Source organism: Streptomyces sp. NPDC088747, assembly GCF_044751025.1.
Taxonomy (GTDB): domain Bacteria; phylum Actinomycetota; class Actinomycetes; order Streptomycetales; family Streptomycetaceae; genus Streptomyces.
Genome location: NZ_JBIVKZ010000003.1, coordinates 192903 through 249421, shown reverse-complemented (window position 1 = coordinate 249421; position 56519 = coordinate 192903). Strand labels below are relative to the sequence as shown.

Below are 56519 nucleotides of genomic sequence, written 5' to 3'. Positions count from 1 at the left end.
GCGTCATGCGGAGCGAGGCGCCGATCGTCGGGGGCAGGCCGCCGGGGAGTCGGTCCACGGTGCCGAAGTCCAGGACACCCAGTCGCCAGCCACCCTTCTCGTCCGGCAGGAGACGGAAGTTTCCCGGGTGCGGGTCGGCGTGCAGGAGTCCGGTGCGGGCCGGGCCCGAGAAGAGGAAACGGGCCAGCAGCTGGCCGGCACGGTCCCGCTGTTCCTCAGTGCCGTCGGCGATCACCTCCGACATGGGTATGCCATCGATCCACTCGGTCACCAGAACCTGCTCGCACTGGTGGACCACCGCCGGTACGCGGACGTCAGGGTCGTCCGCGAACTCCTCCGCGTGCGTCTGCTGGGCCTGCGCCTCCAGGCCGTAGTCCAGTTCCTCGGAGACCCGGTCGCGCAGTTCGGCGATGAGCGGCTTGATGTCCATCCCCGGGATCAGGGGGCCCAGCAGCCTGGCGAACCTGCTGAGCTGGGTCAGGTCGGCCAGCAGGGCATCGCCCGCTCCGGGGTACTGCACCTTCACCGCGACCTCTCGGCCGTCGTGCCACACCGCGTGGTGGACCTGGCCGATGGAGGCCGCCGCCGACGGCTTGTCCTCGAATTCCAGGAACAGCTCGGGCCACTCGTCGCCGAGCCGCTCCTCCAGCACCGCGTGCACGGTGCGGGTCGGCATCGGGGGCGCCGCCTCCTGGAGCTTCGTGAGCGCCGCGCGATACGGTCCCGCGACCTCCTCTGGCAGCGCCGACTCGAAGACGGACAGGGCCTGCCCGAACTTCATCGCGCCGCCCTTGAGCTCGCCGAGCACCTTGAACAGCTGCTCGGCGGTGCGCTGCTGCAACTCGCGGCCGACGATCTCCGCGGACTTCCCGCCGATCCGTTTGCCGAGCCCCCAGGTGGCCCGCCCGGCGAAGCCGATCGGCAGTGCGGCGAGTTTGGCCGTACGGGTGACTGCCTTCCGCGGAAGATCAGACATGCGCCCTCCAATTACCGGACAGCCGAGCCGCGTACGGCTGTTGCCCTGCCATTGTCTCGTGCGGCTCCCCTTCTTCGGAGGGGCGCTCCCCTTTCTTACTTTTCTCCGCGGCGGCGCACGCACACGCGGGATGCGGCCAGACCGGTTTCGCGTGCCAGTGGAATCCCGGTGCCGAGGTCTCCCAGCGGGCCCCGGAGGTGGCGGGCAGTGCCCCGTCGAGGAAGGCCAGCGCGTGACTCGCGGCCATTGCGGCGACACCGGCCGCCAGCGCGAGATCGCAGGCCGGGACGTGGCGCGACCGGGTGGATCGCCACTGCGCCACCAGTCGGGGCCAGGTCGGATCCCGGTCGGCGCGGCTCCGGTCCAGACAGCCGGCGCAGCCCGTGTCACCGGGCAGGACCAGCGGGCCGACGACTCCCGTGGCCTCCACGACGCCCGCGTACAGATGTGGTGTGCCCGAGGTGATCAGCGGCTCGGCGGCCACCGGGTCGGGTGCGTGGACGGCGAGGCCGTCCCGCGGGGCGAGGATCACCAGCGACAGTCCCAGCTCCTCGCCGCCCGAGGACGTCCGCGGTGGACGCTGCGGTGCCGCTCGGCGCACCGCCCGGCGCGCTGCTTCCTCCCGGCGTTCGCCGATGGACTCGGCGGGCAGTCCGCCCGGTGCGACGTCCCAGGGTTCGACGCAGCCGCTGTCGCGGACGTCGACCACGCCGACACCCGCGCCGGCGAGCAGCGAGGCCAGGACCGCTCCCACTCGGCCGGCGCCCCGCACCTGTACACGCAGTGAGCGGCGGGCCGCCAGGCGTTTCATGCCTTCGCCCGGTTCGGGAGCGACGAGGGAGAGGGACGCGAGGTCGGGGCGCAGCCGGTCGAGGACCCCCTTCTTCTTGCGCAGGGTTTCCGCCGCCGGACCGCCTCCCGTGGCGTCGTCCAGCAGGCCGGACCGGGCGAGCCGGTCCAGAAGGGCGTCCACATGGCCTTCGGGCAACCCCATCGCGCGTGCCTCTTCGCGGAGGAGCGGCAGCCCGCGTGTCCCGTTGAGGAGATCGAGGAAGCTGCCCGTCGCCGTGTCCACCGGGCCCAGGACTATCGCGTGCGCGGGTGCCATGCCGAACTGGACGGTGTTGAGATCCCGCCAGCCACGCCGCAGTGCCGGCTTCACGATCGGATGCATGACCTACCCCCGTACTCCGTGGAACGTCCCCGAGCGTCGGCGGGTGTGGGTCCCGTTTCGCCGACCGGATGCCAGCATGCCCGTCGCGGCCCGAGGGCGCCGAAAGTTATCCACAGGCGGTGGTGTTCGTCGTACAAATCAAGCACACGGGGTGCGGATCGGCATCGAACCGTCCCAGGGACGGGACTTCCCCCATGTGCAGCGGGTAACGTCGGGGCGTGCCCGCCGACCCACTGCACCGCGCCGGAAACCCACAGCGCAGTACGACGAGCCCGCCGCCGAGCGGCTCGGGGGCGAGCGCGATCGAGGTCCGCAGGAGCGCGCGCAGGCGCAGGACGGTCTCCGCGTACCGCGAGGGCGATCGCACCGTCGTGCTCATCCCCGCCCGGATGTCCGAGGCGGAGGAACAGCGCTGGGTGACCGTCATGCTCGACAAGCTGGCCGCCCAGGAGAAGAAACGGGTGCCCGGCGACGCCGAGCTGACCGAGCGGGCCGCGCGTCTGTCGGAACAGTACTTCGACGGGCGGGCCCGGCCCACCACGGTTCGCTGGGTCACCAACCAGAACACGCGCTGGGGCTCGTGCACACCGGCCGAGGGCAGCATCCGCCTGTCGCACCGGTTGCAGGGCATGCCCGAGTACGTCGTCGACTACGTCCTCGTCCATGAACTCGCCCACCTGCTCGTGCCGGGGCACGGCCCCCGCTTCTGGCGGCTCCTGGAGGCGTATCCGCGCACGGAGCGGGCCCGCGGCTATCTCGAAGGGGTGGTGGCCGCCGACCGGCTGCCCCACTCGCCGTCCACCCGCGAGGAGTAGCGCCGGTCCCCGCCCGCGCCGAGGGGTGTTTGTGTACCGGGTCTGTACCGGCTTCCTTCACTGTCGGCGTTTGCCGTTAGCCTGACGCGACGCACTCGCATCGGGATGGGGGACGGTCGTTACGCATGGCCAGGGAATTCCAACGCGGCCACAAGGCCAAGATCAGTGACCTCACCGCGGGCACCGATCTGTACGTAGGTGTGCAGATCGCCGGCCCCGGGCTGACCTTCGACATCAGTTGCTTCGGTCTGGACGCCGACGAACGGCTCTCGGACGACCAGTACTTCGTCTTCTTCAACCAGCCGAAGTCCCCTGAGGAGTCCATCCAGCTCCTCGGCACCCAGGCGGGGGACACCGAGTCCTTCCGCGTCACGCTCGACCGGATCCCGCCGAAGATCCACAAACTCTCCTTCACGGCGACCCTCGACGGCGCCGGGCAGATGTCACAGATCGCCCCCGGATACCTCCGTATCGTCGCGGGCGGCGAGGAGGTGGCCCGGTACTCGTTCAACGGCACGGAGTTCACCACGGAGCGTGCCGTGATGCTGGGCGACTTCTACCTGAAGGACGTCTGGCGGTTCGCCGCCGTGGGACAGGGCTTCGACGGCGGGCTCGACGCGCTGCTGAAGAACTTCGGCGGCGAGGTCGCCGAAGAGGAGCCCGCCGCGCAGCCGCAGGCCGCCACGCCCTCCTTCGCGCCGCCGGCCCAGGCAAGCGCGCCCCCCTCGTTCGGCGTGCCGAACGCGCCCGCGCCGCAGCCCGCACAGGGCTTCGCGCCGCCCCAGGGAGGCACTCCGCCGCCCGCCCCGGCACCCGCGCCGTCGGTGCACGCCGCGCCGACGATAGTCGCTCCGCTGCACACCCCGCCGGGCGGAAACGTACCCCCGCCCGGCCCCGCGCCGTACGCCCAGCCTCCCGGGCAGCCCGGTCCGCCGCCGGGCTACGGCCAGCAGCCCCCCGGCCAGTCCGCTCCGCCGCCACCCGGCTACGGGCAGCAGTCTCCGCCGGCGCCTCCGGGCTACGGCGGGCAGACTCCGCCCCCTCCTCCCGGCTACGGCCAGGTCCCGGGCCAGATTCCCGGGCAGCCGGGCGCCCCCTCCCCGTACGGCGTTCCCCAGGGAGCTCCGCAGGGCGCTGCCGGTGTGTCGGCGGCTCTGCAGGCCTTCAAAGAGAAGCCCACCGGCCAGCGCTGGACCCCGCAGAACAAGAAGCTGATCCGCGTCGATCTCGGTGCGGCCGGTGACCAGGCCGTCCTGGCACGGCAGGGCAGCATGGTGCTCTACCAGGGCAAGGTCGACTTCAGCTACAAGGGCGCGGGCTTCGCCGGGCGGATCGTGGGCAACGCGACCGGCCAGGAGATGCAGCTCATGCGCTGCTCGGGCCGAGGTCAGGTGTTCCTCGCCGACAGCGGCTCCCACGTCCACCCCATCGAACTCCAGGGCGACGGAATCTGTGTGTCCGCCGAGAGCGTCCTCGCCTTCGACGAGACCCTTCAGTACGAGGTCCGCAGGATCGAGGGGCACGGCATCCCCGGGGGCGCGCTTTTCACGATGCTGTTCCAGGGGACCGGCACGATCGTCGTGAAGACCCACGGCGCACCCGTCGTGCTGCCCGTCACGCCCACGACGTTCGCCGACTGCAACGCGGTCGTCGCCTGGTCCGCGGCCTCCCAGGTGATCGTCTCCAGCCAGGTACGGATGCGCCGGAACGCCTACCCCGGTGACAGCGGAGAGAGCGTGAACCTCCAGTTCCGCGGCGCGCCCGGCAATTTCATCGTCGTCCAGCCGTACGAGGTCTGAGGGAGCCCGTCATGAACCAGCCACTCTCGGGCTTCGCCCCGGCACCCGTCACCGCCCGCATGGAGAACCACGGCAACCACATGCTGAAGGTCGCCATGCAGACCGGAAACGACCTCCTCGCGCGCGTGGGGTCGATGGTCGCCTACGAAGGGTTCGTCCAGTACGAGCCCAACCCGCCCGCCGTACGCCAGATCGCCCGAGACTGGGCCACCGGCGAGGGCGCGCCTTTGATGAAGGCGTCGGGCGACGGCCTGCTCTACCTCGCCGACTACGGGGCGAACGTCGTCGTCATCAACCTCAACGGAGACGCGATCTCCGTCAACGCGACGAACCTGCTCGCCTTCGACGCCCACCTGACGTGGGGCGTCGAGCGCGTCAAGGGGCTCGCCAAGTTCGCCGGACAGGGCCTGTGGAACACCAAGATCTCCGGGCAGGGCTGGGTCGCGCTGACCTCCCGGGGCAAGCCGATCGTCGTCGACTGCGGCGGCGGTGAGGACGAGACCTACGTCGACCCGGACGCGCTCGTCGCCTGGTCCCCGAACCTCAAGGTGAAGGGCAAGCGCAGTTTCAAGGCCCAGTCGCTGATCGGCCGCGGCAGCGGCGAGGCGTTCCAGATGGCGTTCTCCGGGCAGGGCATCGTCGTCGTCCAGCCCAGCGAGGACAGCACCGACCGTCTCCGAGTCCGGGGCTGAGGGGGAGCAGGACACCATGCAGAGCCCGCTTTTCGGCTACAACGAACAGCAGACCCAGGAGCGCTACAGCCTGCAGAACTCGCAGATGCTGCGCGTCGCCCTGGCGGGACACGACGACATCCTCGCGCGCAAGGGCACCATGGTCGCGTACCAGGGGCTCGTCGAGTTCGACGCCGAGTACCAGAACAGCGGCCGGCAGCGGTCGCGCGCCCACACCGGCGAAGGCCTCGACCTGATGCGCTGCCACGGGCAGGGGACGGTCTATCTGGCCAACCTCGCCCAGCACGTGCACGTGGTCGACGTGGACCAGGACGGTCTCACCGTCGACAGCAGTTACGTGCTGGCGATGGACTCCTCGCTGCACCACGAGGTCATCGCCGTGGACAGCCAGTACGGCATCTCCGGATCAGGCAAGTACCAGCTCAACATCACCGGGCACGGCAAGGTCGCGCTGATGACCTCCGGAATGCCGCTGCTGATGCAGGTCACGCCGGACAAGTACGTCAACTGCGACGCCGACGCGATCGTGGCGTGGTCGACGAGCCTGCGCGTACAGATGCAGGCCCAGACCCACTCCTCGGGAGTGTGGCGGCGCCGTGGCAGCACGGGTGAGGGCTGGGAGCTCAGCTTCCTGGGGCAGGGCTACGCACTCGTCCAGCCCAGCGAACTGCTGCCGCCGCAGAACGCCGTGATCGGCCAGGGGGTCCGTGCCCAGTACGGCATGGGACAGCAGGGCGCCCACGGCCAGAACCAGGGCAACGCCTGGAGCTGAGCCGTCGGGGAGCGCACCCGACAGCAGGCACGTGTAAGGGGCGACCGCAGTGGTGGTCGCCCCTTACCGCTGCCCGGATCAGAGCCGTGCGCGGGTCGCGTCCAGGAGTCGTACGACCGACTCGTCGGCCACGCCCGCGACCTCGTCGTAGGGGAACCAGCGCAGGTCCAGCGACTCGTCGCTGATCTCCTGCACGGCGCCCGGCAAGGCCTTCACCGCGTACTGGACGTCGAAGTGCCGGTGGCACGGCGGCGGGATCGGGTGGCTGTCGAGCCGCACCGGACCACCGGGGAGCAGTTGGAGAGCCGTGATGCCCGACTCCTCCGTGGCCTCGCGCAGGGCCGCGGCCTCCAGCGTGGCGTCCTCCGGTTCGCAGTGACCGCCCGTCTGGAGCCACATGCGCAGCTTCTTGTGGAGGGTCAGCAGGACACGGCCGTGCTCGGGGTCGATCACCAGGGCGCTCGCCGTGATGTGCCCGGCCGTACAGGCTTTCCACACACCGTCCGGATGCGCGGCCAGATGGTCCACGTAAGCCTGGCGCAGCTCGTCCTGGCCCTCGTGGCTCTTGACCACGAGGACCGCGTCGTCGTACAGGCTCACTCGGTGTCGTCGTCCTTGCCGTCGTCCTTCTTCAGATTCGGCTTCTCGCCGGACCCCGAGCCCGAATCTGTACCCGAATCCGAGCCCGAGCCCGAATCGGAACCGGGACCCGAACCGTCAGCCGCCTCGCCGAGCATCTTGTCGAGCTCGGAGAAGTCCAGCTGCTCCCGGTGCACGAATCCGTCCGGGTCGTCCAGGTCGGAGGCGGTGGGGAGCATGTCCGGGTGGGCCCACAGGGCGTCCCGGCCGTCGACACCGCGCGCGTCGGTGAGCGAGGCCCACAGGCGTGAGGCGTCCCGCAGCCGGCGCGGGCGCAGCTCCAGGCCGATCAGCGTGGCGAACGTCTGCTCGGCGGGACCGCCCGAGGCGCGACGGCGGCGCAGCGTCTCGCGCAGCGCGTCGGCGGAGGTCAGACGCGGCTTGGCGGCCGTGTGCACGACCGCGTCCACCCAGCCCTCGACGAGCGCGAGAGCCGTCTCCAGACGGGCCAGCGCCGCCTTCTGCTCCGGGGTGTCCTCCGGCTGGAACATGCCCTGCTGGAGTGCCTGCTGGAGCTCTTCCGGGTTCTGTGGGTCGAACTGCCCGACCACGTCCTCCAGCTTGGCCGTGTCGACCTTGATCCCGCGCGCGTACCCCTCGACCGCGCCGAACAGGTGCGAGCGCAGCCACGGCACGTGGGCGAAGAGCCGCTGGTGGGCGGCCTCGCGCAGGGCGAGATAGAGCCGTACCTCCTCCTGGGGGATGCCCAGGTCCTTGCCGAACGACTCGATGTTCAGCGGCAGCAGCGCGGCCTTGCCCGCCGGGCCGAGCGGCAGTCCGACGTCACTCGAACCGAACACCTCGCCCGCGAGCACGCCCACGGCCTGCCCGATCTGCGTACCGAACATGGCGCCGCCCATGGAGCGCATCATGCCGATGAGCGGGCCCGCCATGGCCTGCATCTCCTCCGGCAGGACATCGCCCATGGCCGCGCCGACCCGCTCGGCGACCGGGTCGACGAGCTGTTTCCAGGCAGGCTGTGTCGCCTCGACCCACTCCGCGCGGCTCCAGGCCACGGCGGTGTTCGCGCCGGACGGCAGGGAGGTCGCGTCGTCCAGCCACAGGTCGGCCAGGCGCACGGCCTCCAGGACGGCCGTGCGCTCGGCGGGGCCGACGCTCGTGTCCTTCACGCCGTCCGAGGTGCCCTGGGAGACCGTCTGGCGGGCGATCTGCTTGGCCATGTCCCAGTTCACCGGACCGCCCTCGTACGAGAGCATCTGACCCAGCTGCTGGAACGCGGCGCCCAGGTCATTGGGGTTCATGGAACCGAACATGGCTGCGAGCGGATTGTCGGCGCCGGGGCCGCCGGCGCCGGGGAAACCCCCGAAACCGAACGGATTGGCCGGTCCCTGGCCACCGCCGCTCTCCTGGTCCTTCTTCTTGCCCTCGTCGCCGTTCTCCGGCTCCTCCGGCGGAAGGCCGAATCCGAATGGGGTGTCACTCACGGGATTCCTCGGCTGCTAAGGCCGCCGGTTCTCTCCGACGGCGGCTTGCCCGACAACACCACCCAGCGTAGACACCCAAGCCCGATCGGGCCTCGGTGCTTCGCCGACTCGCGGCCTGCGGCAGGATGGATGCCACCTGGTACGCACGCGTCACGCGCGTCCGTTACTGAAGACAACCGCTGGAGACGCCCGGTGAGTTCCCCAGATCCGCAGGTTCGCGCAGCGCGAAACCACTCAACCAGCCCACCCGCGCGCGGGCCCGTCGTCGCGGTCACCGGCGCCGCGTCCGGTGTGGGTGCGCTGCTCACCGAGCGGCTGGCCGCCAGTGACGGGATCAAGCAGGTCATCGCCATCGACGAGCGGCGCGGCGAGTGCGCGGCCGCCCAGTGGCACATCCTGGACGTCCGCGACCCCGTGATCGCCGAGAAACTGCGCGGTGCGGATGTCGTCGTGCACCTCGCGCTCGACCTCGATCTGGAGTCGGACGCGGCGGCACGGACGGCTTACAACGTCCGGGGGACACAGACCGTGCTTACGGCCGCCGCCGCGGCAGGGGTGCACCGGGTGGTGCTGTGCACCTCCGCGATGGTCTACGGGGCGCTGCCCGACAACGAGCTGCCCCTCTCCGAGGACGCCGAACTGCGCGCGACGGCCGAGGCCACCGGCGTCGGCGACCTCCTGGAGGTCGAGCGGCTCGCCCGGCGGGCGCCGCGCGCGCATCCGGGGCTCAACGTCACCGTCGTACGGCCCGCTGTGCTGGTCGGCGGCACCGATACGGCTCTGACCAGGTACTTCGAGTCGCCGCGGCTGCTCGTGGTGGCGGGGTCGCGACCCGCGTGGCAGTTCTGTCACGTCGAGGACCTGTGCAGTGCCCTGGAGTACGCCGTCGTGGAGAAGGTGGAGGGGGAGCTGGCCGTCGGATGCGACGGGTGGTTGGAGCAGGAGGAGGTCGAGGAGCTCAGCGGGATCCGGCGGATGGAGCTGCCCTCCGCGGTCGCTCTGGGCGCGGCAGCCCGGCTGCACCGGATCGGGCTCACGCCTTCGCCCGCCGGGGATCTGGCATACACGATGTACCCCTGGGTGGTGAGCGGGAGCCGGCTGCACGACGCCGGGTGGCGGCCTCAGTGGAGCAACGAGGAGGTTCTCGCGGAGTTGCTGGAGGAGGTTGCCGGGCGGCACACGGTTGCCGGGCGGCGGCTCGGGCGCAAGGACGCGACCGCGGCGGGGGCTGCGGGGGCGACGGTTGCTCTGTTGGGGGCGGCTGCGGTGGTGCGGCGGGCGCGGAAGGCTCGGCGGCGGATCTGAGTGGCGGCGGGTGGGGCGCCGTGGCGCTTGTGACCCGGGTCCCGTTCGGCGGGCCTGGCGCCTGTCTTCGCGGGTTCGGCGCCCGGCGTGCGCGGCGTGCCCGGGGCTTGCCTTCGCCGCTTCGGCGCCCGGCGTACGTGTCGGCGTAGAAGCTGGGTTCGCCCCCTCCGCCCCTGCCCTTCCCGTCCCCCGGGGCTCCGCCCCCAGACCCCCGGTCGCCCGAAGGGCTCGTCCTCAAGCGCCGGACGGGCTGGGTGGGGCTCGGCCTCGGGCGCCCGAAGGGCTTGTCCTCACGCGCCGCTCGGGCTGGGTGGGGCTCGGCCTCGGGCGCCCGAAGCGCTTGTCCTCAAGCGCCGGACGGGCTGGGGGGTTCGCCCTCGGTCGTCGGGCGGGCTGGGAGGTCGGAGTTCCCCGTGTCTGTGGGGTGCGGCACGATGGGGGTATGGCTGCTATCTATGACCATCCTGGTGAGCTGGGCGCGCAGGATCCCATTCGGTTGCTGGCGATTCGTGAGGAAGCGCTGTCGCTCGACGAGGTGTTCCGGGCGGTGGGGGACGACGCGGCCGGTGGGACCGCCCTGTTCGTAGGGACGGTGCGCAATCACGACGGCGGGGCCGACGTCGATGAGCTGGGGTATTCGTGTCACCCCAGTGCGGAGGCCGAGATGCGGCGGGTCGCCGAGAAGGTGATCGCCGAGTATCCGGTGCGCGCGCTGGCCGCCGTCCACCGGATCGGGGACCTGAGCGTCGGGGACCTCGCCGTCGTCGTCGCCGTGTCGTGCCCCCACCGGGGTGAGGCCTTCGAGGCGTGCCGCAAGCTCATCGACGACCTCAAGCACGAGGTGCCGATCTGGAAGCACCAGAAGTTCTCGGACGGCACGGAGGAGTGGGTCGGGGCCTGCTGAGGGACCGTGGGCGCCCTCCGGTTGCGTAACCGACCCCCGGGCGTGAGCGTTGACACTGCTGATGGTTAATCTGCTGATCAGTCAGTTGCGGTCGCTCATGGGGTTGGGAGGTCGGCATGGCGGCGCTTGCCTGGTTGCTGATTCCGTTTTTGGCTGCGGTCGGCGCCGGACTGTGGGGTAGTTGGGCCAGCCGGAACCGCAAGACCACGGGAGACGGCATCGAACTCGACGGTTACGCCCGCTTCCGCGCGGCCATGGAAAGGCCCGAGGCCGTGGACCGGTACGAGGTCGTGGAGCGGCCCGTCGGCGCCAAGAGGTCCGTGGCGCTGGAGAAGTCCTCCTCCGACGCCGCCTGACGCTCCGGCGCTCTCGGCCCGCGAGGTCCGTGGGGGCGGCGGGGCCCGTGGCCAGGCCCCCGTACGGACGGCCCCGACGGCGCTTTGACAGCACCGTCCCGTACTGTCGTGCCATGCCACGCCGCACCGCGACGATGCTCGCCTCCACCCTGATTCTGATCGCGCTCCTGTGCGCGGGAGTGTTCATCAAAGTGCCGTACTCGGAGATGTCCCCGGGGCCGACCGTGAACACGCTGGGCGACCACGACGGCGAGCCGGTGCTGCAGATCAACGGGCGCAAGACCTACCCGGCGACCGGGAATCTCAACATGACGACCGTCCGCGTCACCAGCGCCGACTACAACATGAACCTCGTCGAAGCGGTCTACGGCTGGCTCGCGCACGACAACAAGGTGGTCCCGCACGACACGCTCTACCCCGACGGCAAGACGGAGGAGCAGTCGACGCAGGAGAACGCCGAGGAGTTCAGCCAGTCCCAGGAGAGCGCCAAGGTCGCGGCCCTCAAGGAGCTGGACATCCCGGTGAAGTCCTGGGTGATCGTCTCCACGGTCGTCAAGGACTCCCCGGCCGAGGGCAGGCTGCACGCCGGTGATGTGATCAAGGCCGTCGACGGTACGACCGTGAAGGCGCCCGACGACGTCGCGGAGCTGGTCACCAAGCACAAGCCGGGCGAGAAGGTCGTCTTCACCGTCGTGCCCGCCAAGGCTCAGGCCGCCGCCGAGAAGGAGAACAAGACGGCGACCGAGACCGAGGACATCACGATCACCACCAAGAAGTCCGACGACGACGGTGAGTCGCGCGCCATCGTCGGGATCTCCGCCGGGACCGACCACACCTTCCCGTTCACCATCGACATCAAGCTCGCCGATGTCGGCGGACCGAGCGCGGGGCTGATGTTCGCCCTCGGCATCGTGGACAAGCTCACCTCGGGCAACCTCACCGGCGGCGAGTTCATCGCGGGCACCGGCACCATCGACGACGCAGGCAAGGTCGGCCCGATCGGCGGCATCGAGATGAAGACGGTCGGCGCGCGGGACAAGGGCGCCCAGTACTTCCTGACGCCCGCCGACAACTGCGCGGACGCCGCCAAGGACACCCCCGAGGGGCTCACGCTCGTCAAGGTGAAGACCATCGACGACGCGATGAGCGCCCTCAAGGACATCAGTGCCGGAAAGACGGCCGACCTGCCGAAGTGCACCACCGAGTAACAGTGGACGCGTCCGGCGTACGGCTTCGCGAAGCTACTCCGCGAACGTCGCCGACAGGGCCTCCGCCAGTCCCGGGACCAGGCCCGCGCCCGTGAGCACCTCCGCCGGAGCGTCCTTCTCGCGCAGGCGCAGCGCGGAGTCGCGGGTGCCGTCACGCAGCACACCGACCGTCATGCGCACCTCCTGACGGTCCGGGTGCTCGGCGACCCACTGCGTGAGCTTCTTCTCACTGAGACCCTCCGGGACGGAGGCCTCGGCGGACGGCGGCAGCATCAGCCGCTCCACGGTGAGCGCGCAGCCGACGACGGCGTCCGGCCAGGCGATGGTGCCGAGAAACTCGTCCAGGGGCTTGCCCGCGGGGATCTCGTCCTGCTCGATGGGGGTGAGACCGGTGGTCGCCGGCTCGTCCTGGAGGCCGAGTTGGGCCGCGAGGCCGGGTTCCTGGGCCCGTAGCCGTGCGGTGTCTACGAGGGCGAAGAGGCGAGCGGGCTGGTCCCAGCCGAGGCCGGAGGCGTACTCGTCGATCTCGAGTACGGCCCGGGTGAGCGGGCTCGCTGCCATGGGAGTGTTGGACATGGTCACAATCCTGCCTCGTTAGTCCCCGGAAACGGGAACCGAGTAAAGCGTGAGTAAGTTGCATAGATGAGGCTCCACGATCACGGAGCCTGACGAATGGTCCACGATCACGGGGACCTGACGGACCAACAGCGAACTTCGAGGTGCGCACCTTGGCTTTCCAGATGCCGGACCGCGGCGGAGGCCCGTCGGGGCCACGGATCAGAGTGGGCCGCCCGTCCCGGCGTGTCCGGACCCTGCTCATGACACTGGGCGTGCTGGCCGCACTGGCCATGGCCTTCGTCATGTTCGCGGGGTTCTGGACGGACTGGCTCTGGTACCGATCGGTTCACTACTCGTCGGTGTTCACGACCACGCTGTGGACCAAGATCGGGCTCTTCTTCGTCTTCGGGCTGCTCATGGCGGCCTCTGTCGGCGTGAACATCTGGCTGGCGCACCGGCTGCGCCCGCCGCTGAGCGCCATGTCGATGGAGCAGCAGAGCCTCGACCGGTACCGCATGGGGATCGCGCCGTACAAGAGATGGCTGCTCCTCGGCGTCACCTCCCTGGTGGGACTGATCGCCGGCGCGTCCGCCTCGGGTCAGTGGCGCACGTGGCTGATGTGGGTCAACGGGGTTCCCTTCAACCAGGAGGACCCCCAATTCGGCCTCGACATCTCCTTCTACACCTTCGACCTGCCCTGGTACCGCTTCCTGCTCGGCTTCGGCTTCGCCGCCACCGTGCTGTCGCTGATCGCCGCCGCGCTCACGCACTACCTCTACGGCGGGCTGCGCATCACCAGCCCCGGGGCGCGTGCCACGGCGGCAGCCACCGGGCATCTGTCGGTCCTGCTGGGCCTCTTCGTCGCGCTGAAGGCGGTCGCCTACTGGCTCGACCGGTACGGACTCGCGGTGAAGTCCAGTGACTTCAAGGCGACCGACAGCTGGACCGGCCTGAGGTACGTCGACGCCCACGCGTATCTGCCGGCCAAGACGATCCTGTTCTGCATCGCCGTGATCTGCGCGCTGCTGTTCTTCGCCACCCTGTGGCGGCGTACCTGGCAGCTGCCCGTCATCGGCTTCGGCCTGATGGTGCTCTCCGCGATCCTCATCGGCGGCCTGTACCCGGCGATCGTCCAGAAGTTCCAGGTCCAGCCGAACGAACAGGCCAAGGAAGCGCCGTACGTCGCGAAGAACCTCAAGGCGACCCGGGAGGCCTACGGGATCGAGGGCACCGACGTCACGGAGTACGCGGGCACGAGCGAGACCAAGGACACCACCAAGCTGCGTGAGGACGCCGACACCACGGCGAGTATCCGGCTGCTGGACCCGAACATCGTCTCCCCGGCGTTCCAGCAGTTGCAGCAGATGAAGAACTACTACGCGTTCCCGACCAACCTGGACGTCGACCGCTACAGCGCGGACGGCACGGACCAGGACACGGTCATCGGGCTGCGTGAGCTGAACCTCGCGGGCATCCCGAAGAACAACTGGATCAACGACCACTTCCGCTACACCCACGGATACGGCGTGGTCGCCGCCAAGGGCACCACGGCGACCTCCGGCGGCCAGCCGGTCTTCACCGAGTCCGACCTGCCGTCCAAGGGCGACCTCGGTACGTACGAGCAGCGGGTCTACTACGGCGAGAAGACCACGCAGTACTCGATCGTCGGCGGTCCCCAGAAGGAGATCGACTACTCCGACGACAACGGCGAGAAGACCACGAGCTACCGGGGCAAGAGCGGGATCAACCTCTCGAACCCGATAAACCGTGCCGCGTACGCCGTGGCGTTCAGCGAGCCGCAGATCCTCTACTCCGGCGCGATCGGCGAGGGTTCGCGGATCCTCTACAACCGCACGCCCAAGGACCGGGTCGAGGCGGTGGCGCCCTGGCTGACCATCGACGGTGACGCCTATCCGGCGGTCGTCGACGGGAAGATCCAGTGGATCGTCGACGCGTACACGACCACCAACGGCTATCCGTACGCCTCCCGCACCACGCTGGGCGACACGACGGCCGACTCGCTGACGGCGACCAACAACCAGCGGGCGGTGGTGGCCCAGCAGAACCAGGTCAACTACATCCGCAACTCGGTGAAGGCGACCGTCGACGCGTACACCGGTGAGGTCAAGCTCTACCAGTGGGACACCGAGGATCCGGTCCTGAAGACCTGGATGAAGGCGTTCCCGAACACGGTGGAGCCCCGGAGCGACATCTCGTCCTCGCTGATGGCCCATCTGCGGTATCCGCAGGACCTGTTCAAGGTTCAGCGCGAGCTGCTGACCCGCTACCACGTGAAGGACGCGGACACCTTCCTCAGCGGCAGTGAGGTGTGGCAGGTCCCGGACGACCCGACCAACAAGTCGGGCGACGCGGTCCCGCCGTACTACCTGAGCATGGAGATGCCGGGGCAGACGTCACAGGCGTTCTCACTGACCACGACGTTCACACCGAACGGCCGGGACAACCTGAGCGCTTTCATGTCGGTCAACGCGGAGGCGGGCACACCCGGCTACGGCAAGATCAGAATTCTGAAACTGCCGACGAGTGAACCCGTCGACGGGCCCAAACAGGTCCAGAGCCAGTTCAACTCCCAGCCGACGATCGCCGAGTCCATCAGACTCCTGCAGGGCGGCGACTCGGAAGTCGAGTACGGCAACCTGCTGACGGTGCCACTCGACGGGGGACTGCTCTACGTGGAGCCCGTCTACGTACGCGGTGGTGGACTCAAGTACCCGCTGCTGCGCAAGGTGTTGGTGAGCTACGGAGGCAGAACCGCCTTCGAGAACACGCTCGACGCGGCGCTCAACAAGGTTCTCGGGGCAGAGGGTTCGACCACCGAACCACCACCCGACAACACCACCGACCCGCCGCCGACTTCGAACAACCCGACGGTCCAGGAAGCGCTGAACGACGCCCAGAAGGCCTTCGACGAGGGCCAGGAAGCCCTCACGAAGGGTGACTGGGAGGCGTACGGCGTAGCGCAGAAGGATCTTGAGTCCGCGTTGAAGCGGGCCGAGGAGGCGCAGGCCAAGGCCGACGAGCCCACCGGTGGCGGTGGCGGCACCGCGAGCCCCGACAGCAGTGCGAGCCCGACTCCGAGCGGTAGCGAGAGCCCGGCCGACGGCTGAGTCAGGAGCACCCCGCGCCGTGGTACGGTTGCAACACAACGGCGCGGGGTGGAGCAGCTCGGTAGCTCGCTGGGCTCATAACCCAGAGGTCGCAGGTTCAAATCCTGTCCCCGCTACTGAAAGTCGAAGGCCCGGATCCTGATCAAGGATCCGGGCCTTCGACGTGTGTCACGGCGCGCCGCTTCCGGATGACCTGGAGACTCGCGTGATCTGCTGCTCCAAACGTGGGGAGTTGGAAAATCTGTGTTTGACTTGTCTCTCTGTGGGCATGTCGACAAAACGCTGAAGTGACCTCACTGGCTGCGGTATACCAGGTGTACCCAGGTTGCAGGTGGTGCGACGATGGACGTTATGGGGGACAAGGCAACTCTGTTGGATACAGGGCGTTTTGTGCAGCCTACCGATCGGGACGAAACCGGCGAGGCTGCCGAGGAGGCACGCCAACGGCTCGCCGCGGAAGCCGGCGAAGTCGAGGCCATGAGTGTCCTCGGAGCGATGCTGCTGCGCCGCGGTGATCTCGACGGAGCCGAGCCTCAACTGCGTGCCGCCACGGCCGCCGGAGACCGCGCGGCCGCCAACAACCTGGGTGTCCTCCTGCACCAGCGCGGCTACGGCGAGGAGGCGGCAGGCTGGTGGCGGATCGCCGCCGTCGCCGGTTCCGCGGCCGCCGCGCACGCACTCGGCCGCTACCACCGCGAGCGCGGCGACGAGCCCGCCGCCGAGTACTGGCTGCGCCAGTCCGCCGAGCAGGGCCACGCGCTGGGCGCGTACGCGCTCGCCGACCTGCTGGAGCACCGCGCCGACGTCGGCGCGGAGCAGTGGATGCGTGCCGCCGCCGAGCGCGGACACCGCGAGGCCGCGTACCGGCTGGCGCGCACCCTGGACCGCAAGGTCGTGGACTCGGGCGCGGCCAGGGCGGACGGCGGCGTCATCGGCGCCGGCGGCGAGGAGGCCGAGCAGTGGTACCGCCAGGCCGCCGCGCGCGGGCACCGACGGGCCGCGCTGCACCTCGGGGCGATCCTGGAGAAGCGCGGCCAGCTCAAGGAGGCGGGCCGCTGGTATCTGACGTCCGCCAAGGACGGTGAGGCGCGGGCCGCGTGCGCGCTCGGCTTCCTGCTGCGCGACGCGGGCGACCCCGACAGCGCCGCCGTCTGGTGGCTGCGGGCCGCCCAGGACGGAGACGGGAACGCCGCCAACGCGCTGGGCGCGCTGCACGCCGAGCGCGGCGAGACACAGACCGCCGAGCGGTGGTACCGCGCCGCGATGGACGCCGGTGACGTGAACGGCGCGTACAACCTCGGGCTGCTCTGCGCCGAGCAGAGCCGCACCGCGCAGGCCGAGCAGTGGTACCGGCGTGCCGCGTACGCCGGTCACCGCGAGGCGGCGAACGCGCTCGCCATCCTGCTGCTCCAGGTCGGCGACGCGGCCGGGGCCCAGCCGTGGTTCTCCAAGGCCGCGGAGGCCGGGAGCGTGGACGCCGCGTTCAACCTGGGGATCCTGCACGCAGGACGGGGCACCGAGGACGACGACGAGGCGGCCCTGCGGTGGTACGAGCGTGCCGCCGCCGCCGGACACACCGAGGCGGCGCTCCAGGTGGCCATCGCGCGGCTGCGTGAAGGGGACGAGCGGGACGCCGAGCGGCATCTGAGGTCCGCGGCGGGGGGCGGCAGCGCCGAGGCCGCCTACCGGCTCGCCGCCGTCCTCGACGCCCGCCGCCCGCCGGTGCCCGCGCACGAGCTGGGGGAGCCCGCGCAGGAGAAGAGCGAGTGCGAGGAGTGGTACGAGCGGGCGGCGTCCCAGGGGCACCGTCGGGCGCAGGTGCGGGTCGGGATGCTGGCCGCCGCGCGGGGCGACGTGGTGGAGGCGGCTCGGTGGTACCGCGAGGCGGCGGAGGCGGGGTCGCGCAACGGCGCGTTCAACCTGGGCCTGCTGCTCGCTCGCGAGGGCAGTGAGCCGGAGGCCGCGGTGTGGTGGGAGCGGGCCGCCGACGCGGGGCACGGGCGGGCGGCGCTTCGGCTCGCGCTCGTGTACGCGCGCGGCGGAGAGCTCGCCGAGGGGCAGCGGTGGGCCGACCGTGCGGTCTCTCTTGGGCCCGCTGAGGTTTCCGAGCGGGCTGCTCGGTTGCGGGACGCGTTGCGGGAGGAGTTGTCGGCGTGAGGGGTGGGGGAGGATGGTTTTTTCGCCCCCTCCGCCCCTTCCCGTCCCGTTCCTGGGGGCTCCGCCCCCTGACCCCCGTTCGCCCGAAGGGCTCGTCCTCAGACGCTGGACGGGCTGGAAGTGATTTGCGCTGGTCCGCAGGGGTGACGTACTGTTCATTTCAACGACGCGGGGTGGAGCAGCTCGGTAGCTCGCTGGGCTCATAACCCAGAGGTCGCAGGTTCAAATCCTGTCCCCGCTACTGAAGACCGAAGGCCCGGAACCAATGGTTCCGGGCCTTCGGTGTGTTTGCTGTCGGTCGGGGCGGTCAGGCCGCCGCGCAGTTCGGGCAGAGACCGCGGTAGGTCACCTCGACGTCCGACACCGTGAAACCGAAGCGCTCCGAGTCGGGGAGATCGCCGAGCGGGTTTCCGTCCGGGTGGACGTCCCGGATCGAGCCGCACTGGCCGCAGACCAGGTGGTGGTGCGGGCGGTGCGCGTTCGGGTCGTACCGCTTGGCGCGCTTGTCGGTCGCGACTTCCAGCACCTCGCCGAGGGAGACCAGCTCGCCCAGTGTGTTGTAGACGGTCGCCCGGGAGATCTCCGGCAGCCTGACGACCGCACGCGCGTGCACCTCGTCGGCCGTCAGGTGGACGTGCTCGCCGTCCAGGACCTCGGCCACGACGCGCCGTTGTGCGGTCATCCGCCATCCGCGTCCGCGTAGTCGTTCCAGCAGGTCGCTCATGCGAACAAGCCTAACAGTAAAGGGAACAGATCCCGAACAGGTGTGACTTTGGAGCTCTCCTTGACTTGGACATTGTCCAATGTAGGATCGATTGCGGTACTGGGTGAGGTCAGAACTCGCTCGAACGACGCAGGAGGCGCACGTGACGCAGGGACCGCTTACGACGGAGGCCGGTGCGCCGGTCGCGGACAACCAGAACAGCGAGACCGCCGGCATCGGCGGGCCCGTCCTCGTCCAGGACCAGGCGCTGCTGGAGAAGCTCGCGCACTTCAACCGCGAGCGGATCCCGGAGCGGGTCGTGCACGCGCGGGGCGCCGGTGCGTACGGCACCTTCACGCTCACTCGTGACGTCTCGCGGTGGACCCGGGCCAAGTTCCTCTCCGAGGTGGGCAAGCGGACCGAGACCTTCCTGCGGTTCTCGACCGTGGCGGGCAACCTCGGTTCCGCGGACGCGGTCCGTGATCCCCGCGGTTTCGCGCTGAAGTTCTACACCGAAGAGGGCAACTACGACCTGGTCGGCAACAACACCCCGGTGTTCTTCATCAAGGACGCCATCAAGTTCCCCGACTTCATCCACACGCAGAAGCGCGACCCGTACACCGGATCGCAGGAAGCCGACAACGTGTGGGACTTCTGGGGGCTCTCGCCCGAGTCCACGCACCAGGTGACCTGGCTCTTCGGTGACCGTGGCATTCCGGCGACCCTGCGGCACATGAACGGGTACGGCTCGCACACCTACCAGTGGAACAACGAGGCCGGCGAGGTCTTCTGGGTCAAGTACCACTTCAAGACCGACCAGGGGATCAGGAACCTCACCACCGAGGAGGCCGTCCGGCTCTCCGGTGTGGACCCCGACTCGCACCAGCGCGACCTGCGTGAGTCCATCGAGCGCGGTGACTTCCCGTCCTGGACCGTGCAGGTGCAGATCATGCCGGCGGCCGAGGCGGCGAACTACCGCTTCAACCCGTTCGACCTCACCAAGGTGTGGCCGCACGAGGACTATCCGCCGGTCGAGATCGGCAGGCTGGAGCTCAACCGCAACCCGGAGAACATCTTCGCCGAGGTCGAGCAGAGCATCTTCTCGCCCGCGCACTTCGTGCCGGGTATCGGGCCCTCGCCCGACAAGATGCTTCAGGGACGGCTGTTCGCGTACGGCGACGCCCACCGCTACCGCGTCGGAGTCAACGCCGACCATCTGCCGGTGAACCGGCCGCACGCCACCGAGGCGCGTACCAACTCGCGTGACGGGATCCTGTACGACGGGCGTCACAACGGTGCGAAGAACTACGAGCCCAACTCGTTCGGCGGGCCCGTCCAGACCGGTCGCCCGCTGTGGGTGTCGACCCCGGTCGCCGGTGCGACCGGCAACCACGAGGCCCCTGTTCACGCCGAGGACGACGACTTCGTGCAGGCGGGGAACCTCTACCGGCTCTTCTCCGAGGAGGAGAAGGTCCGGCTGATCGAGAACCTGGCGGGGTTCATCGCCAAGGTCTCCCGGGACGACATCGCCGAGCGGGCGATCGGCAACTTCCGTCGGGCCGACGGGGACTTCGGGAAGCGGCTTGAGGCCGCGGTCCAGGAGCTGCGGGGCTGACGGGGCGCTGTCGCGGGTCGTTGGCGGTTCCGCTTCACGCGGTGGTGGGCCGGGCTCCCTGGGTTCCAGGGGGCCCGGCCGGTTGAGCGGGTGTCAGACCTGCGCGGGTGAGCGCCGGCGGGTCGGGGCCCAGCAGCGGATGATGTCCCGGACCGAGACGATGCCGACGGGGCCTGTGCCGTCGAGCACGATCAGGTGTCGGAAGCCGCCGTGCGACATGGCTGTCGCGGCTTCCTCCAGGGTCCAGCCGGGGGCGGCGAAGACGACGTCGGTGGTGGTGTGGCTTCCTGCGGTCTCGGTGTCCGGGTTCTGGCCCAGGGCCACCGAGTTCAGGATGTCGCGCTCAGTGAGGATTCCTAGTCCGCTCGAGTCCTCGTCGAGGACTACGGCCGCGCCGATGCGGCGCGCGGACATCAGGCGGGCCGCCTGGCGGAGGGTGTGTGCCGGGCCGATGGTGAGGACCACCGTGCTCATGGCGTCGCGGACGAGCATGGGCTGGAGCCACCTCCTTGGTGAACCGCTTGTCCTGGCGGTGCCGGGATTCCTGGCGTCGCGCCGGTCTTCGGCTGGGTGCCGATCGGTGGCGGTGGCGTCGGGGTCCCCGGCGGGCGTCATGAGAAGTGATTCACAAGTTCACAAGTGGGGGGCTCTCAGAGTCGCAGGTAAAAGGAGGGTCAACAAGGGGGCGCGTGGCGCTGGTTCGGGGCGCCCGGGGGTTACTCAGGAGCCTCGCCTCAGTACCGCTGGTTCAGGTAGCCCAGCAGTTCGTCGTGCAGGATCCCGTTCGACGCGGCGGCGTTGCCGCTGTGCGGGCCGGGGCGGCCGTCGAGGCCGGTGAAGGAGCCGCCCGCCTCGGTCACGATGATCGCGTTCGCCGCCATGTCCCAGAGCGAGAGCTCGGGTTCGGCGCAGATGTCGACGGAGCCCTCGGCGACCATCATGTACGGCCAGAAGTCGCCGTAACCGCGGGTGCGCCAGACGGCCTTGGTGAGGTCGAGGAAGCCGTCGAGGAGGCCCTGGTCCTCCCAGCCGCTGAGCGAGGAGTACGCGAAGGAGGCGTCCGCGAGGCGCGAGACCTTCGAGACGTGCAGCGGGGAGGCGGAGGTGAGGCTGCGGCCCGTGAACGCGCCGGCGCCTTTCGCCGCCCACCAGCGGCGGCCGAGCGCGGGGGCGGAGACCACGCCTACGACCGGCTGGTAGCCGCCCTCGGCCGCCTCCATCAGGGAGATGAGGGTGGCCCAGACGGGGACGCCGCGTACGTAGTTCTTCGTGCCGTCGATGGGGTCGATCACCCAGCGGCGGGGGCCCGTGCCCTCGATGCCGTACTCCTCGCCGAGGATCGCGTCGCGAGGGCGTGCCCGCTGGAGCTGGCCGCGGATGAGTTCCTCGGCGGCCTTGTCCGCCTCGCTCACCGGCGTCATGTCCGGCTTGGTCTCGACCTTGAGGTCCAGCGCCTTGAACCGGGCCATCGTCGCGGCGTCGGCGGCGTCGGCGAGGACGTGGGCCAGCCGCAGGTCATCGTGATAGTCGGGCATGGGGGAACCGTATCTGCCTGTCCTGGGGAGGGCTACACGGCCTGGGGGTCCCCGTGGGCGAGGTACCGCGCCGGTCCGGCTGTGGGGCGGGGCCGCGCCGGAGCATCCGTCCTCGGTCTGGCGCGGAATCGGTCGGGCAGGAAGGGGGCGGTGTTGACGCGCCAGCCGCTGCGGGCGGACGTTCCGGCGCGTCCCCTTGCGTTGGGTCGCGGGTGCCGCTGTGTGGTCCCTCCGGTTCTGGCCGGTGAGGGGCTCGTCTCTTGGGCGTGCGGTTCCGGGGGTTGTGCGCACTCTTGACAGTGAACCTGTGCGCGTCAAACCTGAGCTGCGGAGCCGATCGCCGCTGGGAGGCGATGATGCCTGCTGCTCGGGAATCCCTTTTGGACGCCGCTTACACGGCGCTCGCGCGTCGGGCGTGGTCCGCGGTGCGGATGGTCGATGTGGCCGCCGTGGCCGGGGTGTCTCGCCAGACGCTCTACAACGAGTTCGGGAGCAAGGAGGGGCTGGCGCGTGCCCTCGTACGGCGGGAGACCGATGCCTATCTGGCGGGGGTGGAGCGGGCGTTGGGTGCTCACGCGGACGCCCGTGAGCGGCTGGTCGCCACCGCCGAGTGGACCGCTTCGGCGGCGCGGGGCAACGTGCTGGTGCGGGCGATGCTGACCGGGTGCTGGAGTGAGCGGCTGCCCGCGCTGACGCTCTCCGCGGTGCCCTCGTCCTCCGCCGTGCCCGCGCAGCGGCGTGCCGACGGGCCGCTGCCCTCGCCCGCCGACCTCGTGGCGCTCGTCCGTGACAAGGCCGTCGTCTCGCTCGCCACCTCAAGGGGGGTGGACACGGCCGAGCTGGCCCGCTCCTGCGAACTGGTCGTCCGGCTCTCGCTGTCCTGTGTGTCCGCGCCTCCCGGGGAGGGCGGGCTGTCCGACCTGGTGCGGGCCGCCCTGCCGCCCGTTCGGCGCCTCAGCGTCTAGAGAGGGGGGAGTGCGTTCAGTGTGCGGAGCCTGACAGTTGGAGGCCGATGACTCCCATGATGACGAAGCTGATGGAGACGATCTTCAGGGTCGACACGAGGTCGCCCAGGAAGATCATTCCGTAGATCGCGGTGCCGGCCGCGCCGATGCCTGTCCAGACGGCGTACGCGGGGCCCACGTCCAGCTTCTTGAGGGAGAGGGTCAGCAGGCCGAAGCTGCCCAGGGCGAAGACGCAGAACGCGACCGTGGGCCAGAGTCTGGTGAAACCGTGCGACAGCTTGAGACAGACGGCGAAGCCCGTTTCGAGCAGTCCCGCCACAACGACCAGCAGCCATGCCATGGCTTGTCCTCCCACGTCCGAACGTCGACTGCTTGGTCTGGTCAGCGGCTTTTCCGGTGGTACTGGGTGCGAGTATGCATTTACCGGCATGGTGGGGGGCGCAAACAACGCGGAGGTCATACGGCGAACAAGCCGTATCAGTCGCCCTCGTGCCGCTCGTGCGTCGCCAGCAGCCGGCGCAGCGAGTACAGCCGGGCCGGGTCCGCGTGACCGTCCGCCACCCACTGGTCCAGCGCGCAGTCCGGCTCGTCGTGACTGCACGCGCGGGGGCAGCCCTCGGTGCCGGGTTCGAGGTCGGGGAAGGCCTTGATGACCCGGGAGGGGTCCACGTGGTGGAGGCCGAAGGAGCGGACGCCGGGGGTGTCGACGACCCAGCCCGCGGAGTCCGGGAGCGGGATCGCCCGTGCCGAGGTCGTGGTGTGGCGGCCTCGGCCGGTGACCGCGTTGACGTGGCCGGTGCTGCGTTGCCGGTCCTGCGACACCAGCGCGTTGACCAGGGTCGTCTTGCCCACGCCTGAGTGTCCGACGAAGGCTGTGATCTTGCCGTTCAGTTGTTCGCGGATCAGGTCCACGGCCTGTCCGTCCGCGAAGTCCTCACGGGTGGTGACCACGAAGGGGATGTCCAAGTCGCCGTACAGCTCAAGGAGTTTGTCCGGCGGGGCGAGGTCCGACTTCGTCAGGACGAGGAGCGGTTCCAGGCCGCCGTCGTACGCCGCCACCAGGCAGCGGTCGATCAGGCGCGGGCGCGGCTCGGGGTCGGCGAGGGCCGTGACGATGGCGAGCTGGTCGGCGTTGGCGACGACCACGCGCTCGTAGGGATCGTCGTCGTCGGCCGTGCGGCGCAGCACCGAGGTGCGCGGCTCGATGCGGACGATGCGGGCGAGGGTGTCCTTGGTGCCGGACAGGTCGCCGACGATCGCCACCCGGTCGCCGACCACCGCCGCCTTGCGGCCCAGTTCGCGGGCCTTCATGGCCATCACCACACGGTCCTCGACGAGGCAGGTGAGCCTTCCCCGGTCGACGGTGAGGATCATGCCCTCCGAGGCGTCCTCGTGCTTGGGGCGGATGTTCGTACGCGGACGGTTGCCCTTGCGGTTGGGGCGGGTGGGGATGTCGTCCTCGTCGGGGTTCTTGCCGTAACGGCGCATGATCGTGATCCGCCCGTCAGTTCCCGAGCATTGCGGTCCACAGATCGGGGAAGTCCGGGAGGGTCTTCGCCGTCGTCGCCACGTTCTCGATCTGTACGCCCTCCACCGCCAGGCCGATGATCGCACCGGCCGTCGCCATGCGGTGGTCGTCATAGGTGTGGAAGACGCCGCCGTGCAGCCGGCGCGGCCGGATGTGCAGGCCGTCGGCCGTCTCCGTGACGTCGCCGCCGAGCTCGTTGATCTCCTTGGTGAGCGCCGCCAGGCGGTCCGTCTCGTGCAGCCTGAGGTGGGACACGCCGCTGAGGGTCGAGGGGGAGTCGGCGAGGGCCGCCACCGCCGCGATGCCGGGGGTCAGTTCGCCGACCTCGCCCAGATCCACGTCGATGCCACGGATCGAACCCGAACCGGAGAACTCCAGCCCCGCCTCGGTCAGTTCGCAGGAGCCACCCATCTCGGTGAAGATCTCCCGCAGCCTGTCGCCCGGCTGGGTGGTGTGCGCGGGCCAGTCAGGGATCACGACCCTGCCGCCGGTCACCAGGGCCGCCGCCAGGAACGGCTGCGCGTTGGACAGGTCCGGCTCGATGGTCAGGTCACGGCCGAGCAAGGCGCCCGGCGTGACCCGCCAGACGTTCGGTTCGCCGCCCGACTCCGGGGTGTCCACCTGGGCGCCGACCGTGCGCAGCATGTCGACCGTCATCCGGATGTGCGGTAGGGAGGGCAGCGAGGCGCCGATGTGGCGGACCTCCACGCCCTGGTTGAAGCGCGGGCCGGACAGCAGGAGGGCGGAGACGAACTGCGAGGACGAGGACGCGTCGATCTCCACCGGGCCGCCGTCCAGCGCGCCCCCGCCGTGCACGGTCAGCGGGAGTGCGCCGCGGCCGTCGTCGTCGATGCGGGCGCCGAGCAGGCGCAGCGCGTCGATCACGCCGTTCAGCGGGCGTTCGTAGGAACGAGGGTCGCCGTCGAAGCGGATCGGGCCGTCGGCGAGGGCCGCGACGGGCGGCAGGAAGCGCATCACCGTGCCGGCGTTGCCGACGTCGACGGTGGCCGGGCCGTGCAGGCCCGAGGGGATGACCCGCCAGGCCTCGCCCGAGGCGTCCGGGCCCGCGGCGACCGTCGAACTCGACGACACCGTCTCCTCGATGCCCACGCCCATCGCGCGCAGCGCGCCCGCCATCAGCAGCGTGTCGCGGGAGCGGAGCGGGCGGCGCAGCCAGCCGGGCTCGGAGGCGAGTGCCGCGAGCACCAGCGCGCGGTTGGTGACCGACTTGGACCCCGGTACGTGGACCGTCGCGTCGACGGCTCCGCGCGCGTGCGGGGCGGGCCAGAGGGCGGTGTGGGCGGGGTTAGCGGTCATGCGCCCAGTTTAGTGGCGGTCGGCGCCACCGGATTCTGCCGGGGAACGGCTCGAAGGGGCCGTCGCGCACCGGAAAGCGGCCTCCGGGGTGTCACATGTCCAGCAGCCACCGGCCGCCGCCTATCAGGGAGCACAGCGACACCGCGTGGAACAGGAACAGCCACAGGCCCGCCGGTACGTGCGTGAGACGCGACAGCTGGTCCGCGTCCGAGTCGCCCGCGCCGCCGCGGCTCCGCTTGGCCTGGAGCTCGAAGGCCGGGCGGACACCGCCGACCAGGAGGAACCACACCACCACGTACGCGAACGCCGCCTGCACCTGGGGACCGGCGAGCCAGGACACCACCACGAAGGTGCCGCCGGTGAGGAGCACCGTGAGCGCGCCGTACGCGTTGCGGATCATCACCAGCATCGCCACCAGCAGAATCGTGGCCAGCCAGAGCAGCGCGGTGATGTGGTTCGCGCCGAGCAGCGCGGCGCCGCCGAGGCCGAGCAGCGGGGGAGCGGTGTAGCCGGCGGAGGCGGTGAGGATCATGCCGAGGCCGGTGGGCTTGCCGCGGCTGACGGTGAGGCCGCTGGTGTCGGAGTGCAGCCGGATGCCGTTGAGGCTGCGCCCGGTGAGCAGGGCCACCAGGCCGTGGCCGCCCTCGTGCGCGATGGTGATGGCGTTGCGGGAGAGCCGCCAGACGCCGTGCGGGACGGTCACGGCGAGGGCCGCGACGAGGGTGGCGATCACCACCCACAGATCGGGGTCCGGCTGGCTGCCGAAGACCTGGTCCCAGACCCCTGACAGCGAGGTGGCTGCGGTGCTGTCCATTGTCGGAGGTGGCTCCCTCTGGTGTCGTGGAATCTGGCAGTGTGGCACGTATGTGCGGACGGTATGCAGCGAGTCGTGGGCCCGAGGATCTCGCAGGAATCTTTGAGATCGAGAAGTGGGAGCCCGAGGAGGCTCTTGCCCCGGATTACAACGTGGCCCCGACCAAAGAGGTCTATGCGGTTCTCGACCGTCCCGTTAAGGACGCCGACACCTCGCGACCGGTTCGCCAGCTGCGCACACTCAAGTGGGGACTCGTCCCGTCCTGGGCCAAGACGCCCGAGGGCGGCGCCCGGATGATCAACGCGCGCGCCGAGACCGTCCACGAGAAGCCCTCGTACCGCCGTGCCTTCACGACCAGGCGCTGCGTCATCCCCGCCGACGGCTACTACGAGTGGGTCACCGGGGCCGGTGAGCGCGATCTGGAGGTCGAGGGCAAGAAGAAGCGGCCGCGCAAGCAGCCGTACTTCGTGACGCCCGCGGACGGTTCGGTCTTCGCGATGGCCGGGCTGTACGAGTTCTGGCGGGACCGGACGCTTCCCGACGAGCATCCGCTGGCCTGGTGGGTGACGTGCTCCGTCATCACGACCGAGGCCGAGACCACGCCGCTCGCGGTGGCCCCCGCCGACGGGCCGCGGACGCTGGCCGACATCCACCCCCGGATGCCCCTGATGCTCACACCGGACCGCTGGGACGCGTGGCTGGATCCCGCGCGGACCGAGGTCGAGGACCTGCGCTCACTGCTCGCCGCGCCGCCGGCCGGGCTGATGCGGGCCTACCCGGTCTCCACGGCCGTGAGCAACGTGCGCAACAACGGGCCGGAGCTGCTGAAGGAGCTGGAGGGGCCCGAAGAGGGCACACTCTTCTGACGTGAGTTCTGACACAGGTTCCGACAGAGGTTCCGACACGGGTTCTGAAGTGACCGAGCTGGTCGAGACGGAGGCCGGCACCGGCCGCGTCACCTGGCACCGGGCGGCGGGCGCGCGGCTTGTTCTCGCCGTCGGCCACGGGGCCGGCGGAGGCGTGGAGGCGCGGGACCTCCAGGCGCTCGCCCGCGTGCTCCCCGCGCACGGCGTCACGGTCGCGCTGGTCGAGCAGCCCTGGCGGGTGGCGGGTAAGAAAGTGGCTCCCGCTCCCAGGACGCTCGACGTGGGCTGGCGGGGACTGTGGCCGACGGTCGCGGGGGCCGGGCTTCCGGTGATCGCGGGCGGGCGCAGTGCCGGAGCCCGCGTCGCCTGCCGTACGGCGGTGGAGCTGGGCGCCGCCGCGGTGCTGGCGCTCAGTTTCCCGCTGCACCCGCCGGGCCGCCCCGAGAAGTCACGCGCCGCGGAACTGCTCGGCTCCGGGGTGCCCACCCTCGTCGTACAGGGCGGCGGTGATCCGTTCGGGAGACCCGAGGAGTTCCCCGAGGGGACGTACGAACTCGTCGAGGTGCCCTACGGCGATCATGGCTTCGCCGTCCCCAAACGGGCGCCGCTCGGCCAGGACGAGGCCCTGAAGATTATTCAGGACGGTGTCGTGAAGTGGACCTCGTCACTCGCGTAACGCCCGGGAATGTTGAGCGGCGGACCTCTGTTGTGGCGATACAGACAGCACGGAACGCGTGCTATCCCGTTCGTACGAGAGGAAGTCCGCCGCATGGGTTCGACCATCTGCCCGAGCCGCAGCAGCGCTGACCTGGACTGGACGGTGCTGCACGCGGGTAAGAACGCGCCTATTCGGGCGGCGGCGGGTGTCGATGTTCGTCTATCCTCCGATTCCAGTGGGACCGGTCTCGGTCTCGCTACGTCGCTGGAGGAGGTGGGTCCGGTCACTGGGACCGACGCAGGGACCGAACATGGCCAGGCGGACCAGCCCGAGGGCCAGGGCACGAGCGACGCGACCACGGAATCGTCCACGGAGCGCAGCGCGCGCTTCGAGCGGGACGCGCTCGAATTCCTCGACCAGATGTACTCGGCCGCGCTGCGCATGACGCGCAATCCGGCCGACGCCGAGGACCTGGTGCAGGAGACGTACGCGAAGGCGTACGCGTCCTTCCACCAGTTCCGCGAGGGCACCAACCTCAAGGCGTGGCTCTACCGCATTCTCACGAACACCTTCATCAACTCGTACCGCAAGAAGCAGCGTGAACCCCAGCGCAGTGCGGCCGAGGAGATCGAGGACTGGCAGCTCGCGCGCGCCGAGTCGCACATGTCGACAGGGCTGCGCTCCGCCGAGTCGCAGGCGCTGGACCACCTGCCCGACTCGGACGTGAAGTCGGCGCTGCAGGCGATCCCCGAGGAATTCCGGATCGCCGTCTATCTCGCGGACGTAGAGGGCTTTGCGTACAAGGAGATCGCGGACATCATGGGGACACCCATCGGCACGGTGATGTCCCGACTGCACCGCGGACGTCGTCAACTGCGCGGCATGCTCGAGGACTACGCGCGTGACCGCGGGCTGGTTCCGGCCGGTGCCGGAGAGTCGAACGAAGCGAAAGGCTCGGGCTCATGAGCTGTGGAGAGCCGCACGAGACGGACTGCAGTGAGGTCCTCGACCATCTCTACGAGTTTCTCGACCACGAGATGCCGGACTCGGACTGCACCAAGTTCGAGGTCCACTTCGAGGAGTGCTCGCCCTGCCTGGAGAAGTACGGGCTGGAGCAGGCCGTGAAGAAGCTCGTCAAGCGGTGCTGCGGTCAGGACGACGTGCCGACCGATCTGCGCGCCAAGGTCATGGGCCGCATCGATCTGATCCGCTCGGGACAGACCGTGCCCGAGCATGACGTGGCCACCGCGCCCCAGGAGTCCTGACCCGCCCGCTCGGGCGCCTTCCCGCGGCACCTGTCGTCACCCGTACGTGCTAATCCGTGGGCTCTGAGCCCACGGATTGGGCCGTTCGGTGTCCCCCGGCCTTTTGTGCCGCCCTAGGCTCCGGAGTTCCGGAGTCGGGGAGGGGACGAGGAGATGCGGTCGGTGTCGGCGGGGACCCGGGTCTACGTGACCTGTGTCGTTCTCGGTGCCGTGGCCGTTCTCGCTCCGCTGCCGACCGTCCGGGTCGCCTGGTGGATCGTCGTGCTGCTGGCGGTGCTGTACGCCGGGTGCGAGCGGATCACTCTTCCGCGTGGCCCCAGGGCCGCGGGCATCCCCGGTCACGCCGTCCCCCAGGGGATGGGCACCTTCCTCCCCGTGCTGCTGGCCGGGGCCTTTCTGCTGCCGCCCCCGGCCGCCGCGCTCGTCGCGGTGCCGGGGGCTCTGCTCGCCCGGGTCGAGCACCGGCCGCGCGGGCTGCGCCGGGTCTGGCGCGCGGCCCAGTTCGGCGTCGCGATCTGGGCCGCCTCCCGGGTGCACTGGGCGCTGGGCGGCCGGGACGCCGTGGTCGCGCCCGACTTCCCGTACGCCCTCGTGCCCGCCGGGGCCGCGGTGCTGACCTTCTGTCTGGTGCAGACCGTCCTGGACGGCGGCATTCTCGCGCTGGCCGAGCGGGTGCCGGTGCGGGCCGCCTGGCGCGGGCTCCTTCCGCGTTCGCTGGCGCCCGTCACCGTGCACGGGCTCGCGGGGCTGATGATGGCGGTGCTGTGGCGCAGTCCGTACGGGCCTGTCGCCGCGCTGCTCGTGCTGCTGCCGATGTACGTCTCTTGCTGGGTGTTCGCCCAGTACCACCGGGAACGGGCCGCCCACCAGGCCACCATCCGCGCGCTCGTCCAGGCCGTCGACATCAAGGACGGGTACACCCGCGGGCACAGTGAGCGGGTCGGGCAGGCCTCGATGATGATCGCGCGCGAACTCGGCATGGACGACCGGCGGGCCGAGGTGCTGCGGTTCGCCGGGATCCTGCACGACGTGGGGAAGCTGGGGGTGCCCACCCGGCTGCTGCGCAAGGACGGGCCGCTGACCCCCGAGGAGCGGCGGGTCATCGAGCTGCATCCCGAGTACGGGCACGAGATGGTGCGGGGGATCGGCTTCCTGGGGGAGGCGCGGTCCGCGATCCTGCACCACCACGAGCGGCTGGACGGGAGCGGCTATCCGTACGGGCTGACCGGGGCGCAGATCCCTGAGTTCGCCCGGGTGGTGGCCGTCGCCGACGCGTTCGACGCCATGACGTCCACCCGGTCCTACCGGCGGGCCCGGCCGGTGCCGGCGGCGCTGGCGGAGCTCGAACGGTGTGCGGGGGCGCAGTTCGACCCCGGGATGGTGGCCGCGTTGACGCGGGCGCTGGGCAGGTACGGGTGGCATCCCGCCGTCACGGCTGACACCGGTACGCCGCTTCGCGGTGGGGTTTGCCCGCCCGCCGCGCCAGCCGACTCCAGTCGGCTGGAAGGGCACCCGACGAACTTCGCGGGGCGGAGGAGCCCGTGAGCGCCGTCGGCCTCGCCCTCGGCCAGGGAGCCACCGGGTCGCTCGGGGTTCTCGCCCGTGGTGCCGCCGCTGTCCTCGGTGTCGTGGCCCTCGCCGGCACCCTGTGGACCGGCCTCGACGATCGTGGCGTCGCGCTCGCCTTCGGGATCCTGGTGGCCGTGGGTGAGCTCACCCGCTGGAGCGGCGCCGAAGGGCGGGAGTCCGCTCCGCTCGGGGCCGCGGGAGCGCTGTCGTACGCGCTGCTCGGGGAGAACGCCGGGCAGGCGACGCATCACGGCGTCCTTCAGGTCGTCGCCGTGGTCACCGCCGCCGCGCTGCTGGGGTGTGTGCCCCACGTGGCCGGCGGGGCCGGTCCGTGCGCCGACCACCTCACACGGCGGATCCTCACCGTCGGGTTCGCCGCCCTCTGCTTCCAACCCCTCTACAACCAGGGGAAGTTCCTGGAATGGGGCGGCCCCGCCTACGCCCTGCTGCTGGTCGCGCTGCTGGTGCTCACCGCGCTCTGCGACGCCGTGCTCGCGGCGGCGATGGCGCGTTCGCGGACCCGGTGGCCGTTCGGGCCGCTGCTGCGGGACGAGTTGCGGGCGATGCCCGGCATCGGGTCCGCGGTGTGCGCCACGGGGGCCGTGATGGCGCTCGCCGTCGCCGTGGTCGGACTCTGGGCGCTGCCCCTGTTCTGCCTGCCGCTGCTGCTCACCCAGCTGTCCTTCAGGCGGTACGCCGCCGTGCGGGTCACCTACCGGCAGACCATCGCCTCACTGGCCCGCGCGACCGAGATCGCGGGATACACCCCGGCCGGGCACGCCCGCCGCGTCGCCCTCCTCAGCCGGGCCGTCGGGCGCGAGCTGGGGCTCTCCGAACCCGACCTGACCGTGTTGGAGTACGCCGCTCTGATGCACGACATCGGCCAGCTCAGCCTCGTCGACCCGGTACCGGCCGGGGCCACCGCCGTACTCCCCGCGGCGGAACAACGGCGGATAGCGCTGCTCGGCGGCGCCGTCGTACGGCAGACCGGAGTGGACGCGGAGGTGGCGGTGGTGGTGGAGCGGCAGGCCGATCCGTACCGGGAACAGCCGGTTCCCGCACGGATTGTGCGGGCAGTGAACGCATACGAGGAGATGGCCAGGGAAGCAGGGGCCACAGGCCCGCTCACGGCACTGGAGAAGCTGCGCCTGGGCACCGCCCACGACTATCAGCCCGAGGTCGTGGAGTCGCTGGCCAGGGTGCTGTTGCGGGGTGGCCTTAGGCTGCCCCAGGCTGGGTAACCCATGGGTAATGAGCGGCCGTCCGACGGTACGTGGTTGGATGCGAGGAAGAGGGTGTTCGGGGGTATGGGCCAGCCCGGGGCTGCGTTGTCCTCCGGGGACTCCTCAGGGAACTTTTCAAGGGACCGGCAGGCGGGAATCGCAAGGAACTGGCAGGCGGGAATCGTGAGGATCTTCGGCAAGGGACGACACCGGCCCTCCGCCTCATGGCGGCAGGCCACCGACCGCGCGTTCACGCTGATCGGCGACGGACGGTACGAGGACGCGGGCGCGCTGCTGACGCGCGCCGCCGACCTGGAGCCGTGGCTGTCCGAGTCCTGGTTCAACCTGGCGCTGCTGCACAAGTTCCGGCACGACTGGGAGCAGGCGCGGGCGGCCGGACTCAGGGCCGTGGCCCTCCTCGACCGGGAGACGGGCGCACCCGACTGGTGGAACGTGGGCATCGCGGCGACCGCGCTCCAGGACTGGCCGCTCGCCCGCCGCGCCTGGCAGGCCTACGGACTGCGGGTCCCCGGCGGCGCCGCCGTCTCCGGGGAGCCGGTCGGCATGGACCTCGGCAGCGCGGCCGTACGGCTGTCGCCCGAGGGTGAGGCCGAAGTCGTGTGGGGGAGGCGCCTCGACCCCGCCCGCATCGAGGTGCTGTCCATCCCGCTGCCGTCCTCCGGGCGCCGCTGGGGCGAGGTCGTGCTGCACGACGGGGTGCCGCACGGCGAGCGGACGATCGCCGCCGGGCACTCCTACCCCGTGTTCGACGAGATCGAGCTGTGGGCGCCGTCGCCCGTGCCCACCTGGGTTGTCCTCCTGGAGGCGGCCACCGAGGACGACCGGGACGCGCTGGAGCAGCTCGCCGCCGACGCCGGGTTCGCCGCCGAGGACTGGTCCTCGTCCGTACGGCTGCTGTGCCGGATGTGCTCGGAGTCGCGCATGCCGTCCGACGAGGGCGACGGCGAGCACCTCGATCCGCACGACCACAGCGAGCCGGGTCACCCGGGTCCGCTGGGTCACCGCACCGACGGACAGCTGTGGGTGCCCGAGCGTGAGTGCGGTCTCGCCGCGCCCGCCTCGCTGGTGCGCGGCCTGCTCGACGGATGGGTCGCCGACAGCCCGGACAGCAGGGACTGGCGGGACCTGGAAGAGGTCTGCTGAGCCGGTCGTCGGTGACGGCTGGGGAGGGACCCGTCCGTTCCCCGTAGGCTGTACCCGCAGATTTCAGGGATTCAGGAAGGCGTACGTCGGTCATGGCGCAGCAGGACACCGATCAGCAGCACGCGGGCGTGCTCCCCGTGGACGACGAGGGCTTCGTCATCGACACCGAGGACGGCGAGGAGCGCGAGGGCGCCTACCGCGAGCGCGGCACCTCGCGGCCGATCACCGTCGTCGGGAACCCGGTGCTGCACAAGGAGTGCAAGGACGTCACCGACTTCGGCGACGAACTGGCGCAGCTGGTCGCCGACATGTTCGCCAGCCAGCACACCGCCGAGGGCGTGGGCCTGGCCGCCAACCAGATCGGCGTCGACCTGAAGGTCTTCGTGTACGACTGCCCCGACGACGACGGCAAGCGGCACACCGGCGTGGTCTGCAACCCCGTGCTGGTCGAACTGCCCGCCGAGCAGCGCCGCCTGGACGACAGCAACGAGGGCTGCCTCTCCGTGCCGACCGCGTACGCGCCGCTGGCCCGCCCCGACTACGCCGAGGTCACCGGGCAGGACGAGCGCGGCAACCCCATCAAGGTACGCGGCACCGGCTACTTCGCCCGCTGCCTCCAGCACGAGACGGACCACCTGTACGGGTACCTGTACATCGACCGGCTCTCCAAGCGCGAACGCAAGGACGCGCTGCGGCAGATGGCCGAGAACGAGCCTCGCTACCCGATCGTGGCGAACGACTGAGGTTCCGCGGCGACGGGACTGAGCTGCTTGGACGAGCGGCCGCGGCGCTCCCGTGAACGAGTGGGACAGAAAATGACAGCTGGTGCTCACGATCTCTGGTGAGCCGCCATCGTGGGTGCACTTGGACGACGCCTGGTCAGGAACCTCCTGACCAGGCGTCGTTCGTATGTGCGTCGCACGTTCGATCCCTTGTGCTCATCGAGTGATCCAGATTCAGTCATAGGAGGGGAGATTCTCGGCACCATGGGGTAGTGAGTGGAGCAAATCCGTTCCCAGAACGGTCAGTTGTGGTGCTGAATAGGAAGTGCGGGGATACGCAACGGCGCACGCCCGGCACAGCGGAAGGGGCGCGACGCCAACAGGCGGCTGAGAGGGGTTTGTTCGTGCATGCTTTCTCACGGAGCACTTCATCGACACCAACAGTGGTCGCGGTTCCACCGGCGCTCTCTCTCCCGGTGATCGAGGCCGAGTTTCCCCGTCAACTGCACCCGTATTGGCCCCGGCTCCAGGAGAACACCAGGGCCTGGCTCCTCGAAAAGCGGCTGATGCCGCCCGACAAGGTCGAAGAATATGCCGACGGCCTGTGCTACACGGACCTCATGGCGGGCTACTACATAGGCGCCCCCGATGAGGTCATGCAGGCGATAGCGGACTACAGCGCGTGGTTCTTCGTCTGGGACGACCGCCACGACCGCGATGTGATCCACCGCCGGCCGGGTGCCTGGCGGAGGCTCAGGTTCCAGTTGCACGCGGCCCTCGATTCACCCAGGAACCACCTGCACCACGAGGATCCGCTGGTCGCGGCGTTCGCGGACAGCATGGTGCGGCTGTACTCGTTCCTCGGCAAGGAGTGGAACGAGCGGTTCGCGCTCCACTTCCACGCGGTGATCGAGGCGTACGACCGCGAGTTCCACAACCGCACCGCAGGCACCGTCCCGTCGGTCGAGGAATACCTCGAACTCCGTCGGCTGACATTCGCGCACTGGATCTGGACCGACCTTCTCGAACCCAGTGCGGGATGTGAACTCCCGGCCTCGGTCCGGAATCACCCGGCCTATCGGAAGGCAGCTCTGCTCAGCCAGGAATTCGCCGCCTGGTACAACGACCTGTGTTCGCTCCCCAAGGAAATCGCGGGCGATGAGTTCCACAATCTCGGAATCAGCCTCATTCATCACGAAGGGCTGACGATCGAGGAAGCCGTGACGGAAGTCCGGTGGCGCGTCGAGGAATGCATCAGTGAATTCTCGATCGCCGAGAAGGACGTATTACGGCTCGCCGCGACACTCGCCGACGGGACGGTGCAGGGAACGGAAGTGAGCGTCGCCCTGAAAGCGTGTCTGGGCAATATGCGGAACTGGTTCAGTTCCGTGTACTGGTTCCACCACGAGTCCGGCCGTTACATGGTGGACAGCTGGGACGACCGCTCCACACCCCCGTACGTCAACAATGAAGCGGCAGGTGAGAAATGACCGTCGAGTCCGTGCGCCCTGACGTTCCTCAGACGCTGGAGCCGTCCGTCCCGCCCCTCGCGGGCGGCGGCGTGCCTGGCCTCGGCCACGGCTGGAAACTGGTCCGCGACCCGCTGGGCTTCCTGGCCCAGCTCCGCGACCACGGCGACGTCGTCCGGCTGAAGCTCGGCCCCAAGACGGTGTACGCGGTCACCAGCTCCGAGCTCACCGGGGCGCTGGCGCTCAACCCCGACTACGAGATCGGCGGCCCGCTGTGGGAGTCCCTCGAAGGGCTCCTCGGCAAGAAGGGCGTCGCCACCGCCAACGGGACGCGGCACCGGCGCCAGCGGCGCACGATCCAGCCCGCGTTCCGGCTCGACATCATCCCCGAGTACGGGCCGATCATGGAGGAGGAGGCGCGTGCGTTCGCGGCGCGCTGGGAGTCCGGAAGGGTGGTCGACTGCACGACGGAGTCGTTCCGAGTCGCCGTGCGGATCGCGGCCCGCTGCCTGCTGCGCGGCCAGTTCATGGACGAGCGGGCCGAGCGGCTGAGCATCGCGCTCGCCACCGTCTTCCTCGGCATGTACCGGCGCATGGTCATACCGGCCGGACCGCTCTATCGGCTGCCGCTGCCGGCGATCCGCAAATTCGACCGCGCATTGGCCGATTTGCATGCACTTGTCGATGAGATCATCGATGAGCGCCGTACATCTGGTCAAAAGCCGGACGATTTGCTGACAGCATTGCTGGAGGCGAAGGACGACAACGGCGACCCGATCGACGAACAGGAGATCCACGACCAAGTCGTCGCGATACTCACTCCGGGCAGCGAAACCATCGCGTCCACGGTCATGTGGCTGCTACAAGTGCTCACCCAGTATCCGGAAGAGGCGCGACGGATCAGTGAGGAGGTCGAATCCGTCACGGGCGGGCGACCGGTGGCATTCGGCGATGTCCGGAAGCTGTCGCACACGAACAATGTCGTCGTCGAGGCGATGCGTTTGCGTCCCGCCGTCTGGATATTGACGCGGCGGGCGGTGACCGAAACCGAGCTGGGCGGCTATCGCATTCCGGCCGGTGCCGACATCGTCTACAGTCCGTACGCCGTCCAGCGCGACCCGCGGTCGTACGAGCGTCACCTCGATTTCGATCCCGACCGGTGGCTTCCGGACAGGTCCAAGGAGCTGCCGAAGTACGCGATGCGCCCCTTCAGCGTCGGTAACCGGAAGTGCCCGAGCGACCACTTCTCGATGGCCCAGCTGACCCTCATCACGGCGACGATCGCCTCCAGGTGGCGCTTCGAGCAGGTGTCCGGATCCAACGACGCGACACGCGTCGGCATCACGCTTCGGCCGGACCGGCTGCGGCTGAAGGCCGTCGCGCGCTGACCCCGCGTCCGTACTGGTGCGCGTTCAGGCCGCCTGCGGGCCCCTGAACGTGCGCCGGTACGCCTGCGGGGTCGTCCCCAGACTCCGGACGAACTGGTGGCGCAGCGCGGCCGCGTTGCCGAAGCCGGTGCGGCCCGCGATGGCGTCCATCGTCTCGTCCGACGCCTCCAGCAACTCCTGCGCCAGCAGCACCCGTTGGCGCAGGATCCAGCGGTAGGGCGTGGTGCCCGTCTCCTGCTGGAAGCGGCGCGCGAAGGTGCGCGGTGACATGTGGGCGCGGGCCGCGAGCTGCTCGACGGTCACCTCCTCGTCGAGGTTGCGCTCCATCCACACCAGCACCTCGCCCACCGTGTCGCACTCGGCGCGCGGCAGCGGGCGCTCGATGTACTGGGCCTGACCGCCGTCGCGGTGCGGCGGCACCACCATGCGCCGCGCGATGGCGTTCGCGACCTCCGGCCCGTGCTCCTTGCGCACGATGTGCAGACAGGCGTCGATGCCGGCCGCGGTACCGGCCGAGGTGATCACCGGGTCGGCGTCCACGTAGAGCACGTCCGGCTCGACGATCGCCCGCGGGTACTGCCGGGCGAGCAGCTCGGCATGGTGCCAGTGCACGGCGCAGCGCCGCCCGTCCAGCAGTCCGGCCGCGCCGAGCACGAAGGCGCCGGAGCAGACGCTGAGCACCCGGGCGCCGCGGTCCACCGTCCGGCGCAGCGCCGCGAGCAGATCGGGCGGGTAGTCCCGTACGGCGTAGGCGCTGCCGGCCGGGACGACGACCAGGTCGGCCTCGTCGAGGCGGTCCAGGCCGTACGGGGTGGAGACCGTGAACCCGGGGACGTGCGTGGTGAGCGTCGGGCCCTCGGCCGAGACGACCGCGAAGTCGTACACGGGCAGGCCCTCGTCGCCGCGGTCGAGGCCGAACACCTCGCAGACGACGCCGAGTTCGAAGGGGTGCACGCCGTGGAGCAGCGGGACGGCCACGTTCTTCAGCATGTTCTCCAGTGTGCCTCAGAAGTGGCAGTAATTCGAGGGTGTGCGGCAGTCCTGCCACTGACCTCGGCGGCCGATCGGCGCGACAGTGGAGGACATGAACGCACTCACAGACACACTCACCGTCCTCGGAATCCTCCTGATCCTGGCCCTCCCCGCGCTGGTCGGGTACGCCCACGAGCTGCGCGTCGACCGGCAGCTGCGGGCGGCGGGCGCCCACCGGTCCGGCCGGGACACGGCCGGCCGCGAGCGGCGCGGCCTCACCGCGCACGATGTCGCGCGGGCCGCTTGAGAACCGACAGGGCGACCGTCCCGGGCCGCGCGTTCCGGGACGGTCGCAGCCGCTAGAAGTCCTCGTCCAGGTCGACGGTCCCCTCGACCGCCACCTGGTACGCCGACGGACGGCGCTCGAAGAAGTTGGTCAGCTCCTGGACACCCTGGAGCTCCATGAACGAGAACGGGTTCTCCGAGCCGTACACCGGGGCGAAGCCCAGCCGCTGGAGCCGCTGGTCGGCCACGCACTCCAGGTACTGGCGCATCGAGTCGGTGTTCATCCCCGGCAGTCCCTCGCCGCACAGGTCGCGCCCGAACTGGAGCTCGGCCTCCACGGCCTCCCGCAGCATGTCGGTGACCTGCTGCTGAAGCTCGTCGTCGAAGAGGTCGGGCTCCTCCTTGCGCACGGTGTCGACCACCTCGAACGCGAAGGACATGTGCATCGTCTCGTCGCGGAACACCCAGTTGGTGCCGGTCGCCAGGCCGTGCAGGAGGCCCCGGCTGCGGAACCAGTAGACGTAGGCGAAGGCGCCGTAGAAGAAGAGCCCCTCGATGCACGCGGCGAAGCAGATCAGGTTGAGCAGGAAGCGGCGGCGGTCGGCCCGACTCTCCAGCCGGTCCAGCTTCTCGACCTCGTCGATCCACTTGAAGCAGAACTCCGCCTTCTCGCGGATCGAGGGGATGTTCTCCACCGCGTCGAAGGCCGCCGCGCGGTCCTCCGGATCGGGCAGATAGGTGTCGAGCAGCGTCAGATAGAACTGGACGTGGACCGCTTCCTCGAAGAGCTGACGGCTCAGATACAGCCGCGCCTCGGGGGAGTTGATGTGCTTGTAGAGGGTCAGCACCAGGTTGTTCGCCACGATCGAGTCGCCCGTCGCGAAGAACGCGACCAGCCGGCCGATCATGTGCTGCTCGCCCTCCGACAGCTTCGCGAGGTCGGACACGTCCGAGTGGAGGTCGACCTCCTCGACGCTCCAGGTGTTCTTGATGGCGTCCCGGTAGCGCTCGTAGAAGTCCGGGTAGCGCATCGGACGGAGGGTGAGTTCGAAGCCCGGGTCGAGCAGGTTCTTGACGGACGCGGTCTTCTGGGGGGAGCTCACTGGCAGGCCTCGCAGGAATCGGGGTTTTCGAGGGAGCAGGCGACGGCGTCCTCGTCGGGGGCCGCCTGCACGGGAATCGGGGGTTGCGCCTGGGCCGCGCGGGCGATGCGGGTCGCCGGGCGGGAGCGCAGGTAGTACGTCGTCTTCAGGCCCGACTTCCAGGCGTACGCGTACATCGAGGAGAGCTTGCCGATGGTCGGCGTCTCCAGGAAGAGGTTCAGCGACTGGGCCTGGTCGAGGAACGGCGTACGGGCGGCGGCCATGTCGATCAGGCCGCGCTGCGGGATCTCCCAGGCCGTGCGGTACAGGTCGCGGACGTCCTGCGGCACCCAGGTGAAGCCCTGCACCGAGCCGTTGGACTCCCGCAGCGCCTCCCTGGTCTGCGCGTCCCACACGCCGAGCTTCTTCAGCTCGGCCACCAGGTAGGAGTTGACCTGGAGGAACTCGCCGGAGAGCGTCTCGCGCTTGAACAGGTTCGACACCTGCGGCTCGATGCACTCGTAGACGCCGGCGATGGAGGCGATGGTGGCGGTGGGCGCGATGGCGAGGAGCAGCGAGTTGCGCATGCCCGTCGTGGCGATACGTTCCCGCAGGGCCGCCCAGCGCTCCGGCCAGTTCAGCTCGGTCTCGTAGTGGTCCGGGTGCAGGACGCCACGGGCCGTACGGGTCTTCTCCCAGGCGGGGAGCGGGCCGTTGCGCTCGGCGAGGTCCGCGGAGGCCTCGTACGCGGCGAGCATCACGCGCTCCGCGATGCGGGTGGAGAGCGCCCTGGCCGCGGGGGAGTCGAAGGGCAGGCGCAGTTTGAAGAAGACGTCCTGGAGGCCCATCGCGCCGAGGCCGACCGGGCGCCACCTGGCGTTGGAGCGGCCGGCCTGCTCGGTCGGGTAGAAGTTGATGTCCACGACGCGGTCGAGGAAGGTGACCGCGGTGTGCACGGTCTCGTCCAGACGCTCCCAGTCGATGTCCCCGGTCGCGGTGTCGACGAAGGCGCCCAGGTTCACCGAGCCCAGGTTGCAGACCGCCGTCTCACCGTCGTCCGTGACCTCCAGGATCTCGGTGCACAGGTTGGAGGAGTGGACGGTGTGGCCCGGCTCCGCCGTCTGGTTGGCCGTGCGGTTGGCGGCGTCCTTGAAGGTCATCCAGCCGTTGCCGGTCTGCGCGAGGGTGCGCATCATGCGGCCGTAGAGGTCGCGGGCCGGAATCGTTTTCCTGGCGAGGCCTCGGGCTTCCGCCTCGCGGTACGCCGCGTCGAACTCCTCGCCCCACAGGTCGACCAGGTCCGGCACGTCCGACGGGGAGAAGAGCGACCAGATGGCGTTCTCGTTCACCCGGCGCATGAACTCGTCCGGGATCCAGTGCGCGAGGTTCAGGTTGTGCGTACGGCGGGCGTCCTCGCCGGTGTTGTCGCGCAGCTCCAGGAACTCCTCGATGTCGGAGTGCCAGGTCTCCAGGTAGACCGCGGCCGCGCCCTTGCGCCGGCCGCCCTGGTTCACGGCGGCGACCGAGGCGTCCAGGGTCTTCAGGAACGGGACGATGCCGTTGGAGTGGCCGTTCGTGCCGCGGATCAGTGAACCGCGGGAGCGGATGCGGGAGTACGACAGGCCGATGCCGCCCGCGTGCTTCGAGAGGCGTGCGACCTGGTGGTAGCGGTCGTAGATGGAGTCCAGTTCGTCCAGCGGGGAGTCGAGGAGGTAGCAGGACGACATCTGGGGGTGGCGCGTACCGGAGTTGAAGAGGGTGGGGGAGGAGGGGAGGTAGTCGAGGCGGCTCATGAGCCGGTAGAGCGCCTCGACTTCGGTGAGGGCGCGCGTTGTGTCGTCCTCCGCCAGGCCGGACGCCACGCGGAGCATGAAGTGCTGCGGCGTCTCGATGACCCTGCGGGTGATCGGGTGGCGGAGGAGGTAGCGGCTGTGCAGGGTGCGCAGGCCGAAGTAGCCGAAGCGGTCGTCCGCGCGTTCGGCGGCGGCGGCGTTGATCAGGGCGTCCAGGCGGGTGGCGTGCAGGCGGGCGAACTCCGCGGTGCGGTCCGCGACCAGGCCCTCGCGGTGGCCGACGGTGACCGAGTCGGAGAAGGTCGTCACGCCCTGGGAGGCGGCCTCGGCGGCGATGCTGATCGTGAGCAGGCGGGCGGCGAGCCTGGAGTAGGCGGGGTCCTCGGAGATGAGGCCCGCCGCGGACTCGGTGGCCAGTTCGCGCAGTTCGGCCTCGTCGGCGCGGGTGGAGCGGCCGCGCAGCGCCGCGGCGGCGACCCGGCCGGGGTCGGCGTCGGGGAGGTCGGCGGTGAGGTCGGTCAGGGTGCGCAGCAGCGCGGCACCGGGGCCGTCGGTCTCCACCGGGTCATGCTGCGTCAGAGCTGCGGCCGGATCGACTGGCGCGATGGTCACGTGGGGCTCTCCCTCGCTCGGCACGGGGCCTTGAGGAGGGCGGGGCACACGAGCGCACGCCCCCGGGCAGGGGTGCGCCGCGTCCACCGGCCCATTCCGCGAGGCCCGGACGTCAATGGCGCCGGGGCCGGACGGCCTGGGCGCGCTGCCGGCAGGTGCTCGGACTTGGTACACCGTTGCGGGACAGTTCCGGATTCGCACCGGATTCCCCTGCGGCGACAGCGAGCATGAGCATACATCTTGTGTCGGGGGGCGGTGGTACCCCCATATGTTGTGTCGCGTTCGCTTCTCTGGGCGTTGAAACCCGTGGGGGGTCGGGGCCGTACCGGAGCATCCGTCCTCGGTCAGGCGCGGAATCGGTCGGGCAGGGGAGGGGGGCGGCGTTGACGCGCCAGCCGCTGCGGGCGGACGTTCCGGCACGTCCCCTGGCGACGGATCAGCCCGTCCGGCGTTTGAGGACGAGGCCGTCCAGGCCGATGGGGGGTCTGGGGGCGCAGCCCCCAGGTACGGGATGGGTAGGGGCGGAGGGGGCGAAAAAATGCTCCCCTCGGCCCCTACCCGGTGGTTAGTGGGTTTCGGCTGTTGCCGGGGAGAGTTCTGTCTGTACGCCCTTGTCGCCGGCGTCTGCCGTGTAGTCCTCGGGGGTTGTCTCGTCGATGCCTTCGGGGGCCTTGGCGGCGCGGAGGGCGAAGGTGAGGATCACCGTGACGACGAGGTTGAGGACGAAGGCTGTCAGGCCGATGTAGCCGATCTCGCCGATGCCGGGGATCTCCTTGGAGCTGCCGCCGAAGTGTTTCTGGGTCGGGGAGGCGACGCCGTACGCAGCGATGGTTCCGTAGAGCATGCCCACGGCCCAGCCGCCCAGGAGGGCCCAGCGGTGGAACCAGCGGGTGAAGAGGCCGCCGACCAGGGCCGGGAAGGTCTGCAGGATCCAGATGCCGCCCAGGAGCTGGAAGTTGATGGCGACCGTCTTGTCCATGGTGAGGACGAAGGCGAGGGCGCCGACCTTCACGAGGAGGGAGACCAGTTTGGAGACCTTGGTCTCCTGGGCGGGGGTCGCGTCGGGCTTGATGAAGTCCTTGTAGATGTTGCGGGTGAAGAGGTTCGCGGCGGCGATGGACATGATGGCCGCCGGGACGAGCGCGCCGATACCGATCGCGGCGAAGGCCACGCCCGCGAACCAGTCCGGGAACATGTTCTCGAAGAGCTGGGGAATGGCGAGTTGACCGTTCTCGACCTTGACCCCGGCCGCGATCGCCATGAACCCGAGCAGGGCCAGCAGGCCCAGCATGAGGGAGTACAGCGGGAGGATCGTGGTGTTGCGGCGGATCACCTCGCGGCTGCGCGAGGACAGGGTCGCCGTGATCGAGTGCGGGTACATGAAGAGGGCCAGCGCCGAGCCGAGGGCGAGGGTGGCGTACGTCCACTGGCCCGCCTCGGCCGGGACGATGCCGCCGGCGCCGGCCGCCGTGTACTTGTCGTTCGCCGCCTTGAAGATCTCGTCGAAGCCGCCGAGTTTGATCGGGATGTAGATGATGGCCACCGCGATCACGATGTAGATCAGGGTGTCCTTCACGAACGCGATCAGGGCGGGGGCGCGCAGGCCCGAGGAGTAGGTGTACGCCGCCAGTACGCCGAAGGCGATGAGGAGCGGCAGGTCCTTGATGAACCAGTTGGTGTTCTCGCCGCCGCCCACGCCCATGACGTCCAGGACCGCCTGGATGCCCACCAGTTGGAGTGCGATGTACGGCATCGTCGCCAGGATGCCGGTCACCGCGACCGCGAGCGACAGGCCCTTCGAGCCGAAGCGGCCTCTGACGAAGTCCGACGTCGTCACGTAGCCGTGCTTGTGCGAGACCGACCAGAGGCGGGGGAGGAACGTGAAGATCAGCGGGTACACGAGGATCGTGTACGGAACGGCGAAGAAGCCCGCCGCTCCCGCCGCGTAGATCGCCGCCGGTACGGCCACGAAGGTGTACGCCGTGTAGAGGTCGCCGCCCAGCAGGAACCAGGTGACCCAGGTGCCGAACGACCGGCCGCCCAGGCCCCATTCGTCCAGGCTCTGCTCGTCGGCCGCCCTGCGCCAGCGTGCGGCCAGGAAGCCCATGACCGTGACGGCCAGGAAGAAGAAGATGAAGACGGCGAGTGCGACGCCGTTCACGCCGTCGTTCATGCTCCGGCACCCCTCTTGCGGGCGCGCTGGTCACGCTGCCACAGCTGGTAGGCGATCACGGTCAGCGCGGTGGAGAGGAGCACCCACAGCATCTGGTACCAGTAGAAGAACGGGATCCCGATGAAGGTCGGGTCCGTCTTCGCGTAGGAGCCCACCCAGAGCATCGCCACGAACGGGGCGAGCAGGCAGAGGGCGATCACCACGCGGACCGGTGTCACCACCGGTGCCGCTGTCGGTGGCTTCTTTTCTGGCACGTCTGACATACGGCGGCTCCGTCCCCTCGCTGATCACCTGTAACGCGCAGGCAATCTAGGTGACGAAGTCCCTTAAGCGGAAGCCCTGTCCGCATATCAGTCCGCAAACGGTCCGGGAGGGGTGGTGGAGGTGTCCTCGGGCGTCCTCAGCAGCAGCGGAATCCCTGGCGGGGGTCCTTCTCCTGGCGGTTCGTTCGCATTCTTTCGAATTCGCGCCGGGAGAGGGTGGGGGTGTCCGGATGGTCCGCGATGTGTGCGACGTAGCGGTCGTACGCGGATTCGTCCGTCAACTCCCTTACGTACCAATGGACTGAGCTAATCGCCCTGCGCAGCGCCGACCGCATCGAGCTCCTCCGCCTTCTCCTTCTTGGTCGGGAACAGCCCGGCCGGGGCGACGATCTTCGACTCCATGTACGGCGTCTCGGTGAGCGTGGAGAGCGCGGGCCGGCGGATGTGACGGACGCAGACCCGGGCCGCGTCCACGATCACGACGACGACCAGGACGGCGAGGACCGCCGCGAGGACACCGTCCACCGTGGAGTTGGTGACGACCGTGTGCATGTCGTCCGTCGTCTTGGCGGGCGGCAGGACCTTTCCGGCGTCGATGCCGTCCTGGTAGACCTGCCGCTGCTTGAAGAAGCCCACGCGCGGGTCGCTGGAGAAGACCTTCTGCCAGCTCGCGGTGAGCGTGACGACCGCGTCCCAGAGGAGGGGGATGCCGGTCACCCAGGCCCACTTGAGGCGTCCGGATTTCACCAGGAGTGTTGTGCAGACGGCCAGGGCGACCGCGGCGAGCAGCTGGTTGGAGATGCCGAAGATCGGGAACAACTGGTTGATGCCGCCCAGCGGTTCGTGGACGCCGACCCAGAGGAAGTAGCCCCACAGCGCGCACACGATGCCGCTGGTGATGACGAGGCCGGGCTTCCAGCTCACGTTCCTGAAGGGCCGGTAGACGTTGCCCAGCATGTCCTGGAGCATGAACCGGCCCACCCGGGTGCCCGCGTCGAGGGCGGTCAGGATGAACAGTGCCTCGAACATGATCGCGAAGTGGTACCAGAAGGCCCTGAGGCTCCCGCCGGTGACCTGCGAGAAGATCTCCGAGACGCCGAGCGCGAGGGTGGGCGCGCCTCCGGTACGGGAGAGCAGGGTGGACTCCTCGACCTGTTCGGCCGCCTTCGCCAGGTCCGCGGGCGAGATGGTGTAGCCGAAGTTCGCGACCGCCTGGGAAGCCGACTCGACGGTGGTGCCGATGACCCCGGCCGGCGCGTTCATCGCGAAGTACAGGCCCGGGTCGACGATGCAGGCCGCGACCAGCGCCATCACGGCGACGGACGACTCCATGAGCATGGAGCCGTACCCGATCATCCGGATCTGCGTCTCCTTCTGGATCATCTTCGGTGTCGTACCGCTGGAGATGAGCGAGTGGAAGCCGGAGAGAGCGCCGCACGCGATGGTGATGAAGACGAACGGGAAGAGCGAGCCCGCGAAGACCGGCCCGTCGCCGCGCGAGGCGAAGTCCGTGACCGGGTCCATCTTGAGGGTCGGCAGCGCGATGAGCACGCCGAGGGCGAGCAGCGCGATCGTGCCGATCTTCATGAAGGTGGAGAGGTAGTCGCGGGGTGCCAGGAGCATCCACACGGGCAGGATCGAGGCGACGAAGCCGTACGCCACCATCCAGATGACCAGGGTGGAGGGGGCGAGGGTGAAGGTGTCGGCCCACGAGGACTCGGCGACCCAGCGGCCCGCGACCAGCGCGAGAAGCAGCAACGCGACGCCGATCAGGGAGACTTCGCTGACCCGGCCCGGCCTCAGCACGCGCAGGTAGAAGCCCATCAGCAGGGCGATCGGGATGGTCATCGCGATGGAGAAGGTGCCCCACGGCGACTGCGCGAGGGCGTTCACGATCACCAGGGCCAGCACACCGAGCAGGATGATCATGATGGCGAAGGTGGCGACCAGCGCGGCGGCCCCGCCGAACGGGCCGATCTCCTCACGGGCCATCTGCCCCAGCGAACGGCCGTCTCGGCGGGTGGAGAAGAACAGGACGACCATGTCCTGGACCGCCCCCGCGAAGATCACGCCGACGATGATCCAGATGGTGCCGGGCAGGTAACCCATCTGCGCGGCCAGTACGGGGCCGACGAGCGGTCCCGCCCCAGCGATCGCCGCGAAGTGGTGGCCGAGCAGCACCCGTCGGTCGGTCGGATGGAAGTCGATGCCGTCGTTCAGCCGCTCCGCGGGGGTCGCGCGGGTCCGGTCGAGCTTGAGCACCCTGTACGCGATGAACTTGGAGTAGAACCGATAGGCGATGGCGTACGAGCCGAGCGCGGCGGCGACCATCCAGGCGGCCGACACCTCCTCGCCCCGCGAGAGCGCGAGTACGGACCAGCCCGCGCCGGCGATGAGCGCCACGAGGGTCCAGATGACGATGGATCGAGTGTTCGTGGTGCGCACCGGGTCGTCCTCCCGTCCATGCGATGACGGAAGGACCGTAGAGCAGGAAGAGGAGCGGCGCCACACCTCTTGCACCACCCCAAGTGGTTTATTCCTGGGGGTGGTTGATACCGACCGACTTGCGGTGGTGGCCGGTCCCGGAGGCCGCTACTCCTGCGGCCGCTTGAGCCGTGCCACGAACTTGTAGCGGTCCCCGCGGTACACCGACCGCACCCACTCCACCGGTTCGCCCTGCCGGTCGATCGAGTGGCGGGAGAGCATCAGCATGGGGAGGCCGACGTCGGTGCCGAGCAGGCCGGCCTCGCGCGGGGTGGCCAGCGAGGTCTCGATGGTCTCCTCGGCCTCGGCGAGGTGGACGTCGTACACCTCGGCGAGCGCGGTGTAGAGCGAGGTGTACTTGACGAGCGACCTGCGCAGGGCGGGGAACCGCTTCGCGGACAGGTGGGTCGTCTCGATCGCCATCGGTTCGCCGCTCGCCAGCCGCAGGCGCTCGATGCGCAGGATCCGGCCGCCCGCGGAGATGTCCAGCAGACCGGCAAGGGTCTCGTCCGCGGTGATGTACCCGATGTCCAGGAGCTGCGATGTGGGTTCGAGGCCCTGGGCTCGCATGTCCTCGGTGTACGAGGTGAGTTGGAGGGCCTGGGAGACCTTCGGCTTCGCGACGAACGTGCCCTTGCCCTGGATGCGTTCCAGGCGGCCCTCGACGACGAGCTCCTGGAGGGCCTGGCGCACGGTCGTGCGGGAGGTGTCGAACTCGGCGGCCAGAGTGCGCTCGGGCGGCACCGGAGTGCCCGGCGGGAGCGTCTCCGTCATGTCGAGAAGGTGCTTCTTCAGGCGGTAGTACTTGGGCACGCGCGCGGTACGGATGGGGGCCCCACCCTCGTTCTCCGCACTGCTGACGTCGGTGCTCATGTTCTGCCTTCCCGGCTCCGGTGCCGAAGCGACCGACCTACCCGATCGGTCACGGCTCACATCGTGGCACGGCTTGCCGCGCGAGTGTCCCCCCGCACGCTCCGTGATCCCCTCTATATACCGTCGGCGTTCCTGGTTGGTCTAGTCCACCGCGCGCGCAAGTGGCCGCCCATCTGTGTGAACAGGGCCGCCTGTTATGCCGCTTACCTACTTAAAGGTCCTTGCATATGTCGGTCCCATAACGTCCGTCTGGGCGGGCTTACACACCCTTGACACCCCTCTAGGTCTAGGCCAAGCTCCCCGTACTGGTCTACACCATTGGTCCAGGTCCCAGCCCCACGGGCAGTACTCGGCGTATGTCACGCGGTGGGCAGGGGGGATTGTGGCATCCCTGAGGAGGATGGCGTGAAGCGCAAGCTGATAGCCGCGATCGGTATCGCGGGCATGATGGTTTCCATCGCGGCGTGTGGGGGCGACGACGGGGACAGCGGCGACAAGGCCGCTGCCGCCGACGGTTTCAAGGGCGAGACCCTGACCGTCTGGGCCATGGACGGCTCCACGCCTCCCGGCTGGACCAAGGACCTCACCGCGGCCTTCGAGAAGCAGACCGGCGCCACGCTGAAGTTCGAGACGCAGCAGTGGAACGGCATCCAGCAGAAGATCACCACGGCGCTCTCCGAGGAGAACCCGCCGGACGTCATCGAGGTCGGCAACACCCAGACCCCCGCCTACGCGGCCACCGGCGGTCTCGCCGACCTCTCGGACCTCAAGTCGGAGATCGGCGCCGACTGGACCGAGGCCCTCAACGCGTCCTCCGTCTTCGACGGCAAGCAGTACGCGGCCCCGTGGTACTTCGCCAACCGCGTCGTCATCTACAACAAGAAGGTCTGGGCCGACGCCGGCATCACGGACACTCCCAAGACCCGCGACGAGTTCTTCAAGGACCTCGAAGCCATCGAGAAGAAGACCAAGGCCGAGCCGATCTACCTGCCCGGCCAGAACTGGTACTTCTTCGACGGCCTCACCATCGGCCAGGGTGCCGACCTGGTGAAGAAGGACGGCGACAAGTACGTCTCCAACCTCGCGGACCCCAAGGTCACCGCGGCCATGGAGATCTACAAGGAGTACCAGGCCTTCTCCAAGGCGCCCAAGGACAAGGACGAGGCGACCCCGCAGCAGGCCGAGGTGTTCGCCAAGGGCGACGTCGGTGCCTTCATCGGCATGGGCTGGGAGGCCGGCACGGCCATCGCCGCCAACAAGGACATCGAGAAGAACATCGGCTACTTCACCATCCCCGGTGAGACGGCCGACAAGCCCGAGGGTGTCTTCCTCGGCGGTTCCAACTTCGCGGTGGCCGCGGGCAGCAAGAAGCAGGAGCTGGCCCAGGAGTTCCTGAAGCTGGCGCTGTCCGACAAGTTCGAGGGCGCGCTCGCCAAGGAGAACGGCGTCATCCCGAACAAGGAGTCGCTGCAGTCCAACCTCACGGCCAACCCCGCCGCGGTGGCCGCCGCCCCGGCTGCGGCCTTCGGTGGCACCACGCCGCTGATCCCCGAGTGGGCCGCCGTGGAGAACGCTCCCAACCCGATCAAGACCTACATGACCGCCGTGCTGAACGGTAAGTCGCCCGCCGAGGCGGCCAAGCAGGTCGAGGACGAGATCAACAAGCGTCTCTCGCAGACGAGCTGATCGCCCGCGCACCGGGGCGTCCCGTGATCGGGGCGCCCCGGTGCCGTGGTGCATGACCAGTAGGGCCACAGAGAGATGGCGAGCATGTCAGTGCAGACCGAACGCGCGGACGCGGTCCCGGCGGCCGGGACCGGCAAGACCGGCGCACCCCCTCCGGGCGAGGGACAGAACCCGAAGCGGAAGCGAGGCGGCGCGTCCGCCCCCTATCTGCTCCTGCTGCCCGCGTTGGCGGCCACCGCGGTGCTCCTCGGCTGGCCGTTGGTGAAGAACGGCATGCTGTCGTTCCAGAACCTCAACCCGCGGCAGCTGATCCTCCACCTCACCGAGTGGAACGGGATCGACAACTACCAAGAGGTCCTGTCCGGCTCGGACTTCTGGAACGTCGTGGTGCGGACGGTCGTCTTCACCGCCGCGAACGTCGTTCTCATCATGGTGTTCGGCACCCTCGTCGGCCTGCTCCTGGCCCGCCTCGGCAAGCGCATGCGGCTGACGCTGCTGCTCGGCCTGGTGCTGGCCTGGGCGATGCCGATGATCGCGGCGACCACGGTCTACCAGTGGCTGTTCGCCCAGCGCTTCGGCGTCGTCAACTGGATCCTGGACAAGCTCGGCTGGCACTCCATGGCCGACTACAACTGGCTCGGCAGCCAGTTCTCCACCTTCTCCGTGGTCACCCTGCTGATCGTCTGGCAGTCCGTCCCGTTCGTGGCGATCAACCTCTACGCCGCGACGACCACGATCTCCAAGGAGCTGTACGAGGCCGCCGCGCTGGACGGCGCCGGCGCCTGGAAGTCCTTCACCTCGGTGACCTTCCCGTTCCTGCGGCCCTTCCTGTGGGCCACGACCTTCCTTGAGATCATCTGGGTCTTCAAGTCGTTCACGCAGCTCTTCGCGATGAACCAGGGCGGCCCTGACCGGCTCACCGAGACCCTGCCGGTCTACGCCTTCGTCGAGGGCGTCGGCAACCAGCACTTCGGCATGGGCGCGGCGATCTCGTTCCTCACCATCCTGATCCTGCTGGCCCTGACCGCCTACTACCTCCGGACCGTCATCAAGCAGGAGGAGGACGAGCTGTGAAGCGCTCTCTGATGGGCCGCGTGTGGCCCAACGCGACGGCGATCGTCCTCTTCGTGATCTGCGCGTTCCCCGTCTACTGGATGTTCGCCACGGCCTTCAAGCCGACCGGCGACATCATCTCCGAGACCCCGGTCTTCTTCCCGACCGACGTGACGCTGGAGCACTTCAGGACGGCGATGGACGCCGACCACTTCTGGACCCTGGTCGGCAACTCCCTGACCGTCACCGTGCTTTCGGTGCTGCTGTCCCTCGTCATCGCGCTCTTCGCGTCCTTCGCCCTCGCGCGGATGCGGTTCCGGGGACGGCGCGGCTTCATCCTCACGTTCATGATCGCGCAGATGGCTCCATGGGAAGTCATGGTCATCGCGGCCTACATGATCGTGCGCGACGCCGACCTGCTCAACAGCCTGGTCCCGCTGACCCTCTTCTACATGATCATGGTGCTGCCCTTCACCATCCTGACGCTGCGCGGCTATGTCGCCGCCGTGCCCAAGGAGTTGGAGGAGTCGGCCATGGTCGACGGCTGCACCCGCACCCAGGCCTTCATCAAGGTGATCTTCCCGCTGCTCGCGCCCGGCCTGATGGCCACCTCGCTCTTCGGGTTCATCACGGCCTGGAACGAGTTCCCCATGGTCCTCATCCTCAACAAGGACATCGAGGCCCAGACCCTCCCGCTGTGGCTGAACAGCTTCCGGACGGTCTTCGGGGACGACTGGGGGGCCACCATGGCAGCGTCCTCGCTCTTCGCGGTACCGATCCTGATCCTCTTCGTCTTCCTTCAGCGCAAGGCCGTCAGCGGCCTCACCTCAGGCGCTGTGAAGGGATAACGCCACCCGATGACGACAATCGCCAGTGGTACGGACACGCTCACGCGCGACGCGCTGACCGTCCTCCAGCCCGGTTTCACAGGAACCACCGCCCCCGACTGGCTGCTCCGGCGGCTGGGGGAGGGCCTGGCCTCGGTCGGCCTGTTCGGCCGCAACATCGCCTCACCCGACCAACTCGCCGCCCTCACAGCCCAGTTGCGTGCCGAACGCGACGACGTGCTGGTGGCCATCGACGAGGAGGGCGGGGACGTCACCCGCCTGGAGGTCCGCACCGGCTCCTCCTTCCCCGGCAACCACGCCCTGGGCGCGGTGGACGACGTCTCCCTGACCCGTGACGTCGCCTTCGAGCTCGGCCGCCGCCTCGCCGCGTGCGGGGTGAACCTCAACTGGGCGCCGTCGGCCGACGTGAACTCCAACCCCGACAACCCCGTGATCGGCGTACGGTCCTTCGGCGCCGACACCGACCTGGTGGCCCGGCACACGGCCGCCTACGTCACCGGGCTCCAGGCGGCGGGCGTCGCCGCCTGCACCAAGCACTTCCCCGGGCACGGCGACACGGCGGTCGACTCGCACCACGCGCTGCCGCGCATCGACGTGGACCGGCCGGTGCTCGACGCCCGCGAACTCGCCCCGTTCCGGGCCGCCATCGCCGCCGGGACGCGTGCGGTGATGAGCGCGCACATCCTGGTGCCGGCGCTGGACGCCGACCACCCGGCCACCCTCTCCCGGCGCATCCTCACGGGCCTGCTCCGCGGGGAACTCGGCTACGACGGCCTCATCGTCACCGACGGCATGGAGATGCGGGCCATCGCCGCGGCCTACGGCATCGAACGCGGCAGCGTCCTCGCCATCGCGGCCGGCGCCGACGCGATCTGCGTGGGCGGCGGGCTGGCGGACGACGACACCGTACGTCTCCTGCGCGACGCCCTCGTCTCGGCGGTACGCACCGGCGAACTCCCCGAGGAACGCCTCGCGGACGCGGCGGCGCGGGTGCGGGACCTGGCCCGCTGGACGGGTTCCGCAGCCTCCGCCGCGTCGGGGACCCACCCTGCCCCGGACGGACATGCCGAGGTCGGACTCGTCGCCGCCCGCCGTGCGCTCGCGGTGACGCGCACCGAGTCGTACGTCCCGGTCACCGAGGCGCCGTACGTCGCCCTGCTCACCCCCGTCGCCAACATCGCCGTCGGCGACGAGACGCCCTGGGGCGTGGCCGCGGAACTCACCCGGCTGCTCCCCGGCACGGAGACCGGCAGCTTCGCCGGTGAGGACGCCGCCGTGGTGGCGCTCTCCGTCGCGGGCCCCCGCCGCGTCGTCGCCGTCGTCCGCGACGAACACCGCCATCCCTGGATGGCGACGGCCCTCGACACCCTCCTCGCCGCCCGCCCCGACACGATCGTCGTCGAGATGGGCGTCCCCCAGGCCCCGCCGAGGGGCACCCTGCACATCGCCACCCACGGCGCCGCGAACGTCTGCGGCCGTGCGGCGGCGGAGGTCATCGCGGGGGAGTAGGCGGCTTTGCGGTCGCGGGTCAGGGGCTGGTGTTCTGCGGTTCTGGGGGGCTGGGGTTGCGCGGGGTGGCTTGGGCCGGTGGTCTGGTGGTCAGTGGTGCCGGTTAGCTGACGGTCTGTGAGGTCGGTGAGCTGATGGTCTGTGAGGTCGGCTCGGGTCAGTGGTCCTCGGGTCCGCTCGGGCCGGTGGCCTGTCGATCCGCTGGGCCGGTCCTGTCCGCCGGCCGACACGGTCCCGGGGCCCGTCCGGTCCGTAGGCCGGTCGAGTCCGGTGATCGTCCGGTCCACAGGCCGGTCGGGTAAGGGGCCGGTCCGGTCCGGTCCGGTGACCGTTCGGTCCGCCGGTCCGCTGGCCGCCGGTCCGTCGGCCCCTAGGCCCGTCGCGCGGGCCGTTGTTCCCTGGACACGAAGGTGCCGGGTCGCCCACGGGGGGTGACCCGGCACCTTCGTACGTCCGCGTCCGCGTCCGGATCCGTGCCGCATCCGGATCCGTGCCCGCGTCCGGATCCGGATCCGGATCCGCATCCGCATCCGCATCCGGATCCGGATCCGGATCCGGATTCGCATCCGTGCCCGCGTCCGGGCGAATACGGTCGGAGCTCTAGATCCCCTGCCAGTCCGGCTTGTTGGCGAAGGTGTGCCGGAAGTAGTCGGCGAGCTTGAGCTTGGAGGCCGCCGCCTCGTCGACGACCACGGTGGCGTGCTGGTGGAGCTGGAGGGCCGAGGCCGGGCAGACCGCGGCGACCGGCCCCTCCACGGTCGCGGCGACCGCGTCCGCCTTGCCCTCGCCCGTCGCGAGCAGCACCAGGTGCCGGGCCTCAAGAATCGTGCCGATGCCCTGCGTGATGACGTGCTGCGGCACCTGCTCGATGTCGCCCTCGAAGAACCGCGCGTTGTCGACGCGGGTCTGCTCGGTCAGCGTCTTGATCCGGGTCCGCGAGGCGAGCGAGGAGCACGGCTCGTTGAACCCGATGTGCCCGTCGGTCCCGATCCCGAGCAGCTGGAGATCGACTCCACCGGCCGAGGCCAGCGCGGCGTCGTAGGCCTCGCACGCCGCCCGTATGCCCTCCGCCGTACCGTCCGGCCCCAGGAACGCCTTCAGGTCCAGCCCGAGCGGCTCCAGCACCTCGCGGCGCAGCACCGAGCGGTAGGACTCGGGATGCTCGGCCGGCAGCCCCACGTACTCGTCCAGCTGTGCGACCCGCGCCCGCGAGGCGTCCACGGCACCGGCCTTCACCTTCGCCGCCAGCGCTTCGTAGATGGGCAGCGGAGTCGAGCCGGTGGCCACGCCGAGCAGGGCGTCGGGCTTGCGTCGGAGCAGCTCCGCCATGGCCTCGGCGATCAGCTCGCCGCCCGCCTTGGCGTCCGGGACGATGACAACTTCCACGCTGGGCCTGCCGATCTGAGAGGGGACTCGACTGGAATCCAATGGAATCCAAAGGGGGACACATGTGGTATAGACCAATCTAGCAGAGCCTCACCAGACCATCGTGTCCAACCCTCGCCGTTCCCGCACCCCGCACGCCGTCCAGGCATGGACGCCCGGGGCCCCGGACTAGGTCAGCGAACCCCCCGTCGCGTCCACCCAGCTGCCCGTCACCCATCGCCCCGCGTCCGAGGCGAGGAACGCCACCACGTCCGCGACGTCCGCCGTGGTCCCCACCCTCCCCAGCGCGGATATCGCCGCCGCCCCGGCCCAGGACTCGTCGCTCGCGCGCAGGAACCCGGCGTTGCTCTCGGTGTCGATGATCCCCGGCGCCACCGAGTTCACGGTGATGCCCCGGGGGCCGAGGACCTTGGACAGGTCGCGGGTGAAGACGTCCAGGGCGCCCTTGGTCATCGCGTACGCCATCTTGTCCGGCATCACCGCGGTCCGCGCGAGCCCCGAGGAGATGTTGATGACCCGGCCGCCGTCCCGGATCCGGTCGAGGCCGTGCCTGACGATGAAGTGGGGCGCCTTCACGTTCACCGCGAAGACCCTGTCGTACTCCCTCTCGTCGATCTCCTCCAGCGCGCTCGACGTGCCGATCCCCGCGTTGTTCACCAGGATGTCCAGCCCGCTCGCGTGCCGGTCGAAGGCCTCCCAGAGTGCCTCCGCGTCGCCCGGCCGCCCGAGCTCCACCCCGATCGCGAACGCCGATCCGCCCGCGGCCTCGATCGCGGCGACGGTCCGGTTCGCGGCCGACTCGTCGCTCCCGTAGTGCACGGCCACCCGCGCACCGTCCCTCCCCAGCCGCTCGGCGATACCCCGCCCGATGCCCCTGCCGCCGCCCGTGACGAGTGCCGTCCTGTCCGTGAGCACACCCATGTCGACGCCCCCTTCGCATTTCTCTAATGGTCGCTACAGAAAAAACCGTACAACAGGCCGCCGACATTTCTCTAGTACCCGCTATAAAATCCATCCCATGGTGAGCAGGCAGGCGAGCGAGGTCCGGCCCGGGCCGGACGACGAATCGGGTGGCGGGGCGGACGACCGGGCAGACGGTGGGTCCAAGGCCAAGGTGGCGGCCAAGCAGCGGGGCCGTCCCCGGTCCTTCGATCGCGAGACCGCGCTGGAGAAGGCGATCCTCGCCTTCTGGGAACACGGGTACGAGGGGACCTCCGTCTCCGACCTGACCCGCGTCATGGGCATCGGGGCGCCGAGCCTGTACGCCGCGTTCGGCGACAAGCGCTCGCTCTTCGACGAGGTGGTCCGGGTGTACGGCACGAAGTACGGCTCGTTCGGTGAGCGCGCTCTCGCCGAGGAGCCCACGGCGCGGGCAGCCGTGCGGCGGATGCTGCGCGAGGCAGCCACCGAGTACACGGAACCGGGCCGTCCACATGGCTGTCTGGTCATCCACGCGGCCACGAACTGCACGACACCCGAGGTCGAGGCGTCCCTGCGGGCGCGGCGCAACGCCAACATCGCCGAGTTCGAGAGCCGTATCAGGGCCGGGATCGCCGCGGGTGAGCTACCGCCGGACACCGACGCGGCGGCGTTCGCCCGGCACACCGGGGCGGTGATCCAGGGGATGTCCCAGCAGGCCCGCGACGGCGCGACCCAGAAGGAGCTGACAGCCCTCGCCGAAGTCGCGATGGCGATCTGGCCCCCATCGTGAACCGTGCCGGGCTAATCTGCGTGGTGGATGCCGACGGGTGCTGGACGGGCGGCCGCCGGGCGAAAACACGGTGACGAACATCCGTCCACCCACCGGCGCGGGCACCATGGACGCGGGCACATGGTCTAGTCCACAATGTTCGGGTAGGACTTCTCGGATAGAACTTCGGCTCTGAACAGGTAGGGCTCGGGCAATGCCTGGGTAGGACTCCAAGAGTTTCAACTGAACAAGCCTCCGTCTTCCCCGCACAGGAAGGCGGACCGAGGAACCGGCGCTCTCTGCCCTGACTGCTCCGGCTCCTCTCTTCGGCCGATCGGGACCGCACACCCCGTGGCCGTTGTTGCTCCGGGCTGCGGTGCCGGGAGGGCTGAGGGTCCCTCTCAGGCGCCGCGGCCCGCGGGTGTCTCCAGCCCCCGCAGTGGCTTCCGTGGCTGCCTCCGCGGACAGCTGATTTCGGGGCCTGTCGTATACGCCGGGTACGCTCGCACATGTGCCCTCCATGAACGACCTCGTCCGCCAGCACACCGCCCTGGGTGATTCCGACCTCGAGTGGCTGCATCTGCTGGTCTCGGAGTGGCAGTTGCTCTCCGACCTCTCCTTCGCCGACCTCGTCCTGTGGGTCCCCACCCGCGACGGCACCCGCTATGTCTCCGTAGCCCAGATGCGGCCCAACACCGGCCCCACCTCGTATCAGGACGACATGGTCGGGCACCTCGTCCCGCGTGGCCGCCGCCCCCTGCTGGACGTCGCGCTGGACGAGGGCAGGATCGTGCGCGAGGGCGATCCGGAGTGGCGCGAGGAAGTCCCCGTCCGGGTGGAGTCCATTCCCGTACGACGTGAGGGGCGGGTCCTCGGAGTCATCGCCCGCAACACCAACCTCCTCACCGTGCGCACCCCGAGCCGGCTGGAGCTGACGTACCTCCAGAGCGCCTCCGATCTCGCCCAGATGATCGCGGCCGGGACCTTCCCGTTCCCCGACCACCAGGTCGACATGGACGCCTCGCCCCGTGTCGGCGACGGGCTGATCCGCCTCGACGCGGACGGAACGGTCCAGTACGCG

51 protein-coding genes, 2 tRNA genes and 1 riboswitch (2 of these 54 cut by a window edge) are annotated in these 56519 nt (G+C 69.7%); of the genes, 31 read left to right on the top strand and 22 right to left on the bottom strand.

Going from position 1 to position 56519, the window contains the following annotated elements; genetic code table 11:
- Both ACIP79_RS09515 and ACIP79_RS09510 read right to left on the bottom strand, forming a co-directional pair.
- Positions 1–976 carry the 5' portion of an ABC1 kinase family protein gene (locus ACIP79_RS09515; protein WP_401221470.1) on the bottom strand. 389 nt of this gene lie to the left of the window's left edge, so 976 of the gene's 1365 nt are visible here — the first part of the coding sequence; its start codon is at positions 974–976; its stop codon lies beyond the left edge, outside the window.
- A complete protein-coding gene (locus ACIP79_RS09510) occupies positions 969–2150 on the bottom strand; it encodes a TOMM precursor leader peptide-binding protein (RefSeq protein WP_401221468.1) in 1182 nt (393 codons plus the stop codon). The genes ACIP79_RS09515 and ACIP79_RS09510 overlap by 8 nt, the downstream gene beginning before the upstream one ends.
- A 218-nt stretch (positions 2151–2368) precedes the next feature.
- Here ACIP79_RS09510 and ACIP79_RS09505 point away from each other — a divergent pair, with 218 nt between their 5' ends.
- The 4 genes from ACIP79_RS09505 to ACIP79_RS09490 all read left to right on the top strand — a co-directional run bounded on the left by ACIP79_RS09505 (position 2369) and on the right by ACIP79_RS09490 (position 6228).
- Positions 2369–2965: a M48 family metallopeptidase gene (locus tag ACIP79_RS09505; protein WP_401221465.1), complete on the top strand. Its 597-nt coding sequence runs from the start codon at positions 2369–2371 to the stop codon at positions 2963–2965.
- A gap of 125 nt (positions 2966–3090) precedes the next feature.
- The gene (locus ACIP79_RS09500; RefSeq protein WP_401221462.1) at positions 3091–4764 is read left to right on the top strand and encodes a TerD family protein; all 1674 of its coding nucleotides are present in this window, start codon (positions 3091–3093) and stop codon (positions 4762–4764) included.
- Positions 4765–4775: 11 nt separating this feature from the next.
- The gene (locus ACIP79_RS09495; RefSeq protein ID WP_266832316.1) at positions 4776–5456 is read left to right on the top strand and encodes an AIM24 family protein; all 681 of its coding nucleotides are present in this window, start codon (positions 4776–4778) and stop codon (positions 5454–5456) included.
- A gap of 16 nt (positions 5457–5472) precedes the next feature.
- Positions 5473–6228, top strand: a complete 756-nt coding sequence (locus tag ACIP79_RS09490; RefSeq protein ID WP_401221459.1) for an AIM24 family protein — start codon at positions 5473–5475, stop codon at positions 6226–6228.
- A 78-nt stretch (positions 6229–6306) separates the two neighbouring features.
- Here the strand turns inward: ACIP79_RS09490 and ACIP79_RS09485 are convergent, their stop codons facing one another.
- Positions 6307–6828 carry an NUDIX hydrolase gene (locus ACIP79_RS09485; RefSeq protein ID WP_401221456.1) on the bottom strand — a complete coding sequence of 174 codons (522 nt, stop codon included), beginning with the start codon at positions 6826–6828 and terminating at the stop codon, positions 6307–6309.
- Positions 6825–8312, bottom strand: a complete 1488-nt coding sequence (locus tag ACIP79_RS09480; RefSeq protein WP_401221453.1) for a zinc-dependent metalloprotease — start codon at positions 8310–8312, stop codon at positions 6825–6827. Before ACIP79_RS09480 ends, ACIP79_RS09485 begins: the two co-directional genes overlap by 4 nt.
- 192 nt (positions 8313–8504) lie before the next feature.
- Between ACIP79_RS09480 and ACIP79_RS09475 the strand changes: the two genes are divergently transcribed.
- The 4 genes from ACIP79_RS09475 (at position 8505) to ACIP79_RS09460 (ending at position 12085) form a co-directional block, all read left to right on the top strand.
- A complete protein-coding gene (locus tag ACIP79_RS09475) occupies positions 8505–9617 on the top strand; it encodes an SDR family oxidoreductase (RefSeq protein ID WP_401221450.1) in 1113 nt (370 codons plus the stop codon).
- Positions 9618–10059: 442 nt separating this feature from the next.
- Positions 10060–10521, top strand: coding sequence for a molybdenum cofactor biosynthesis protein MoaE (locus tag ACIP79_RS09470; RefSeq protein WP_401221447.1), 462 nt, complete (start codon positions 10060–10062; stop codon positions 10519–10521).
- Between the two features lie 116 nt (positions 10522–10637).
- Complete coding sequence (locus ACIP79_RS09465) at positions 10638–10877, top strand: hypothetical protein (RefSeq protein ID WP_401221444.1); 240 nt, start codon at positions 10638–10640, stop codon at positions 10875–10877.
- Between the two features lie 113 nt (positions 10878–10990).
- Entirely contained in the window at positions 10991–12085 is a 1095-nt protein-coding gene (locus tag ACIP79_RS09460) for a PDZ domain-containing protein (protein ID WP_401221441.1), read from the top strand.
- A gap of 33 nt (positions 12086–12118) precedes the next feature.
- Here the strand turns inward: ACIP79_RS09460 and ACIP79_RS09455 are convergent, their stop codons facing one another.
- Complete coding sequence (locus tag ACIP79_RS09455; protein ID WP_383687960.1) at positions 12119–12661, bottom strand: PPA1309 family protein; 543 nt, start codon at positions 12659–12661, stop codon at positions 12119–12121.
- 164 nt (positions 12662–12825) lie between these two features.
- On the opposite strand from ACIP79_RS09455, the gene ACIP79_RS09450 reads away from it, so the two are divergent.
- The 4 genes from ACIP79_RS09450 (at position 12826) to ACIP79_RS09435 (ending at position 18169) form a co-directional block, all read left to right on the top strand.
- On the top strand, positions 12826–15771 hold the full coding sequence (locus ACIP79_RS09450) for a UPF0182 family protein (RefSeq protein ID WP_401222097.1): 2946 nt from the start codon (positions 12826–12828) through the stop codon (positions 15769–15771).
- A gap of 42 nt (positions 15772–15813) precedes the next feature.
- Positions 15814–15887 (top strand) — tRNA-Met (locus ACIP79_RS09445).
- A 226-nt stretch (positions 15888–16113) separates the two neighbouring features.
- Positions 16114–17928 (top strand): sel1 repeat family protein, encoded by a 1815-nt coding sequence (locus ACIP79_RS09440; RefSeq protein WP_383687961.1) that lies wholly within the window; start codon positions 16114–16116, stop codon positions 17926–17928.
- Positions 17929–18095: 167 nt separating this feature from the next.
- Positions 18096–18169: transfer RNA gene (locus ACIP79_RS09435), tRNA-Met, on the top strand.
- 66 nt (positions 18170–18235) lie between these two features.
- Here the strand turns inward: ACIP79_RS09435 and ACIP79_RS09430 are convergent.
- Positions 18236–18652, bottom strand: a complete 417-nt coding sequence (locus ACIP79_RS09430) for a Fur family transcriptional regulator (protein ID WP_401221438.1) — start codon at positions 18650–18652, stop codon at positions 18236–18238.
- Positions 18653–18794: 142 nt separating this feature from the next.
- Between ACIP79_RS09430 and ACIP79_RS09425 the strand changes: the two genes are divergently transcribed.
- Positions 18795–20246 carry a catalase gene (locus tag ACIP79_RS09425; RefSeq protein WP_401221435.1) on the top strand — a complete coding sequence of 484 codons (1452 nt, stop codon included), beginning with the start codon at positions 18795–18797 and terminating at the stop codon, positions 20244–20246.
- Positions 20247–20339: 93 nt separating this feature from the next.
- On the opposite strand, the gene ACIP79_RS09420 is transcribed toward ACIP79_RS09425, so the two are convergent.
- Together ACIP79_RS09420 and hisN are read right to left on the bottom strand one after the other, a co-directional pair.
- Positions 20340–20738, bottom strand: coding sequence for a cyclic nucleotide-binding/CBS domain-containing protein (locus ACIP79_RS09420; RefSeq protein ID WP_383681728.1), 399 nt, complete (start codon positions 20736–20738; stop codon positions 20340–20342).
- Positions 20739–20980: 242 nt separating this feature from the next.
- Positions 20981–21781, bottom strand: coding sequence for a histidinol-phosphatase (gene hisN, locus ACIP79_RS09415; protein ID WP_401221433.1), 801 nt, complete (start codon positions 21779–21781; stop codon positions 20981–20983).
- Positions 21782–22137: 356 nt separating this feature from the next.
- Here hisN and ACIP79_RS09410 point away from each other — a divergent pair, with 356 nt between their 5' ends.
- Complete coding sequence (locus tag ACIP79_RS09410) at positions 22138–22746, top strand: TetR/AcrR family transcriptional regulator (RefSeq protein ID WP_401221431.1); 609 nt, start codon at positions 22138–22140, stop codon at positions 22744–22746.
- Positions 22747–22762: 16 nt separating this feature from the next.
- Here ACIP79_RS09410 and ACIP79_RS09405 read toward each other — a convergent pair whose 3' ends face one another.
- The 4 genes from ACIP79_RS09405 to ACIP79_RS09390 form a co-directional block, all read right to left on the bottom strand.
- Positions 22763–23086: a multidrug efflux SMR transporter gene (locus tag ACIP79_RS09405; RefSeq protein ID WP_362027310.1), complete on the bottom strand. Its 324-nt coding sequence runs from the start codon at positions 23084–23086 to the stop codon at positions 22763–22765.
- A 137-nt stretch (positions 23087–23223) separates the two neighbouring features.
- A complete protein-coding gene (gene rsgA / locus ACIP79_RS09400) occupies positions 23224–24234 on the bottom strand; it encodes a ribosome small subunit-dependent GTPase A (RefSeq protein ID WP_401221428.1) in 1011 nt (336 codons plus the stop codon).
- Positions 24235–24250: 16 nt separating this feature from the next.
- On the bottom strand, positions 24251–25591 hold the full coding sequence (aroA, locus tag ACIP79_RS09395; RefSeq protein WP_401221425.1) for a 3-phosphoshikimate 1-carboxyvinyltransferase: 1341 nt from the start codon (positions 25589–25591) through the stop codon (positions 24251–24253).
- Between the two features lie 91 nt (positions 25592–25682).
- Positions 25683–26405: a M50 family metallopeptidase gene (locus ACIP79_RS09390; protein ID WP_401221422.1), complete on the bottom strand. Its 723-nt coding sequence runs from the start codon at positions 26403–26405 to the stop codon at positions 25683–25685.
- 50 nt (positions 26406–26455) lie between these two features.
- Between ACIP79_RS09390 and ACIP79_RS09385 the strand changes: the two genes are divergently transcribed.
- From ACIP79_RS09385 to ACIP79_RS09340, 10 genes are all read left to right on the top strand, one after another.
- Positions 26456–27271 carry an SOS response-associated peptidase gene (locus tag ACIP79_RS09385; RefSeq protein WP_387185924.1) on the top strand — a complete coding sequence of 272 codons (816 nt, stop codon included), beginning with the start codon at positions 26456–26458 and terminating at the stop codon, positions 27269–27271.
- A 49-nt stretch (positions 27272–27320) separates the two neighbouring features.
- Positions 27321–27947 (top strand): alpha/beta family hydrolase, encoded by a 627-nt coding sequence (locus ACIP79_RS09380; RefSeq protein WP_401221418.1) that lies wholly within the window; start codon positions 27321–27323, stop codon positions 27945–27947.
- A 255-nt stretch (positions 27948–28202) separates the two neighbouring features.
- A complete protein-coding gene (gene sigR / locus ACIP79_RS09375) occupies positions 28203–28895 on the top strand; it encodes an RNA polymerase sigma factor SigR (protein ID WP_365443425.1) in 693 nt (230 codons plus the stop codon).
- Positions 28892–29194 (top strand): mycothiol system anti-sigma-R factor, encoded by a 303-nt coding sequence (gene rsrA, locus ACIP79_RS09370; protein WP_401221415.1) that lies wholly within the window; start codon positions 28892–28894, stop codon positions 29192–29194. The genes sigR and rsrA overlap by 4 nt, the downstream gene beginning before the upstream one ends.
- Before the next feature lie 153 nt (positions 29195–29347).
- Positions 29348–30739, top strand: coding sequence for an HD domain-containing phosphohydrolase (locus tag ACIP79_RS09365; protein ID WP_401221412.1), 1392 nt, complete (start codon positions 29348–29350; stop codon positions 30737–30739).
- An 83-nt stretch (positions 30740–30822) separates the two neighbouring features.
- Positions 30823–32004: an HD-GYP domain-containing protein gene (locus tag ACIP79_RS09360; protein ID WP_401222094.1), complete on the top strand. Its 1182-nt coding sequence runs from the start codon at positions 30823–30825 to the stop codon at positions 32002–32004.
- A gap of 165 nt (positions 32005–32169) precedes the next feature.
- Positions 32170–33150: a tetratricopeptide repeat protein gene (locus ACIP79_RS09355; RefSeq protein ID WP_401221410.1), complete on the top strand. Its 981-nt coding sequence runs from the start codon at positions 32170–32172 to the stop codon at positions 33148–33150.
- A gap of 92 nt (positions 33151–33242) precedes the next feature.
- Positions 33243–33893 carry a peptide deformylase gene (gene def, locus ACIP79_RS09350; RefSeq protein WP_401221408.1) on the top strand — a complete coding sequence of 217 codons (651 nt, stop codon included), beginning with the start codon at positions 33243–33245 and terminating at the stop codon, positions 33891–33893.
- Between the two features lie 383 nt (positions 33894–34276).
- Positions 34277–35362, top strand: a complete 1086-nt coding sequence (gene cyc1 / locus ACIP79_RS09345) for an epi-isozizaene synthase (RefSeq protein ID WP_401222092.1) — start codon at positions 34277–34279, stop codon at positions 35360–35362.
- On the top strand, positions 35359–36729 hold the full coding sequence (locus ACIP79_RS09340) for a cytochrome P450 (protein WP_401221405.1): 1371 nt from the start codon (positions 35359–35361) through the stop codon (positions 36727–36729). Before cyc1 ends, ACIP79_RS09340 begins: the two co-directional genes overlap by 4 nt.
- A gap of 24 nt (positions 36730–36753) precedes the next feature.
- Here the strand turns inward: ACIP79_RS09340 and ACIP79_RS09335 are convergent, their stop codons facing one another.
- Positions 36754–37719 (bottom strand): GlxA family transcriptional regulator, encoded by a 966-nt coding sequence (locus ACIP79_RS09335; RefSeq protein WP_401221402.1) that lies wholly within the window; start codon positions 37717–37719, stop codon positions 36754–36756.
- Positions 37720–37813: 94 nt separating this feature from the next.
- Here ACIP79_RS09335 and ACIP79_RS09330 point away from each other — a divergent pair, with 94 nt between their 5' ends.
- Positions 37814–38008, top strand: a complete 195-nt coding sequence (locus ACIP79_RS09330; protein ID WP_401221399.1) for a hypothetical protein — start codon at positions 37814–37816, stop codon at positions 38006–38008.
- 52 nt (positions 38009–38060) lie between these two features.
- On the opposite strand, the gene ACIP79_RS09325 is transcribed toward ACIP79_RS09330, so the two are convergent.
- The 7 genes from ACIP79_RS09325 to ACIP79_RS09295 all read right to left on the bottom strand — a co-directional run bounded on the left by ACIP79_RS09325 (position 38061) and on the right by ACIP79_RS09295 (position 47266).
- Entirely contained in the window at positions 38061–39017 is a 957-nt protein-coding gene (locus ACIP79_RS09325; protein WP_383681792.1) for a ribonucleotide-diphosphate reductase subunit beta, read from the bottom strand.
- A gap of 68 nt (positions 39018–39085) precedes the next feature.
- Entirely contained in the window at positions 39086–41473 is a 2388-nt protein-coding gene (locus ACIP79_RS09320; protein ID WP_401221397.1) for a ribonucleoside-diphosphate reductase subunit alpha, read from the bottom strand.
- 132 nt (positions 41474–41605) lie between these two features.
- Positions 41606–41715, bottom strand: a riboswitch (cobalamin riboswitch).
- Between the two features lie 323 nt (positions 41716–42038).
- The gene (gene mctP / locus ACIP79_RS09315) at positions 42039–43646 is read right to left on the bottom strand and encodes a monocarboxylate uptake permease MctP (protein ID WP_401221394.1); all 1608 of its coding nucleotides are present in this window, start codon (positions 43644–43646) and stop codon (positions 42039–42041) included.
- Positions 43643–43909, bottom strand: a complete 267-nt coding sequence (locus tag ACIP79_RS09310; RefSeq protein ID WP_401221391.1) for a DUF3311 domain-containing protein — start codon at positions 43907–43909, stop codon at positions 43643–43645. Before ACIP79_RS09310 ends, mctP begins: the two co-directional genes overlap by 4 nt.
- A gap of 137 nt (positions 43910–44046) precedes the next feature.
- On the bottom strand, positions 44047–44244 hold the full coding sequence (locus ACIP79_RS09305) for a YbdD/YjiX family protein (protein WP_401221388.1): 198 nt from the start codon (positions 44242–44244) through the stop codon (positions 44047–44049).
- A complete protein-coding gene (locus ACIP79_RS09300) occupies positions 44216–46354 on the bottom strand; it encodes a carbon starvation CstA family protein (protein ID WP_401221385.1) in 2139 nt (712 codons plus the stop codon). The genes ACIP79_RS09305 and ACIP79_RS09300 overlap by 29 nt, the downstream gene beginning before the upstream one ends.
- 147 nt (positions 46355–46501) lie before the next feature.
- A complete protein-coding gene (locus ACIP79_RS09295; RefSeq protein ID WP_326720757.1) occupies positions 46502–47266 on the bottom strand; it encodes a GntR family transcriptional regulator in 765 nt (254 codons plus the stop codon).
- Positions 47267–47671: 405 nt separating this feature from the next.
- Here ACIP79_RS09295 and ACIP79_RS09290 point away from each other — a divergent pair, with 405 nt between their 5' ends.
- From ACIP79_RS09290 to ACIP79_RS09275, 4 genes are all read left to right on the top strand, one after another.
- Positions 47672–48952, top strand: coding sequence for an extracellular solute-binding protein (locus ACIP79_RS09290; RefSeq protein WP_383681761.1), 1281 nt, complete (start codon positions 47672–47674; stop codon positions 48950–48952).
- Positions 48953–49036: 84 nt separating this feature from the next.
- Positions 49037–50026, top strand: a complete 990-nt coding sequence (locus ACIP79_RS09285; protein ID WP_401221382.1) for a carbohydrate ABC transporter permease — start codon at positions 49037–49039, stop codon at positions 50024–50026.
- On the top strand, positions 50023–50853 hold the full coding sequence (locus tag ACIP79_RS09280) for a carbohydrate ABC transporter permease (RefSeq protein ID WP_383681764.1): 831 nt from the start codon (positions 50023–50025) through the stop codon (positions 50851–50853). The genes ACIP79_RS09285 and ACIP79_RS09280 overlap by 4 nt, the downstream gene beginning before the upstream one ends.
- A gap of 9 nt (positions 50854–50862) precedes the next feature.
- Positions 50863–52362: a glycoside hydrolase family 3 protein gene (locus tag ACIP79_RS09275; RefSeq protein WP_383681766.1), complete on the top strand. Its 1500-nt coding sequence runs from the start codon at positions 50863–50865 to the stop codon at positions 52360–52362.
- A 600-nt stretch (positions 52363–52962) separates the two neighbouring features.
- On the opposite strand, the gene nagB is transcribed toward ACIP79_RS09275, so the two are convergent.
- Positions 52963–53748 carry a glucosamine-6-phosphate deaminase gene (nagB, locus tag ACIP79_RS09270; RefSeq protein WP_401221377.1) on the bottom strand — a complete coding sequence of 262 codons (786 nt, stop codon included), beginning with the start codon at positions 53746–53748 and terminating at the stop codon, positions 52963–52965.
- A gap of 168 nt (positions 53749–53916) precedes the next feature.
- The gene (locus tag ACIP79_RS09265; protein ID WP_401221374.1) at positions 53917–54669 is read right to left on the bottom strand and encodes an SDR family oxidoreductase; all 753 of its coding nucleotides are present in this window, start codon (positions 54667–54669) and stop codon (positions 53917–53919) included.
- A 97-nt stretch (positions 54670–54766) separates the two neighbouring features.
- Between ACIP79_RS09265 and ACIP79_RS09260 the strand changes: the two genes are divergently transcribed.
- Positions 54767–55459, top strand: a complete 693-nt coding sequence (locus ACIP79_RS09260; protein ID WP_401221371.1) for a TetR/AcrR family transcriptional regulator — start codon at positions 54767–54769, stop codon at positions 55457–55459.
- Positions 55460–55958: 499 nt separating this feature from the next.
- Positions 55959–56519, top strand: partial view of a sensor histidine kinase gene (locus ACIP79_RS09255; protein WP_387185986.1) — the beginning only. It continues 906 nt past the right edge of the window; only the first 561 of its 1467 coding nucleotides appear in the window; its start codon is at positions 55959–55961; its stop codon lies beyond the right edge, outside the window.

Bases quoted from the DNA above. Each gene is read 5' to 3' on its own strand.
- ACIP79_RS09510 (WP_401221468.1), bottom strand. From the start codon at position 2,150: ATGCATCCGATCGTGAAGCCGGCACTGCGGCGTGGCTGGCGGGATCTC.
- ACIP79_RS09500 (WP_401221462.1), top strand. From the start codon at position 3,091: ATGGCCAGGGAATTCCAACGCGGCCACAAGGCCAAGATCAGTGACCTC.
- ACIP79_RS09495 (WP_266832316.1), top strand. From the start codon at position 4,776: ATGAACCAGCCACTCTCGGGCTTCGCCCCGGCACCCGTCACCGCCCGC.
- ACIP79_RS09490 (WP_401221459.1), top strand. From the start codon at position 5,473: ATGCAGAGCCCGCTTTTCGGCTACAACGAACAGCAGACCCAGGAGCGC.
- ACIP79_RS09470 (WP_401221447.1), top strand. From the start codon at position 10,060: ATGGCTGCTATCTATGACCATCCTGGTGAGCTGGGCGCGCAGGATCCC.
- ACIP79_RS09465 (WP_401221444.1), top strand. From the start codon at position 10,638: ATGGCGGCGCTTGCCTGGTTGCTGATTCCGTTTTTGGCTGCGGTCGGC.
- ACIP79_RS09460 (WP_401221441.1), top strand. From the start codon at position 10,991: ATGCCACGCCGCACCGCGACGATGCTCGCCTCCACCCTGATTCTGATC.
- ACIP79_RS09455 (WP_383687960.1), bottom strand. From the start codon at position 12,661: ATGTCCAACACTCCCATGGCAGCGAGCCCGCTCACCCGGGCCGTACTC.
- ACIP79_RS09450 (WP_401222097.1), top strand. From the start codon at position 12,826: ATGCCGGACCGCGGCGGAGGCCCGTCGGGGCCACGGATCAGAGTGGGC.
- ACIP79_RS09440 (WP_383687961.1), top strand. From the start codon at position 16,114: ATGGACGTTATGGGGGACAAGGCAACTCTGTTGGATACAGGGCGTTTT.
- ACIP79_RS09430 (WP_401221438.1), bottom strand. From the start codon at position 18,652: ATGAGCGACCTGCTGGAACGACTACGCGGACGCGGATGGCGGATGACC.
- ACIP79_RS09420 (WP_383681728.1), bottom strand. From the start codon at position 20,738: ATGCTCGTCCGCGACGCCATGAGCACGGTGGTCCTCACCATCGGCCCG.
- hisN (WP_401221433.1), bottom strand. From the start codon at position 21,781: ATGCCCGACTATCACGATGACCTGCGGCTGGCCCACGTCCTCGCCGAC.
- ACIP79_RS09410 (WP_401221431.1), top strand. From the start codon at position 22,138: ATGCCTGCTGCTCGGGAATCCCTTTTGGACGCCGCTTACACGGCGCTC.
- ACIP79_RS09405 (WP_362027310.1), bottom strand. From the start codon at position 23,086: ATGGCATGGCTGCTGGTCGTTGTGGCGGGACTGCTCGAAACGGGCTTC.
- rsgA (WP_401221428.1), bottom strand. From the start codon at position 24,234: ATGCGCCGTTACGGCAAGAACCCCGACGAGGACGACATCCCCACCCGC.
- aroA (WP_401221425.1), bottom strand. From the start codon at position 25,591: ATGACCGCTAACCCCGCCCACACCGCCCTCTGGCCCGCCCCGCACGCG.
- ACIP79_RS09390 (WP_401221422.1), bottom strand. From the start codon at position 26,405: ATGGACAGCACCGCAGCCACCTCGCTGTCAGGGGTCTGGGACCAGGTC.
- ACIP79_RS09385 (WP_387185924.1), top strand. From the start codon at position 26,456: ATGTGCGGACGGTATGCAGCGAGTCGTGGGCCCGAGGATCTCGCAGGA.
- rsrA (WP_401221415.1), top strand. From the start codon at position 28,892: ATGAGCTGTGGAGAGCCGCACGAGACGGACTGCAGTGAGGTCCTCGAC.
- ACIP79_RS09365 (WP_401221412.1), top strand. From the start codon at position 29,348: ATGCGGTCGGTGTCGGCGGGGACCCGGGTCTACGTGACCTGTGTCGTT.
- def (WP_401221408.1), top strand. From the start codon at position 33,243: ATGGCGCAGCAGGACACCGATCAGCAGCACGCGGGCGTGCTCCCCGTG.
- ACIP79_RS09340 (WP_401221405.1), top strand. From the start codon at position 35,359: ATGACCGTCGAGTCCGTGCGCCCTGACGTTCCTCAGACGCTGGAGCCG.
- ACIP79_RS09335 (WP_401221402.1), bottom strand. From the start codon at position 37,719: ATGCTGAAGAACGTGGCCGTCCCGCTGCTCCACGGCGTGCACCCCTTC.
- ACIP79_RS09330 (WP_401221399.1), top strand. From the start codon at position 37,814: ATGAACGCACTCACAGACACACTCACCGTCCTCGGAATCCTCCTGATC.
- ACIP79_RS09325 (WP_383681792.1), bottom strand. From the start codon at position 39,017: ATGCGCTACCCGGACTTCTACGAGCGCTACCGGGACGCCATCAAGAAC.
- mctP (WP_401221394.1), bottom strand. From the start codon at position 43,646: ATGAACGACGGCGTGAACGGCGTCGCACTCGCCGTCTTCATCTTCTTC.
- ACIP79_RS09310 (WP_401221391.1), bottom strand. From the start codon at position 43,909: ATGTCAGACGTGCCAGAAAAGAAGCCACCGACAGCGGCACCGGTGGTG.
- ACIP79_RS09305 (WP_401221388.1), bottom strand. From the start codon at position 44,244: ATGCGGTCGGCGCTGCGCAGGGCGATTAGCTCAGTCCATTGGTACGTA.
- ACIP79_RS09295 (WP_326720757.1), bottom strand. From the start codon at position 47,266: ATGAGCACCGACGTCAGCAGTGCGGAGAACGAGGGTGGGGCCCCCATC.
- ACIP79_RS09285 (WP_401221382.1), top strand. From the start codon at position 49,037: ATGTCAGTGCAGACCGAACGCGCGGACGCGGTCCCGGCGGCCGGGACC.
- ACIP79_RS09275 (WP_383681766.1), top strand. From the start codon at position 50,863: ATGACGACAATCGCCAGTGGTACGGACACGCTCACGCGCGACGCGCTG.
- ACIP79_RS09265 (WP_401221374.1), bottom strand. From the start codon at position 54,669: ATGGGTGTGCTCACGGACAGGACGGCACTCGTCACGGGCGGCGGCAGG.
- ACIP79_RS09260 (WP_401221371.1), top strand. From the start codon at position 54,767: ATGGTGAGCAGGCAGGCGAGCGAGGTCCGGCCCGGGCCGGACGACGAA.